The 56,919-nt window shown below is 55.4% G+C and carries 53 protein-coding genes and 4 pseudogenes (1 of these 57 cut by a window edge); 25 read left to right on the top strand and 32 right to left on the bottom strand.

All coding sequences use genetic code 11. The features are described 5' to 3' along the window. Positions 1-161: 161 nt before the first annotated feature. Together ACP7E0_RS09580 and ACP7E0_RS09575 are read right to left on the bottom strand one after the other, a co-directional pair. A complete protein-coding gene (locus ACP7E0_RS09580; protein ID WP_426124498.1) occupies positions 162-440 on the bottom strand; it encodes a hypothetical protein in 279 nt (92 codons plus the stop codon). A gap of 849 nt (positions 441-1,289) precedes the next feature. Beyond that, positions 1,290-1,664, bottom strand: a complete 375-nt coding sequence (locus ACP7E0_RS09575) for a transposase (protein WP_426124496.1) — start codon at positions 1,662-1,664, stop codon at positions 1,290-1,292. A 358-nt stretch (positions 1,665-2,022) separates the two neighbouring features. Between ACP7E0_RS09575 and ACP7E0_RS09570 the strand changes: the two genes are divergently transcribed. Beyond that, the gene (locus ACP7E0_RS09570; RefSeq protein WP_426124495.1) at positions 2,023-2,277 is read left to right on the top strand and encodes a hypothetical protein; all 255 of its coding nucleotides are present in this window, start codon (positions 2,023-2,025) and stop codon (positions 2,275-2,277) included. A gap of 73 nt (positions 2,278-2,350) precedes the next feature. On the opposite strand, the gene ACP7E0_RS09565 is transcribed toward ACP7E0_RS09570, so the two are convergent. The 13 genes from ACP7E0_RS09565 to ACP7E0_RS09505 are packed head-to-tail and all read right to left on the bottom strand — an operon-like array spanning position 2,351 to position 15,166. Next, positions 2,351-4,402, bottom strand: a complete 2,052-nt coding sequence (locus ACP7E0_RS09565; protein ID WP_426124494.1) for a type IV secretory system conjugative DNA transfer family protein — start codon at positions 4,400-4,402, stop codon at positions 2,351-2,353. Further along, positions 4,399-5,427 (bottom strand): P-type DNA transfer ATPase VirB11, encoded by a 1,029-nt coding sequence (gene virB11 / locus ACP7E0_RS09560; RefSeq protein WP_426124493.1) that lies wholly within the window; start codon positions 5,425-5,427, stop codon positions 4,399-4,401. The genes ACP7E0_RS09565 and virB11 overlap by 4 nt, the downstream gene beginning before the upstream one ends. Next, positions 5,393-6,643: a type IV secretion system protein VirB10 gene (gene virB10, locus ACP7E0_RS09555; RefSeq protein WP_426124492.1), complete on the bottom strand. Its 1,251-nt coding sequence runs from the start codon at positions 6,641-6,643 to the stop codon at positions 5,393-5,395. Before virB10 ends, virB11 begins: the two co-directional genes overlap by 35 nt. Further along, positions 6,643-7,455, bottom strand: coding sequence for a P-type conjugative transfer protein VirB9 (gene virB9 / locus ACP7E0_RS09550; protein WP_426124491.1), 813 nt, complete (start codon positions 7,453-7,455; stop codon positions 6,643-6,645). The genes virB10 and virB9 overlap by 1 nt, the downstream gene beginning before the upstream one ends. Continuing rightward, positions 7,455-8,147 (bottom strand): virB8 family protein, encoded by a 693-nt coding sequence (locus ACP7E0_RS09545; protein ID WP_426124490.1) that lies wholly within the window; start codon positions 8,145-8,147, stop codon positions 7,455-7,457. The genes virB9 and ACP7E0_RS09545 overlap by 1 nt, the downstream gene beginning before the upstream one ends. 33 nt (positions 8,148-8,180) lie before the next feature. Continuing rightward, the gene (locus tag ACP7E0_RS09540) at positions 8,181-9,206 is read right to left on the bottom strand and encodes a type IV secretion system protein (protein WP_426124489.1); all 1,026 of its coding nucleotides are present in this window, start codon (positions 9,204-9,206) and stop codon (positions 8,181-8,183) included. A 9-nt stretch (positions 9,207-9,215) separates the two neighbouring features. Next, positions 9,216-9,428: a hypothetical protein gene (locus ACP7E0_RS09535; RefSeq protein ID WP_426124552.1), complete on the bottom strand. Its 213-nt coding sequence runs from the start codon at positions 9,426-9,428 to the stop codon at positions 9,216-9,218. Continuing rightward, on the bottom strand, positions 9,418-10,119 hold the full coding sequence (locus ACP7E0_RS09530; protein WP_426124488.1) for a type IV secretion system protein: 702 nt from the start codon (positions 10,117-10,119) through the stop codon (positions 9,418-9,420). Before ACP7E0_RS09530 ends, ACP7E0_RS09535 begins: the two co-directional genes overlap by 11 nt. 9 nt (positions 10,120-10,128) lie before the next feature. After that, positions 10,129-11,211 (bottom strand): lytic transglycosylase domain-containing protein, encoded by a 1,083-nt coding sequence (locus tag ACP7E0_RS09525; protein WP_426124486.1) that lies wholly within the window; start codon positions 11,209-11,211, stop codon positions 10,129-10,131. Then, a complete protein-coding gene (locus ACP7E0_RS09520; RefSeq protein ID WP_426124485.1) occupies positions 11,208-13,622 on the bottom strand; it encodes a VirB4 family type IV secretion/conjugal transfer ATPase in 2,415 nt (804 codons plus the stop codon). Before ACP7E0_RS09520 ends, ACP7E0_RS09525 begins: the two co-directional genes overlap by 4 nt. A 5-nt stretch (positions 13,623-13,627) precedes the next feature. Then, a complete protein-coding gene (locus ACP7E0_RS09515) occupies positions 13,628-13,927 on the bottom strand; it encodes a type IV secretion system protein VirB3 (RefSeq protein ID WP_426124484.1) in 300 nt (99 codons plus the stop codon). A 3-nt stretch (positions 13,928-13,930) separates the two neighbouring features. Next, positions 13,931-14,269: a TrbC/VirB2 family protein gene (locus tag ACP7E0_RS09510; protein WP_426124483.1), complete on the bottom strand. Its 339-nt coding sequence runs from the start codon at positions 14,267-14,269 to the stop codon at positions 13,931-13,933. Positions 14,270-14,287: 18 nt separating this feature from the next. Then, complete coding sequence (locus ACP7E0_RS09505) at positions 14,288-15,166, bottom strand: lytic transglycosylase domain-containing protein (RefSeq protein WP_426124482.1); 879 nt, start codon at positions 15,164-15,166, stop codon at positions 14,288-14,290. Positions 15,167-15,373: 207 nt separating this feature from the next. Between ACP7E0_RS09505 and ACP7E0_RS09500 the strand changes: the two genes are divergently transcribed. The 5 genes from ACP7E0_RS09500 to ACP7E0_RS09480 all read left to right on the top strand — a co-directional run bounded on the left by ACP7E0_RS09500 (position 15,374) and on the right by ACP7E0_RS09480 (position 18,362). Beyond that, the gene (locus tag ACP7E0_RS09500; protein WP_426124480.1) at positions 15,374-15,964 is read left to right on the top strand and encodes a hypothetical protein; all 591 of its coding nucleotides are present in this window, start codon (positions 15,374-15,376) and stop codon (positions 15,962-15,964) included. Positions 15,965-15,966: 2 nt separating this feature from the next. Beyond that, entirely contained in the window at positions 15,967-16,491 is a 525-nt protein-coding gene (locus ACP7E0_RS09495; protein ID WP_426124551.1) for a thermonuclease family protein, read from the top strand. A 32-nt stretch (positions 16,492-16,523) separates the two neighbouring features. Continuing rightward, positions 16,524-17,165 carry a thermonuclease family protein gene (locus ACP7E0_RS09490; RefSeq protein WP_426124479.1) on the top strand — a complete coding sequence of 214 codons (642 nt, stop codon included), beginning with the start codon at positions 16,524-16,526 and terminating at the stop codon, positions 17,163-17,165. A 21-nt stretch (positions 17,166-17,186) separates the two neighbouring features. Next, entirely contained in the window at positions 17,187-17,738 is a 552-nt protein-coding gene (locus tag ACP7E0_RS09485; RefSeq protein ID WP_426124478.1) for a hypothetical protein, read from the top strand. Between the two features lie 108 nt (positions 17,739-17,846). Further along, on the top strand, positions 17,847-18,362 hold the full coding sequence (locus ACP7E0_RS09480; protein WP_426124477.1) for a helix-turn-helix domain-containing protein: 516 nt from the start codon (positions 17,847-17,849) through the stop codon (positions 18,360-18,362). A gap of 35 nt (positions 18,363-18,397) precedes the next feature. On the opposite strand, the gene ACP7E0_RS09475 is transcribed toward ACP7E0_RS09480, so the two are convergent. The 8 genes from ACP7E0_RS09475 to ACP7E0_RS09440 all read right to left on the bottom strand — a co-directional run bounded on the left by ACP7E0_RS09475 (position 18,398) and on the right by ACP7E0_RS09440 (position 27,176). After that, positions 18,398-18,733 (bottom strand): hypothetical protein, encoded by a 336-nt coding sequence (locus tag ACP7E0_RS09475; protein ID WP_426124476.1) that lies wholly within the window; start codon positions 18,731-18,733, stop codon positions 18,398-18,400. A gap of 86 nt (positions 18,734-18,819) precedes the next feature. After that, the gene (locus ACP7E0_RS09470) at positions 18,820-19,551 is read right to left on the bottom strand and encodes a helix-turn-helix transcriptional regulator (protein ID WP_426124475.1); all 732 of its coding nucleotides are present in this window, start codon (positions 19,549-19,551) and stop codon (positions 18,820-18,822) included. 85 nt (positions 19,552-19,636) lie between these two features. After that, complete coding sequence (locus ACP7E0_RS09465; protein ID WP_426124474.1) at positions 19,637-20,299, bottom strand: acyl-homoserine-lactone synthase; 663 nt, start codon at positions 20,297-20,299, stop codon at positions 19,637-19,639. Positions 20,300-20,700: 401 nt separating this feature from the next. Beyond that, entirely contained in the window at positions 20,701-21,936 is a 1,236-nt protein-coding gene (locus ACP7E0_RS09460; RefSeq protein ID WP_426124473.1) for a CapA family protein, read from the bottom strand. 103 nt (positions 21,937-22,039) lie between these two features. Next, entirely contained in the window at positions 22,040-23,719 is a 1,680-nt protein-coding gene (locus ACP7E0_RS09455) for a dipeptide ABC transporter ATP-binding protein (protein WP_426124472.1), read from the bottom strand. Continuing rightward, on the bottom strand, positions 23,709-24,590 hold the full coding sequence (locus ACP7E0_RS09450) for an ABC transporter permease (protein ID WP_426124470.1): 882 nt from the start codon (positions 24,588-24,590) through the stop codon (positions 23,709-23,711). Before ACP7E0_RS09450 ends, ACP7E0_RS09455 begins: the two co-directional genes overlap by 11 nt. 11 nt (positions 24,591-24,601) lie before the next feature. Continuing rightward, the gene (locus ACP7E0_RS09445) at positions 24,602-25,573 is read right to left on the bottom strand and encodes an ABC transporter permease (protein ID WP_426124469.1); all 972 of its coding nucleotides are present in this window, start codon (positions 25,571-25,573) and stop codon (positions 24,602-24,604) included. Positions 25,574-25,583: 10 nt separating this feature from the next. Next, positions 25,584-27,176, bottom strand: coding sequence for an ABC transporter substrate-binding protein (locus ACP7E0_RS09440; RefSeq protein WP_426124467.1), 1,593 nt, complete (start codon positions 27,174-27,176; stop codon positions 25,584-25,586). A 296-nt stretch (positions 27,177-27,472) separates the two neighbouring features. On the opposite strand from ACP7E0_RS09440, the gene ACP7E0_RS09435 reads away from it, so the two are divergent. After that, a complete protein-coding gene (locus tag ACP7E0_RS09435) occupies positions 27,473-27,742 on the top strand; it encodes a helix-turn-helix domain-containing protein (RefSeq protein WP_426124465.1) in 270 nt (89 codons plus the stop codon). A gap of 160 nt (positions 27,743-27,902) precedes the next feature. On the opposite strand, the pseudogene ACP7E0_RS09430 reads toward ACP7E0_RS09435, so the two are convergent. Both ACP7E0_RS09430 and ACP7E0_RS09425 read right to left on the bottom strand, forming a co-directional pair. Next, a pseudogene (locus tag ACP7E0_RS09430) lies at positions 27,903-29,137 on the bottom strand (hypothetical protein). Positions 29,138-29,315: 178 nt separating this feature from the next. Next, a complete protein-coding gene (locus ACP7E0_RS09425; RefSeq protein ID WP_426124464.1) occupies positions 29,316-30,386 on the bottom strand; it encodes a class I SAM-dependent methyltransferase in 1,071 nt (356 codons plus the stop codon). Positions 30,387-30,843: 457 nt separating this feature from the next. On the opposite strand from ACP7E0_RS09425, the gene ACP7E0_RS09420 reads away from it, so the two are divergent. The 3 genes from ACP7E0_RS09420 to ACP7E0_RS09410 all read left to right on the top strand — a co-directional run bounded on the left by ACP7E0_RS09420 (position 30,844) and on the right by ACP7E0_RS09410 (position 33,284). Continuing rightward, positions 30,844-32,058, top strand: a complete 1,215-nt coding sequence (locus ACP7E0_RS09420) for an MFS transporter (RefSeq protein WP_426124462.1) — start codon at positions 30,844-30,846, stop codon at positions 32,056-32,058. A gap of 135 nt (positions 32,059-32,193) precedes the next feature. Further along, the gene (locus tag ACP7E0_RS09415; RefSeq protein WP_426124461.1) at positions 32,194-32,640 is read left to right on the top strand and encodes a PRC-barrel domain-containing protein; all 447 of its coding nucleotides are present in this window, start codon (positions 32,194-32,196) and stop codon (positions 32,638-32,640) included. 221 nt (positions 32,641-32,861) lie between these two features. Then, positions 32,862-33,284, top strand: coding sequence for an MgtC/SapB family protein (locus tag ACP7E0_RS09410; protein WP_426124550.1), 423 nt, complete (start codon positions 32,862-32,864; stop codon positions 33,282-33,284). A gap of 48 nt (positions 33,285-33,332) precedes the next feature. Here the strand turns inward: ACP7E0_RS09410 and ACP7E0_RS09405 are convergent, their stop codons facing one another. The 3 genes from ACP7E0_RS09405 to ACP7E0_RS09395 all read right to left on the bottom strand — a co-directional run bounded on the left by ACP7E0_RS09405 (position 33,333) and on the right by ACP7E0_RS09395 (position 35,106). Continuing rightward, complete coding sequence (locus ACP7E0_RS09405) at positions 33,333-33,836, bottom strand: hypothetical protein (protein ID WP_426124460.1); 504 nt, start codon at positions 33,834-33,836, stop codon at positions 33,333-33,335. Between the two features lie 102 nt (positions 33,837-33,938). Next, positions 33,939-34,277, bottom strand: a complete 339-nt coding sequence (locus tag ACP7E0_RS09400) for a hypothetical protein (protein ID WP_426124459.1) — start codon at positions 34,275-34,277, stop codon at positions 33,939-33,941. 517 nt (positions 34,278-34,794) lie between these two features. Next, positions 34,795-35,106 carry a DUF982 domain-containing protein gene (locus ACP7E0_RS09395; RefSeq protein WP_426124457.1) on the bottom strand — a complete coding sequence of 104 codons (312 nt, stop codon included), beginning with the start codon at positions 35,104-35,106 and terminating at the stop codon, positions 34,795-34,797. 358 nt (positions 35,107-35,464) lie between these two features. Between ACP7E0_RS09395 and ACP7E0_RS09390 the strand changes: the two genes are divergently transcribed. Then, positions 35,465-35,665, top strand: coding sequence for a CsbD family protein (locus ACP7E0_RS09390; protein WP_113246398.1), 201 nt, complete (start codon positions 35,465-35,467; stop codon positions 35,663-35,665). An 898-nt stretch (positions 35,666-36,563) separates the two neighbouring features. Here ACP7E0_RS09390 and ACP7E0_RS09385 read toward each other — a convergent pair. Further along, the gene (locus ACP7E0_RS09385; protein WP_426124455.1) at positions 36,564-36,827 is read right to left on the bottom strand and encodes a hypothetical protein; all 264 of its coding nucleotides are present in this window, start codon (positions 36,825-36,827) and stop codon (positions 36,564-36,566) included. Between the two features lie 586 nt (positions 36,828-37,413). Between ACP7E0_RS09385 and ACP7E0_RS09380 the strand changes: the two genes are divergently transcribed. Next, positions 37,414-37,623: a hypothetical protein gene (locus ACP7E0_RS09380; RefSeq protein WP_426124454.1), complete on the top strand. Its 210-nt coding sequence runs from the start codon at positions 37,414-37,416 to the stop codon at positions 37,621-37,623. Between the two features lie 94 nt (positions 37,624-37,717). Here ACP7E0_RS09380 and ACP7E0_RS09375 read toward each other — a convergent pair whose 3' ends face one another. Further along, a complete protein-coding gene (locus tag ACP7E0_RS09375; RefSeq protein WP_426124548.1) occupies positions 37,718-38,113 on the bottom strand; it encodes a phage major capsid protein in 396 nt (131 codons plus the stop codon). A 524-nt stretch (positions 38,114-38,637) separates the two neighbouring features. On the opposite strand from ACP7E0_RS09375, the gene ACP7E0_RS09370 reads away from it, so the two are divergent. Further along, on the top strand, positions 38,638-39,087 hold the full coding sequence (locus tag ACP7E0_RS09370; protein WP_426124453.1) for a hypothetical protein: 450 nt from the start codon (positions 38,638-38,640) through the stop codon (positions 39,085-39,087). Between the two features lie 16 nt (positions 39,088-39,103). On the opposite strand, the gene ACP7E0_RS09365 is transcribed toward ACP7E0_RS09370, so the two are convergent. Continuing rightward, entirely contained in the window at positions 39,104-39,367 is a 264-nt protein-coding gene (locus ACP7E0_RS09365; RefSeq protein ID WP_426124451.1) for a DUF982 domain-containing protein, read from the bottom strand. Between the two features lie 222 nt (positions 39,368-39,589). Between ACP7E0_RS09365 and ACP7E0_RS09360 the strand changes: the two genes are divergently transcribed. The 4 genes and pseudogenes from ACP7E0_RS09360 to ACP7E0_RS09345 form a co-directional block, all read left to right on the top strand. Continuing rightward, on the top strand, positions 39,590-39,877 hold the full coding sequence (locus ACP7E0_RS09360) for a hypothetical protein (protein WP_426124450.1): 288 nt from the start codon (positions 39,590-39,592) through the stop codon (positions 39,875-39,877). A gap of 1,730 nt (positions 39,878-41,607) precedes the next feature. Further along, a pseudogene (locus ACP7E0_RS09355) lies at positions 41,608-42,221 on the top strand (transposase); the annotation flags it as partial. 130 nt (positions 42,222-42,351) lie between these two features. Next, positions 42,352-43,385 (top strand): annotated as a pseudogene (locus tag ACP7E0_RS09350) (IS110 family transposase). 331 nt (positions 43,386-43,716) lie between these two features. After that, positions 43,717-44,325, top strand: a pseudogene (locus ACP7E0_RS09345) (DDE-type integrase/transposase/recombinase); the annotation flags it as partial. 65 nt (positions 44,326-44,390) lie between these two features. Here the strand turns inward: ACP7E0_RS09345 and ACP7E0_RS09340 are convergent. Next, entirely contained in the window at positions 44,391-44,720 is a 330-nt protein-coding gene (locus ACP7E0_RS09340) for a hypothetical protein (protein WP_426124449.1), read from the bottom strand. Positions 44,721-46,708: 1,988 nt separating this feature from the next. Here ACP7E0_RS09340 and ACP7E0_RS09335 point away from each other — a divergent pair. From ACP7E0_RS09335 to ACP7E0_RS09300, 8 genes are all read left to right on the top strand, one after another. After that, the gene (locus ACP7E0_RS09335) at positions 46,709-49,018 is read left to right on the top strand and encodes a glycoside hydrolase family 99-like domain-containing protein (protein ID WP_426124448.1); all 2,310 of its coding nucleotides are present in this window, start codon (positions 46,709-46,711) and stop codon (positions 49,016-49,018) included. Between the two features lie 71 nt (positions 49,019-49,089). Next, positions 49,090-49,818 carry an ABC transporter permease gene (locus tag ACP7E0_RS09330; protein WP_426124547.1) on the top strand — a complete coding sequence of 243 codons (729 nt, stop codon included), beginning with the start codon at positions 49,090-49,092 and terminating at the stop codon, positions 49,816-49,818. Further along, on the top strand, positions 49,815-50,468 hold the full coding sequence (locus ACP7E0_RS09325; protein WP_426124446.1) for an ABC transporter ATP-binding protein: 654 nt from the start codon (positions 49,815-49,817) through the stop codon (positions 50,466-50,468). The genes ACP7E0_RS09330 and ACP7E0_RS09325 overlap by 4 nt, the downstream gene beginning before the upstream one ends. A 10-nt stretch (positions 50,469-50,478) precedes the next feature. After that, positions 50,479-51,747 (top strand): hypothetical protein, encoded by a 1,269-nt coding sequence (locus tag ACP7E0_RS09320; RefSeq protein WP_426124445.1) that lies wholly within the window; start codon positions 50,479-50,481, stop codon positions 51,745-51,747. 12 nt (positions 51,748-51,759) lie between these two features. Then, positions 51,760-52,854 carry a hypothetical protein gene (locus tag ACP7E0_RS09315; RefSeq protein WP_426124444.1) on the top strand — a complete coding sequence of 365 codons (1,095 nt, stop codon included), beginning with the start codon at positions 51,760-51,762 and terminating at the stop codon, positions 52,852-52,854. Continuing rightward, complete coding sequence (locus ACP7E0_RS09310; protein ID WP_426124443.1) at positions 52,855-54,219, top strand: hypothetical protein; 1,365 nt, start codon at positions 52,855-52,857, stop codon at positions 54,217-54,219. A gap of 236 nt (positions 54,220-54,455) precedes the next feature. Beyond that, positions 54,456-55,319, top strand: a complete 864-nt coding sequence (locus ACP7E0_RS09305; RefSeq protein ID WP_426124442.1) for a class I SAM-dependent methyltransferase — start codon at positions 54,456-54,458, stop codon at positions 55,317-55,319. A 455-nt stretch (positions 55,320-55,774) separates the two neighbouring features. Beyond that, positions 55,775-56,919 carry the start of a methyltransferase domain-containing protein gene (locus tag ACP7E0_RS09300; protein ID WP_426124440.1) on the top strand. 2,983 nt of this gene lie beyond the right edge of the window, so only the first 1,145 of its 4,128 coding nucleotides appear in the window; its start codon is at positions 55,775-55,777; its stop codon lies beyond the right edge, outside the window.

The raw sequence follows: 56,919 nt of genomic DNA, 5'->3' as shown, positions 1-56,919 counted from the left end.
CGTCATCACCCTCATGCTTCCCAGTATTCGTCGACCTTCTGCGTGCGTTGCAAGTGGGGCGCTGGCCGCATAGCCGGCGTTCTGTCTAGGGCGCACGTATGTATCGAGGAGCATCTCGACCGCCTCCGCCGACTTATGGTCACCTATCCTGGTTGAAGACCTCAGCCTTTCGCATCCAGCACAATCTTCAGTGTCCGGATCATGTCGGCCGCGTCGAGCAGAGCCGCCTTCACCTCGTCATCCGACCGGCGATCAATTGAGGCCGCGACTGTCTGTAAATCAATCACACCGTCGGCTGGCGGGATCCCTACCTCGTTGCGGCCATCGCGGATGATGACGATAGACCGCTGCAGCATCCGACCCTTCTCCAACGCCGACAGATTTCCGACCTCGTTTGCCGCACGGATCAGTTCTGCGATGAAATCGGTGTTGGGGCTCAATGGATCGTCCCCCCGGCTCGCTTGGCAAATTCAAGATTGAGTTGGGCCACCCATTTGCCGGCCTGTGCAGCGTCGAGCCTGTCCAAGACGATGTCGTTCACTGCCGTTGGCTGCCCAGTGAATACGTCATAGATGGTCCAAGAGCCATTGGAATTCTTTGCAGATCGAAGCGTTTCGGTGGGCCTAAATTCATGGGGTCAATGGTCATTGAGTAGGGGGCGGGAGTCAATCGCTGGAAAAGAAAAAGGCCGAGCTCTTGCCCGACCTTCTAACCGTCCCACAATACGTGCCAGTACATCCGTGGTCACATGCTGGGAAAGGCGTTCTTTGAGCGAGTTTCTTCAGGCGTTTCGTAGGCCCAAGAATCTCGCGCGAAATTTCTGGCAGCGTTCTCAGCACTGTCCTTGTCGTCAAATTGATCGGGCAATACGTGGCTATTGTCCCCGAGTTGCACAAGAACAGTCTTACTTATGCAGTCGTATTGAATCCGAAGATGTTCGCCCATCGTTTCCACCCTGTTGATCGGCAAAGAAACTTCAGAGCAATCGATTTGTTCCGTTCGAGGTTTACAAAAGGCGAGGTTAGGCGTTAGAGCCTGCCGGCACGGTCGAGACCTTGCCGTCGTCTCTGAGTGGAAGCCAGCCGCACAAGTAGCACGATCAGCATCCGCATCGCCTCCGCTTAGCGACAGATTAAAGTCGCATCGCCTTTGGGATGAACAACCTACAGGGCAATATTCTCCCTGGTTGTCACCAACAAAAGCCGCCATCCGTTCCAGATGGCGGCGCTAAAATGGCTCACAATAAAAACCTGCAATATGGAATGCCCGCCTCTTTCCCAAGAGTGACATCACACCACTGCTAATTGAGGGGTTTTGCAAGTTCCATTTCTGGGGGTATTGTTCGTTTTGTCTAGCAAGAGGTCAGGGCACTCACGCAAGCAGAAATGACATGCAAGCGGGAGCCGTCCACATATGGGTGCATGAGAACGTTTGCCGATCGTCTCCGCCTTCGTCGGTCGATCGCTGGCAGAAGACGAGTATATATCCGGAGCGATCTGAACCCGAACGAACGACGAGACCGCAGGCAAAGCACGCTCTTCTCTCGCCCTCTTCACCCACTTCCGAACGAGATTGGCATTGACGCCGTGTTCCAACGCCAGCCGCGAGACCGAAACGCCGGGCTCTAAACACGCTGCGAGGTCTCCCCGTCGCAACCTCCTCATGGCGACGGGGCTTTTATTACCCCGGCAGCGCGATCACCACCGACGCCAACACTAGTCGCGCGCAGCCAAATCAGGCCGCCACCTTAATCGGTGGCGGCTTTTTTGTTGGAGCGGTCACATTGACTTGTCCGCAAACGAGAACATAATAAGAACATACGAGTTCTTCAGAGGGTGCCAAAATGAGCGATGAAACCCAGACCGCCCGTTCCGCACCGGCTTCGATATCGGAGCGGACCTGCGTGCACCCTGGTTGCGTGGGATGGGGATGCTTTGGATTGGAGCGCGGCCGTGGGGGACCAAGCTACTGGTGTAAGGAACATCTTCCAGCCGACTACTGGACCCCCAGATTGGTCAACTGATGCCTCGCCATGAAGAAACGCGATCAGCGCTCCTCAAGATTTTGCGGACGTTTGGTGAAGCGCCGACGGGACTCTTTTTGATCGGCGTGCCGATGGTCGATCAAGGGTTTAGCCAAGACGAGATACTCAACGCTTTGATGTCGTTGGACCGCGAAAAGGCGATAGAGTTGGGCGGTCTACGTCGCGATCGGACCGGTTCGTGCGACCAGAAAGCCGAAGTATGCCTGACTACCGAACTGTCCTCTCCAGGATGAAAAGTAAGCGCCCATCTTCAAAGCTTGATAGCGTTGGAAGGCAGTAGGACGCGCATTACCCATATTTACATTCTCAGCGCGGAGCTAGACCAGCTCCCGACGGCTCTGATTTAAGCGCGACTTCGGCTGGGTCGGGGACTGTCTGTTTCAAGATCTCATGGATACTTATCCTGCTTCTTGCGGAGACAGCCTGCGCTAACTTTGCTTCAATCGTTTCGCGCAGGTGTTCTGCGGTTGGCTTTAAACGTGCCGCTATTTTTGCGATCGCAGGATCGGATATTTCATCGGGATCATTCGTGACCGCGGAGCTCAGCGTGTTGACGCGCGTCGTGGCACGCGCCAACCGCAACGTCTTGGCGACAACGCCAGGCTCCTTTGCATCGGTAGCCTCGTCTGTAGATCGATCTTCCTCCGCCCGCGCCGGCGCCGAGACGCCTCCATACGCCTCACCAACTGCCGGAACCCGCAACGATGTAACAAAATCCGCACCCGGAACGGCGGGCTGGTTTTCCACTGCGAACTGCGCCGCCGTGTTAAACAGGGCTTGCTCATGAAAACGAAGCTTCCGTCCAAATATGGGTCTTTGCCCTTCGACGAGCAGGATCATCCGATCCTCTGGCAACTGCCGCACCTCCTGCGGCATCATCAGGTCGCGTTCGCGGATCTGTTCGACCTTGGTCCGGCGGGGCAGGCCCATTGGTTCCAGTGTGCGAGACCCCGACTCGTAGCGGATGGTCTTCTTGCCAAGGGCGCGGGAGGCATACTCAGCCGTTGCCTGGTCGTTGGCGCCGAGAATGAGCTGCAGGCCACAATTGCCAAGGAGGGAATGGCGGGATGTTTCTCCGTAAATTTCATCCAGGCTTTTGAGATCCTGGATGATGAAAGCCATCTTAACGTTGTAGCCGGCCACGTAAGGCAGCTTGTTCATGATCTCGTCCATCCTCTTGAGCTGCCGAAACTCGTCAAGCAGGAAGTAAGCGGGCAGGGCGCCGGGATCAAAATCACGTGTGAGCAGGTCCATGCTTTGCTGGACGAACAAGGTGAGGAGCGGACGCAGAATGGTGACATCGCTGATGTTCGGCGCAAGATAGATAGAGACTGGCCGCCGGCGCATTGAAGCAAGGTCGATGTCGGTCACATTGGTCGCCGCGATGACCCGCTCGTTGCGAAAGGGTTGCATCGCCTTCTGGATGTCGAGCAACGCAGACCGGGCCGCCCGTTCATTGAGGGACATGTAGGCATTGAAGCTGTCGGTGGTAAACTTCGAGAGATCGGGTTCCTTCTCCTTGATCAGCTTCATCAAGACCTGCAGGTCAACACCTGAATTGAAGATGCTGTTCACCTCACCCAGGTTGCGGCGGTTCGTGTAGTGGCTGCTTTCCAGCACATAGCTGATCACGCCGGCAATGACTTGTTGGGCCGTTCCCTGCCAGACGGCATTATCCGAGCCTATCGTTTCCGGTATCAGAATGCTTGCCATGTTCTGGATGTCGATCGTGCGAGTGCCGCGATCGGACCGAACGAAATCCATTGGGTTCCATCGATGGGTCTTTGGAGAACCGGGAGAAAACAGAAAGACCTGGTGCCCGTTGACCTTACGATATCCCGCGGTCTGCTTGTAAATCTCGCCTTTCAGATCGGTAACGATCATCGATCCCGGAAACATCAAAGCGTTCGGGATGACATATCCCACCCCTTTTCCCGATCGAGTGGGGCCGATGATAAGATGATGTCGATCATCCAGCCGCCGCAGAATGTTGCGTCCCATCTTGCCAAAGATGTGGCCGTCCTTGCGAAACCACTTTCCGCGCCGGATGGAGGCAATGTCCTGGAACGCCGCGTCTCCGAGCGGGTTGGACGGGCGCCGCAATCCGAACATTCCGGCTCCCGTGGCAACGGCAAGTGCGGGAACGAGCGCGCCTGCGGCTGCTATCTGGAGCGCTCGATTGGTCGAATAGAGCCACAACTGCTGGATCGGCGCAAACGGGTTTTCTGTGACCGTCAACTGGAGAATGCGGCTGTCCTTGTAGACGAACTGCAAGATCAGGGCATAACCGATGATCCACACGGCAAGGGCGATCAACGCGCAAAACAGAAGATAGGCGGCAAGATAGGTCCTCGTCATGCGGCGTGCCTGGCGTAGTATATTTCCGAAACGCCCCGGCGGCCGCACTGGCGGCGCAGCTGGATCACGACCGGAATTACCATCTGGATATAGGACATAAGATCCTGCTTGGAGTAACCGGACGACATCCCGCCTTGCTGCACCATCATGGCGAGCTGTTCGTAGGCCCCGAGAGGTGTATCCGCATGCACCGTCGACATGCTGCCGGGATGACCAGTATTGATTGCCCGCAAAAACGCAAAAGCCTCGGATCCCCTGATCTCACCGACAAACAAACGATCGGGGCGCATCCGGAGCGACGCCTCCAAGAGCGACTGAATTGTCACCTGCGCCGTGCCCTGATCGCCGCGCGAGGCGAGGAGATGGACAGCGTTCTCTTGGGGCGGAAAGAGCTCTCGCGTATCCTCCAATGTCAGAATGCGTTCGAAGGGGTCGATCGTCTTGAGGCAAGCATTGAGAAAGGTCGTTTTGCCCGTCGACGTCCCGCCGCTGATCAGGATAGAGACCCGCTGCCGGATTGCGGTCTTGATGAACTCGTAAATCCGCTCGTTTCGCAGATGTTCGATGAGCGCTTGCTCGACATCGGTGAGGCCGCCGACGGCGACCGAGACCTTTTCCAGCGAACCCTTGTCTCTATATTCTTCGAGAGTGAAGTCACTGGTGACTTGCTTGCGGATGGAAATGGCGCCACCGTCGGCCGCGGCGGGCGGAAGCACAATCTGAATGCGCTCACCCGTTGGCAAGGCTGCGGAGAGGATCGGACTTGCGCGACTAATGAACTGATGCGTCGCGCCAGCGACTCGTTCGCCGATGTTTTCAATTTCGGACATGGTGAGCGCCGGAATTTCATGATGCTCCATGGCATCAGCGCCGAGGCGTTCAATATAGACGTGGCCGGGTCGATTGACCGAAATCTCCACGACGGTTGGATCGGACAAAAAAATGGAAAGAGGATCGAGCGACCGCCGCAGGAAGTAGTACGGACTATGATTAGCGGCCTCGAGTTTGGCGGATGCCTCGTTCATGCTTGATTTCCTTCAGCGCTTCCTCGACCGGATCCGGATACATCGCGGAAAAGTCGAGGTCCTGGCGGACATAGACGAAGATGCGCTCACCCTGGTGCACGCTGATCGTCGGCGGAATTTTGAGATTTTCTCCCAGTGCCTGATTGGCCATGTCGGAAAATGTCTGCGCGATCGTTTCGCGCGCGAGTTCGCCGGCGCGGTCAGCGTCTGAATCGCCGTTCCCGCTGCTCGAATAGGACCCACTGCCATAACCCGTCAAATACGAAGAGCCGGCGCCGACAATCGATAGCAGGATTGCCGATCCGAAACGTTCTCGCCATTTGTTATCGACAATACCCGTCAGGCCGGATCGCCCAAGGCGGTCGGTCCCGATGCTGTTGAGGCGGACAGTCACACCATCATCGCGTAGCAACCGGGTCCAAATAACAAATATGCGTTTCTGGCCCCGGGTCACTTCGGACTGGTACTCGCCGATCAGCCGTGTCCCGGTCGGGATCAGAATGCGGCGACCATCGAAGGAATAGACATCCTGTGAGGTGATAGCGCGGATCTGACCCGGCAGGTCGCTATTGATTGCTGTCTCGAGTATGCCGGCAATCAAAGTTCCCTCGGGGATCATAGCGTCGGTACGCTCGATCTGCCGGGCTTTGGCTGATCGGTCTCCAATTGCGGCGGCAGACGCCAGAAACTTGCTGTTCCGATCTTCCCCCGCGACTGTTGGTCCCCCTTCGGTGCTACCTGCACCCAGGCTGTCGGGGCCATTGTCGCCCTTGGTCGCGTCAATCACCACCTGCTTTGACAGGAACCGTTTTGGAAACTCCTCGACCAGTTCGGGCTGCAGAGGTGTTTCGTCATTCGTCGCGACGACCCCGGGGGGAGGGGGAACCTCGAACTTCGTCGTGTCGGACGCTTCCTCCCTTTTCTCCTCGGCCGGCGGATCGGGTAGTTGGATGATTGGATCAGGGTCTTTTTCCGGTTGCTTGTCTCCATCGCGCAGGAACGACGGCGGTCGGAAGGTCGTCGTTGTGAACTCTTCGTCGCCTCTGATACTCTCTGGCCTGTGCTGCTCAGGCGCAAACACGACGACATAGGCCACCGCCGCTCCGCCGAAAAGCAGGGCAGCGCCGCCCACAAGTTGTTTTCGTCGGGCGCGTGTGTCTCTGACGGCGGCCTCGTCGCCTGCTAGCATCGCCTCGAGTTCTGGAGACCGCTGCATCAGTTTCCACTCCTTCGGCGCGTTTTTGCCGTCTTGTCCAGGCTTGGTGCCATGATATCGGGGTCGGGAGCCCCAAAATCGGGTTTTCTCAGATTGAAAATGCAGGTCCACTGGTTGCCGTCGCGCAGCGTGTACTGGGTCGCGGTCCCATCGACGACGATGTATTCGCCCTCACGCCGGAAGTTCCGAAGGGTCTCCGAGAAGTCGGCATTGACTGCAAAGATCGCCGGCACGGTCGCGCCGAATTTGAAAAACGTTTTCTTGCCGTCGTCGAACACCATCGATGGCTTCAGCTTGCCATCTCCGGAAAACGAATAATCGATATTGACGTTGGCCTTATCGATATTGGCCATGTTCGGATTGGCGGCCCGTGCTTCGGCCTCCTTGCGCAGGGAGGCGTTCAGATCCTTTTCAGGATAGACGAACCGGATGCCAAAAACCTTTTTGCCGTCTTCCGGCGCGTAGTCGTTGAGCTCGAGATAATAGATCCGTTTCGTGGTCACCACATTCATGTTGGTGGTCACCTGTCTGGCTTTCGGTTTGACGAAGAGAATATTGCCCCTGTCCGTTGGCACCACATCCCAGCTCTCGGTATCGCCGAGGGCAACCGTCTCGAACGTTTCGTCCTCGTCGAAAATGATCATCGTCGAAATACCGTAGGTGGCGAAGACGCGCACGACGTTGTTTGGCTGGTACACGACGCTTGTGACGCGAGGGTCGAGCCGGCCAGACGTTGGCGTCTGCGCAGCAAAGGCGGGTGAGAATGAACCGAGTGCCGTCAGAGTGGCAATGAGACGGATGCGCGGGATCATCAGCGGCTTCCCTCGGTTACAGTCTCCTGGTCGCGGCGATAATCGTAAACCTGGAATCCGAGCGGGTTTTCAAAACGCCATTCATTGGTTGCGGGCGTGTCGGTATAGCGATAGCGCACGACAGCGATCCAGTGGCGCGGAATGGTCTCTGTTTCGGATTGCTCGACGGTCGTGAAGCGGACGATCCCGGTGCTGGCGTTGGGGAAGGTGACTGAGGCGATCTCCGTCGTCACGCGCGTGTTGCGCCCGTACACTTTTGCAGGGTTCTGCAGATTGGCGGCGCTATAGAGATCCTGTAGCTGACGCGCGGCATTGCCTGTCGAAAGAAGTGCCGCAACTGCGAAATTCTGCTCGATCGCAAATGGGTCGTAGCCTTCGCGTGAGCGGATGTATCGGACGATATTGGCCTGTGTGATGGCCTGCTGCTCGGTCAGGCTTGCCGGTCGTGTCAGGCCGGTCTTGACCTCGATATAACCCGTATTCCTGTCGACCTCGACGATATAGGGTTCAAAGCTCTTCAACGGCACCAGCATGGCAAGCGTCGCCAGGCTAACAAGCGTGATTGCACCGAAGATGGTGGTGACAAACCATGCAAGCGCTCGTGATCGGTTGGCTTTCCTGACGACTTCCTGTTCCCAGATGTCGCCGCTCTGGTAATACGTTCGCAAGCGCTCATCATTCGTCTCTGCCATTGCCCCTCGTGCCCTTTAACTATGTAAACCCGCTTAAGCAGGCGTACTGTTCTGAGTGATCTTCGTTTGCATCGCAGCCTTGGTCCCGGATTGATCATTGTCCGGGCCAGACCGGTGCCGATCGCGAAGTCCACGGCCGCCGCGGTAACCGCCGCGGCCCGCAGACCCAGCTGCGCGCGCGGCCGCCAAAGGGGTGGTTACACCCAGCTTTTTGGCTATCCCGGTGCCGAACGATCCAACCCCGGATGAAATACCGCCGGCGATGCCCTGGCCGATCGACTGCACATACAGCATGACAAAGGCACCGGCCGCGCACAAAAGCAGGAACCCGGCGGTATCAGCCAGGGTGAGCGTTCTGGAGCCACTGGCTGCGTCGATCTTGGTCAGTTCCGGATTCATCGCAGCAATCAGAAACGACGCGACGACATAAATGAACAGGGGGATCAGCGCATAGGTGAGGACCTGGTTGAACCAGCCGACGCCATAGCCACGGGTCTTCTCGAACAGCATGCAGGCGATGAAAATAGGTGCCGTGCCGATCAGGACCCACAACATGACCTTGGCCAGGATCAGGATCGCCAACGCAACGGCAATGAAGATCCCCGCGCCGACCATGACCAACACGCCGATCATGCTGGGCAGGATCGAAAAGTAGCCTGATTGTTCGGCGAACGCCGACCCGGCCTGATTGGCGGTTCGCCAGATCTGCGAAAGCCCGTTGGTGGGCTCAGTAATTCCCGTCCCGGAGGCGGCAAGGATTGCGCGTCCGACATCCTCTGGCGTGTCGTTGATCCACTGATAAAGCAGGGTGTTGAAGTTTGCCCATGAATTGACCAGGGCGAGAATGATCATCATGCGAACGATGCGGCCGACAATGTCCGACACGCCGATGCGCGCAGTCCCAAGGAAAAGCTGCAGGCCGTAATAGGCGACGTAAGCAACAAGCATGATCTGCAGGAGCGGCATGATCTCCTGGCCGACAACGGTGTAGGCCTGCTCGGAGAACGACGTTCCCGAATCCTCGATGCGCTGAAGCAGATCTCCCAGAAAGTCTTCCATGGCAGGCCCTTATTCCAATCCGATCGCAGCAAAAGCGACCGCCGCGTCATTCACCCCTTCCATCGGCCCGCAGCTTTGCCGCGGGTCGTGCGCATAGGGCGTGAGTTCCGCCGGTCGTTTGCACGGGGCGGTCTTTTCCTTGACGGTTCCACAGCCTGTCAGGAGAGCCACTGCAACCAAGAAGCCCAAGGGGAGAAACCTCGCAATGCCTCTAATCGCCATAGGCAAGCGCTTTCTTGCTGTTGGAAATGTCGGTCAACCGCCGTTGGTTATCGGCTTGCAGAGCTGACACCGCGCCGTTCATCACGCCGATCATTTCGTTGAGCGTCAGGCCAGATTGGACCTGCAACTGCGTATTTTGAACGATAGAACCTTTGATATCCTCGGCCGTGCCGATCTTTTGGCCTGCGGCCTCGAAGGCACTTCGCCGCGTTACCATCGCCTTTTGCGATCCGTTGATCAGGGCGGAAACGCCAAGAACGGTGCTGACGAGTTGCTCGTAGGATTTGTCGCCAGAAAAGGTGCTGTTTTCCTTGCCCGACAGAGATTTTACCAACTGAAGGCCATTGATGAAGGTGGTCGCGACTTTCGAGACGTCCCCACCCATATTCCCGAAGTCCGGAACGCCGCCCTTGATAAGGCTGTCCAGAGACGGCATCGACGCAACGCTAAAGCCCTGGCCGATCGCAAGGTTCTGCAGCGGTTGAGACGTACTGCCCCGATCGCCGGTGACGGCCTTCAGAGTATCCTCAACGGTCTTTAATATGTTCGAATTGGTGTCGAGGATCTTGGCGGTTGTCTCCGCCGTCTCTTTGGCGATCTCATAGTTCTTCTTGTCGATCACCGGCACATCGGCATGGGCGACGCCAAGTGGCAAAAAGGCGAGTGCAGCAGTCATTGTTATAAGCTTCATGATTGGCTCCTATTGCGGTTGCAGCATCAGTTGGACCTTTGCGCTGTCTTCCCGTTTTTCGACGCAGGCCCGTTGCGCGGGATCCCAGGTTAGGTTTTGCCCCGGGTCGCACAGACCCGTAGTGTCGCGAGGCGGATCCTTGCCGTTGTCGTTCGATGATGACCGCGACGAACTGGATATGTTGGAGGTCGTAACGGCGTTGCGCGAATTGATAAGGTCGGCCATGGCAGTGCCAAACTTGATGACATTGTTGATCATTTCGAGATTGGCGTTGCGCACTGTGGAATTGTGGTCCCAGCTATCCTGAATGGTACCGGTGTGCAGCCCGGCCAGCTGCTGATACCAGCTTCCCACATTTGACAGACTTTCTGAGGTCGCCATGGTCGTGCCCATGGAGCGCAGCGTGGAACCCCGCATGCTGGTATAGGCTGTCTCGCCACCGCCGAAGTTCAGCGGTATTCCTGACTTGTCTGACCCGCCAAAGGCCGGCAACCAGTCCTGCGTGATGCTGCGCACATACCCTTGGGTTTCCTTGAATGGAGGAATACCGCCATATTTGCTGACGTTGCCGGCGCCGGAATTGTAGGCGGCCAGCGCCAGGGCCACGTTCCCATTGTAATGCTGCAATTGCTGCCGGTAGTACCGGGCACCACCCCGCAGGTTCTCTTCGATATTGTGCTCGTTCACGCCCAGCTCGGCCGCGGTCCCCGGCATCAGCTGCGCCAGGCCTGTGGCACCGACGGGTGATTTGGCGCAAGGGTTGAACCGGCTCTCCTGGTAGACCAGCGCCAAAAACTCGTTTTCATCAACGCCCTGTTCACGGGCGACACGGCGTACGAGGCCGGAGATTTCAGCGTTTTGCTCGGCAGCGCCAACCGGATCGTTGCGGCGGGATGGCCGGTACATCGAGCATGTAACCGACGTGTTGATCGTATGACGATCCTTGTCGATCGTTTCGATTTTGCGCGTCGTCCCCCCGCGCGCGGCGTCTTCTTGCAAAACCGTCTTGTCGGTTACGGGAACATCCGCCCAGGCGATCCCGGGGATTTCGATCACCGCGCCAACCAACAAAGGGAGTGCGAAAGGCTTCATGGCCACGCCTCCCATCCGCAAAAGCGGGGTAGCCATGTGAGAGGGTCATCACCGAGCGCATCTCTCAGGCGCGCGCATTCCTCGATGGTTTCCTTGCGTCCAGACAGGACCTTGACCACATCGGGCATGGCATTGAGGTCAAGCCTGGCAATGACGCTGTCACTGCCGTGTTTGATCAGGAAAGTCCGCTTTTCAGGGGGCGTCGTCCGGATGAAGTTGAATTCCTTCACCGTCAAACCAAAGCGCCTGATGTAACTCTCTTCGTCCGCGCGGGGATTGGGAAAGTGGATGTTGGTGGACGATTGCTCGATCAATGTGTGCGATGCTGGCGCCCGCGCAATATCCGGCGCCGACTGGGTGCCGAACCCGACGATGCCGTTCAGCTTGCGGATCGTCTTCATCTTGTCGACGATATAGTCGCTGAACGTCGCATCCCGCAAAAGGCGCCAGCCTTCGTCCATGAAGATCATCACCGGCCGGCCGTCCAGCAGCTCGTCTAGGCGATGGAAAATATACATCAGCGCCGGCGTCCTGAGCTCCTCTTTGTCGAGGATGCTCGTCATGTCGAAGCCGAATATCCGTTGCTTGGAAAAGGTAAGAACGTCGTGCGGCGCATTGAAAAGCCATGCCTTCTCGCCGTCGATCCATGGCCTTAGTCGGGCGCTCAGGTCATTCGGGCCGGCGCGGGCGCGACCGATCAAAAGACCGGAGAGGTTTGCAAGGTTTCTCTGGGCTGCCGGCTCCTGCATCAGCCGCAGCAGGGCTCTTTCGAGAAGGTCTTCCTCTTCCTGGTCGAAGTCATGGCCATCGCTGCGAGCGAGCATCGACTTGAGCAAACGAAGGAGAAATTCGCGGTTGGGTCCCGTGTCTTCCAGCTGGAGCGGATTGAATCCTGTCGACGTGCCGGGGGTCAGCACCTCGTAGGCTCCGTTCATCGCCCGCACGAAGATCTCGCCGCCTCTATCCTTGTCGAAGAAAACGGCTTTAGGCGCCGGTTGGACGCGAAAAGCTTGGGCCAACAGGAAGGTCAAGACGACGGTCTTGCCTGAGCCCGTTGGTCCGGTCACCAGGAAATGGCCAATGTCCCTGCGGTGAAAATTGAACCAGTAGGGTGTCTGGCTGGTCGTCTCCAGGATGGTGATGGGTGTGCTCCAGTGGGTGCTCTCTTTCTGGCCGGTGGCAAAATTGTGCATCGATGACAGACCGGCATAATTGGCGCTGGAGAGAAGCGCCTTTCGGGCGATGTAACTGTGATTGCCGGGAAGCTGCGCCCAGAACCCTGCCTCCAGATTGAGGTCCTCTCGCAACCAGTTGACGTTCATATCCGTGAGGCAGGCGCCGAGGTCGGAGACAGACTTGTTGATGCCATCCAGATCGCGAGACAGGCATAACAGGGTCATGTGATGGAGGCCAAAGACCGCCTCCTGGTTCATCAGGCTGTTCAGTGCAAAGTCAATATCGTTTTCAACATCGCTACCGGCCTCATCTGAGGCCGCGATCTGCCGCTTCAGTCGCGAAATGCGCTCCTGTGCGATCGGCTTGTCGGCGATGGTGAAGGACTGCGTCAGGATGAATTCATGGTTGACCTGCAGCACACCATCCAGCATGCCGGGACCCGTGAAGGGAGGATATTCCTTGATCGACACCATCGCCCCGTAGCGGTCGTCGTCTTTCGTCGGTCCCTGGGCCTGCATCGTGCGTCTGGAAAAATGCAGCCGCGCGCTTCCGACGTAGTTCGAAATGCTCATGCGGGGCAGGCGCATCCGACGGGGAGTGCCGCAGCTCAGGATCGCCTGGAAGAACTCGCACGGCTCGGAATACGGTTCTTGCCCGCGATGAACAATGCCGAGCGGCCGGGCCCCGTATTTCTGAAGATCCTTGCAGATGTTGCCGACAAGTTCCTCAAGTTCGCTTACCGGCTCCCGCAGCTGGTCGTCGGCCGCATCGCGCGAGCCCGCCTGGTCGAAAAGGCGCCTAACCTTATCTCCGAGAGCAAGCGTACCGCGCATTCCAGACCGTATGACACTCAGGTAGAGTTCGTTGGTGAACATGCGCTTTTCGCTCAACTGCGCCATGTAACGACGATTGAGCATATCGCAGAACGGTTCGTCGAACCGGCCGTCCAGGTCGCTGTTGACCTGACGCCGGATCACGGTCGACCAAAGAGCAAAGCGGCTGGATCCGAGCGCCCTGATCATCGTGTTTTGCACGACGGACCGCATGTTGAGCTCGGCCTGATCCTCCGTCTGAAAAAACAGCCCGTCGAGGCGAATAACCGAGAGCAGTGCGCCACTCTCAAGCTTGACGACGGAGTCGGCGACATGCCGCAGATAGGGGATATGCTTGGCCATTGTCTTTTCGCGGCTGAGTCTGTCTCCAAACCCAAGTTCTTCTCGGATGAGCTTCAGCATGAGGGTCACGGTCCGTAAGAGTTGGTACCCCAAAAGGATTTGTTGGGCGTCCTGGGTGTTAGGCGTGTTGCGACCTGCAACACGTCGAGGATCCGGCTGTCCCACGTGCACAGCGTGAACAGGCTCAGGTAGGCGACAGGGGCAGTCAGCAACGCCCATACGGTGTTGGTCGCGAGCCAGGCTATGATTGTCAGGCCGATGACCATCACCACTGCCATATACGGAACGCCCCACAGTGTCGGTGACCGGGTCAAGCCGATGATCAAGGGGGTCAGAACCGGTCTGTCATCTTCGAACTCTGCCATCTGTCAGCTCCCGACCGTTGACATCAGCTCGTCGACAATGGCCGGCGCCCCGAAGACAAGTCCGATACCGAGAACGACTGCACCGGCGGTAAACCAGCTCAACCGACCGGCGAAAGCCAGGAAGCCCAAGCCGATGACGGCAATGATTGCGATCAAACGACCAAATGGACCGGTGATGAAGTCGACAACGGCCTGCACAACGGTGAGAAGGGGCGCAAATGCCTGATTGGTTGCCTGTGCCATGGCGACGTCGGCCATGACGAATTGCGACGCTATGAGCACAGACAGGATCGCGGCGACCTTCAATGCCTTCGTGTGTTCGGGAGAATGGCTGGCTTTCATTCTACGTCTCCTTTGCGTTCAAAACTGCATGACGCCCTTGACGAACCGGCTGCCCCGCGCCCCGATCACGTCACTGGTCACTTCGTCGGAAAGGGCGGATGCGCTGGGCGCGGCGACCCCGAGCGCCGAAGACGTCCGAGGCATCTGCAAGCCCATGTGATGATTGATGACCGCCGCCACATAGCGAACGGCCTCTGGGAACGGCGGGACACCACCATGGTCGTAGACGGCCCGCGCGCCAGCGTTGTACGCTGCGACGGCAAGGATCGGGTTCTGGAACTCGTCGAGCATCAGCTTGAGGTGACGGACGCCGCGGTCGATATTGGATGCCGGATCGCAGATATCGTGGACGCCAAGTCCAAGTGCGGCGCGGGGAATGATTTGCATCCCTCCAAGCGCGCCCTGGTCGCTGTTACGGGTTTGGTCGAACCGGCTTTCCGCCCAAACAATCGCCTTTGCCAGCCCCGGATCGACGCCGTAAGTCTGCGCAGTTTTCCCGACGAGGACCTCGATCTCTGTGGCGGTCATCGCAGATGACCCGCATTCGTCATTCGGTTGCGGAGCTGCTGATAGATCTGAATATTGTGTGTTCATATTGAGATCGGGGTTTGCGTCGGATCTGCTATCTGAATGGATAGCTTTCAACTTCGAAGCTTTCGCTAATTCCGCACTGATTATGTTCATTGTTGCTCCGTTCGGAATCTTATCAATCCGCCCCGACGGCGCGACCTCGAACTGGTCTTTCTGAAGCTGGTCCTCTGGATAAAATCCGAAAGCGACGGTTTCCAGTGATCCCAGGTTCTCGGTAGAAAACCGTTTGGTATCAAATGAATAAGATGGAAACGCCCAGGCGGCAAAGAGAGTAGCTACGAATGAGGCTGACAATAATTTCAACACGAAATGGCCCTCTCTAACGTGCGCTTCTGATTCAGGCGTGGAATGGAAAACTCGATATTCATTCAGACGGGAAGCGCTTTTTCATTTGATTTATGAACGTTTCGTGTTCATATCTACATCGAAATTTCCGAGTCGAAAAGCAAAAAATTTCTTTCTGAGGTTGCATTCATGTTAACAAGACGAGTAACAGTCCAACTGACAGTGCCAATGCTCGCGGTTTTGGTTTCCGTCGTCGCGGCGCCCTGCTTGGCAGCAGGGGCGATCGACCCGGCCTATGTGAAGTCGATGGCGGCCCCGGGTAAAACTGTTCTGATCGTTGAGTACTATGATCCGAACGGGAAGGTCGTCGACAGAATGGGCTTTGCCTCGGCACAGGGCTTTGGTGTCAAAACGCCGGTTGATATTGCCATCGACACAAAGACCGGTTTGCACCTCTATGGGCTGGAGCCCTGTACCGGCGACATGGTCAACCAGAGAGAGGGGTTCGCCGGGACTTGTGCCGACTACGCGCGGGAGCAGCTGGAGATCATGGTCAAGACAGCCAAGGTGCTTTTTTGCCGGGCGTTTCTGACCGAGCGCGATGCGCCACTGCAGGACGCCACATGCTTTGGATACTACTATTATCCAGGGTCTTTGGATTCCGTCGCCAATCTTGAAGAGCAGCTCGTCTCGCTGGGTGCACTTCGCCTGTCGAAGAAGGCCGATGGCACGCCGATGCGCCCGGATCTCGCCAAGGCTGAAAAGATCGGTAGGAGTGGCTTCGGTATGTGGGCCGATCCGAGAGTTCAAAAACAATGACGATGCGATTGCTTGGCGCCTTGACCCTGGCATTCTCGACCGCTCACGCCGTCGCCGCAGCGCCAGCCGGCTACTTCGACTTCGCCACCGGGACGGTGCTTGAGGCGGGCGACACCTGGGTCTCTGCCGGCAAGCGATACCGTCTCTACGGCCTGCAGTCTTGCGTTCGCGGTACGTCCTACACCGACATGCGGGGAAACAGGCGGGATTGCGGAGACGCTTCAATCGCCGTGCTTGTGAAGGATACCAGCCCGGTTTGCGCTCTGGTTGCCGGACACACAGATATGACCTTCGCGGTCTGCTACGCCTCGGTTGGCGGCCAGAGGCTCGATCTTGCCATGGTGATGATCGCGCAAGGCTATGGCTTTGCGAGCCTCGATAGAGAGGGGAGACCGATCTCTGTCGCTTACGCCGTAGCGGAGCAGAATGCCCGGGCGGCACGACGCGGCCTATGGCAGTTCGACGACGTACAGCATCCCGCCATCTTGTTGAGCCGTGTGGCCAGGAACCGGGGTGTGTCGCCATGACCCGCGGTACTGTCCTTGCCGTGGCGATTTCTATGACGCTCCATGACAGCTCCGGCGCTGCCGACTTCCTGGCTGGCGGTTCGCCTGTTTCTTCTCAGTCCTCCCTGCCGATGGTGGTGACCGGTCGGGTCGCTGTTGTCGATGGACGCACGCTCTGGTTCCCTGTTGACCGGATTATTGTTCGATTGGCTGGCATAGACAGTTGCGAACTGGTGCAATGGTCATTTGATCCCCGCGGCACTTCGGCAACGGCTGCCTCGCTTGCCCCGGTTCCATGCGGTGCATTGGCAAAGGCGTGGCTGAAAAGGGCGATTGGAAACCGCCCCGTCAGGTGTGACGTGCTTGCAAATGGCGACCCGCTTGAAGGTAACGGCGTGTGCAAAGCCGGCGGCCGGGATTTGGCGCTCGAAATGCTCCGGGTTGGATGGGCAAAAGTAAGCACGACTGGTCGGCGCGGTGAGCGTTACATTCGGGCGCAACATTCCGCGATGACAGCGCGATACGGGATGTGGAGCACCTATGTGCTCGATATGCAGGAGTGGCGCCAGAAAGCCATCGACAAGACGTTGGGGCGCAAACCGCAGGCCGACATAAACCTTCTCCGGGATCGCAACACCGAGATATCGCCACCCTTCGTGGATGCCCGACGCCAACCGAACGACCGGACTCGATAGTTTCTACAACGGAGGCTCCCCATGAAATACCGTCTTGCAACGCTCATTGCCCTCGCGTCTACTGGCTTTACTGCAGCGACTGCAGATGCCAGCGAATGGGGTTGCGAGGTCCTGCTGTGTGCGGCCTCCTCCAACCCGTCATGGCGTGGCGTAAAAAGCTGCCACCCGCCAATGGAAAGGCTTATCTCGGCGATGAAGAAGCCCGGGTTTTCTTGGCCAACATGCCCCGAGGGAGGTGCTGGCGCGCCGGGTTACGAGAAATACGCGGAGTGCCCGGCGGGATGGACGCCAACAGCCGGAGACGATGATCAACGACCACGTGCTGAACGCGGCCAGTCGCGGTGCATGCGAGCCGTAAACCAGTGCAACGGGCGAAAGCGCTTCGTCGGGTCGTCCAACGGCGGTGGAACCGAGATCACGGCAGATGGCGTAACGCGCGTTTTTTCGCGAACGAATACCTGCTCTTATATCGAGTACACGGCGCGGCCGCTGCGCTCCGATCCCTACTACTTCGACATAAAACATGAGGCGAGCGGCCAATCGAGCCGCTTCTGGTTTAACTTGGACCATTGATCAGTTTTGGAGAAATCATCGGCATGCGGCGAGAAGCGCGCGCCACAGGAACAATCATGATATGCGACGAAGTGCGTAGCTTTCGGCGTAAAACATGATGTATGCTTCTTGCGCGATGTCTGGATCAAATGGAATATGAGTAAGAATTTAGATAGCCATATTGAAGAACTCGGGCTGGTGAAAACCACTGACCCAGAGAATGAAAAGCCCGTCTTTCGGCGCCAAGGACCGAACGGGATGTCGACTTTTGAGGAGCTCGACGCCAAACTGGGAGAAGAGCTGCGCAAAAGCCGCCAGGAAAAAGGCCTGAGCAGAGCGGACCTTGCGACGCTTGTGGGGCTGAGCGAGCAAGTCTATGGCCGCTATGAACGGAGTTCCTCCAAAATGCAGGTGAGTAGGTTGATTCACCTGAGTGAGATCCTTGGGGTTTCACCACTGGGAATGCTCTTTGCTGCCGCTCCACACATATGGGGCAAGACGCAAGAGGAATCGGAAGCCAGGTTCCGCATGATGAAAATGTTAGACGAGATGCCCGCCCAGACGATGTCATCGATTGCCGCGTTACTTCAGGCGGTCGCTGGTCTCCAGGACAGCACCGGCGATACTAAAAATCCAGTTGAGTAAGCCATTCGCTCCGTGTCCTGAACACGAATCCGGTTTTATCGAAGGTGCACAATGGAATTCATCATGGTAGCCATCTCTTGTCGATCCAATGAGATCTGCGCACTGGCGATGAAATGCGCCATGTAGAGGAACTTGGTCTGCGCTTCGATTGCCGAGCCTGGTCTCCAGTGTATGATTGCCGAGCGCACAATGCCTTCTTCGGTCTGCGCGTCATCGAGTTCCGCGCCGACCCTTTGGTCGCCGCGGTCAGCCATCTGCCGTAGGGTCCTGACAGTCGAAATGGCCTTTGCGTGAGACTCAGCCAGATGCCAGAAGGCAGTGGAGGAGTATTTATCCATCGCCTGTTCTTCAATAGGTTCTGTGCTCGGCATATTTCGACCTGACCTCCAATCTTCGACAATATCAGCGTTTCCACGGAAACGAGCCGTCCAACGCGGCGCTGGTATGGACGTTTCAATCAAACCTGAATGAGTTCACCGGCTACCGCTCGTCCGATAGCTTGGGATGTCGTTGATACCCCGAGCTTGCGTTTAGCGGTCCGCAAATAGAGGCGAACCGCACTTTCGGAAAGTTGGAGTTCCGCGGCGATCTGTTTTGCCAGTCGTCCATTCGCGATCATATTGATGCACTGGAGCTCGCGTCTCGACAATCTCTTCCCGGCTCCATTATTACGCAGCCCCGAGGTCGTGAGAGCTTTCTCGTGCAAGTAGTGCGACAGGATTTGCAGATCGACCATGCAATCCGCGCGCAGGTGACGCCACTCGCTTTCACGCAGGTTGGACGTCGCTGAAAACAAGGAGCGCTCCCCTTGCGGACCACGGACGGGAATCGTCAGGCCAAATCGACCCACTCCGAACGAATGGGCTTGTCGGAAGAAACGGATGGTCTCGCGACTGGCGTGATCGAGAAGTGACCAGTCAACAGGCAAGAACCCAGTCCGGCTCAAATTCACAACGGGATCAAGATCAAAGAAGTTTTCCCTGGTATAGAAATCCACCCACTCCCGAGAGTATGTCAACAGCATCATTGGGTGCCTGGCATTGCCAGCCCCCAAGCTGACAACGTGAAAGACAAGATGCGCTAGGCCATAGCAATCCCGTATATGTGAAACAGTACCCTGCAAATCGTCCACGCTTGATGCCGCATCGAGGATACTGAGAGCGTGTTTCAGTAAAGAACGCTTGGCCATTCCACAATCTCCCCGTGCTCCACACGTCTCCATGAGATCTACCATGAGTGGAGTGGTGAGAGGTGTACAAAAGTTTGTGATGACGTCATCCAGCACGACCAACCCTTGCATTTGTTCGAACGGATTTGTCGTTGTGCAGAGAACACTGAAACGCGAGAGTTTCGAGGCCGCACATCCTCACCCGATTGCACAAGTGATCGCGGATGGTTGGATTGACGTCCCACATGCCACAGCAGATGTTTCCAAATCGCGGCCAAGAAGTGGAAAGCACTCGGGGCGACCAGCCGAGCCGCTTATAGACACGCTGCATCGGAAGCTCATAGACGCCAACGATGCCTTGAATGTTAAACTCGTGCGCTAAGTCACACAAACCGCACAGAAGTTGTAGGGCGATGTTCCTTGATTTCGGCATCCTGTCACCGGCGCCGGCATGAACACAAAACCGCGTGCATTCCCACACTGTGGGGCTCTCAATGTTTACCGGTTCCCGAAACATCAACGCAAACTCCCTCTTGAGCATTGTCGGTCCCGTGGTCGGCAACACCCTCAAAGATCCAAGGACGTTTCCAGTGTTGTCGAGTGATATCAGATAGAGGGGATCCCCGCTTCGATCGTACAGATCGAATTCCTTGCCGTCGATGACGTCAACATTCCAGTTCATCCGGTCGCGGAAAACCCTCGCTCTCCCGCGCAGCATCTCGTTGTACGCTCGATCATGCTGATCACGCTTAGTCAGTAATTTTAACATCGTGCCCTCACCGTCAGCGCAGAGCAATAAGGGTGCCGATGTCTGTCACATTCGACAATCTGACAACTTTGATAGATTGACTGCACTAGCCTTCGTGATTCACGAAACGCTGAAAACGTCAGTCCTATCCATGCTCGATTACAAAGGTGGTCTGGAACGCCGTCGAGTTAGGGCAGCTAGCGGCGATCTCGTCGCTAGCTGCCGGATCGTGGCGTTTGCAAAAGACTCCAACATCCAACATCGCGCATAAGCGGCCTGAACGCTGAGTGTAGGCGCGCCTGTTGATCTGGCTGACAATCTGGCCGACGTCCGAGGCGAGAAGGCCGCCACCTACGTCAGGCCAATCACACAGGCATGCCCTCAAGTTCCGAGGACCTCTGCCTTCCGCGCTGGAGCCCTGCCTAAATCTTCCACACGGCGGTGTTCCCGGATATCTCGATCTTAGTGCCGACCTTCGCTGAATGCTCTTGAAAGCGCTGCAATATCCTCTCGGCGTCATCGCCGCGGGCGAGTTCCGGCACAAGGCGTTGTTCCAAAACGTCAGTCCGTGACGGTTCGGCGCCGCCAATAACGATCGGATGGAAGGACATTCCGACGAGCTTGCCATCCTCGCCAAACGAGCATAGCCCGATCACGCTCTCCCAGACTTCCCGAGCCATCCAAGGCGATTTCTCGGATCTTACGTGGAAGATGAAATTGCCCAGGCTATAGAAGATTGGCCGTTGACGGTATATTTCGACCGGCTGGAGAACGGGAGCACCATGGCTGACGAACATGGCGGCGCCTGCATCGATGCATTTTTTCGCAAACGCGCCTACCCATTCGGGAACCTGATACCAGTCCGAGGCCCAGTGGTGGTGATGCAGGTAGGCAATGACGAGGTAGCTTTCCTTCGCTGCGGACGTGATTGCTGCGAGGTTTCGCGCTGCGTCGACCTCATCGACCGTGACGTTTCGGCCGACTCTATCGGAGCGCCTGAAAATAGCGCGAGCGATACTGATTTCGGCTTCGAGCTCGACGTAAGGAGCATCGTCTGGCTGGCTGTCGTTGCCGAGATCCATCCTGGTGTAGCCGACCTTGTCACGGACCTTTCGCAACTCTTCAAAAGCGTGGTCGTCCACGTCGATAACCTTGGACACCCTCAGCCGGTTCACACCCGGACGTTCGGGACGACCAGGAGCGGCGTCTCCAGCATACATAAAATCCGGTCCCGGTCCTGCATCCATGGCCACGAGGGCCACCTTCCTGCCGCCAAACGACCCTTTGCCAGCGCGCGCCGCCGCAGTGTGGTTGCGCCCGATGCCGGCGTGAAGGAAACCGCGCCTTTCGACTTCTTCCGAGGTTGAAAGGATCCCCGAAGGTCCCAGGTCGAAAGCATGATTGTTGGACAGTGAAAGGGCCTGAAATCCCAAGGCTTGAAGGGAGTCAAGAACGACCGGTTGGCTGCATCCGAAGAACGATCCTTTCATCGGCCATCCGCCATGGCTTCCAAGGATCGTGCTTTCGAAGTTGGTGAAAGAGAGGTCCGCTTGACCAAGGACCTCACGCGCGTCTCGAAATCCCGGCGTCTCTACACCGCGAATGTCGTGTTTGATAAGTGATTGCCCGGTTACGGCGATTTTGAATGTGTTCGTCATGACAGACCTCTTTTTCACAGCGGGCAGCCGCCGCGCGAATATGGATGAATTGAGTGAATTCCCGACGGGCGTAACCTTCGGCAATTTGCAACGCTGGCCGCCGTCAGTGCGTAAATCGCCTGGGGCGGGCATCGATCAGGCTTCGTGTGTATGGGTTTTGCGAATGTGTGAAGATGAACTCCGACGAGCCCGCGTCTTCGACCCTGCCGTCCTTGAAAATGTAGATCGAACTGCAGAGCTCCTGCACGAGGGCCAGATCGTGAGAGATGAAGAGCATTGAAATGCCCTGTTCCGCCACGTTTTCCCTCAAAAGTTGGACAATCTCTGCCTGTACGGACACGTCAAGGGCTGAGGTGGGTTCGTCGGCAACGATGATGTTCGGGCCTGCGAGAAGTGCGCGCGCGATGCATATTCGCTGCTTCTGTCCGCCGGAGAGTTGATGGGGATAACGGGGGAGGAGGCTTCGCGCCAACCCGAGCCGATCCATCATTATCGCCACAACCGACAATTCGTCCTGCGTGATGGTTGCGCTGAACCGGACACTTTCTCGCAAGGTCTCACTGATCGACATTCGCGGGTTCAATGACATCGCCGGGTCCTGGAAAATCATCTGGACCTTTCCGAGCAGGCCGCTGCGCGACCCGGACCGCGAAGGATCGAAACGGGTGTCATTGATCTCGATCGTTCCCTCGCCAGCGGTTTCCAAACCCGCGATGATTCTCCCGATCGTGCTCTTGCCGCTGCCACTTTCGCCAACAATCCCGGTGATCATTCCACGACCCAATTGAACGCAAACATCTTGCAATGCGGGTGTCGGGGTCTTCTTGCGCAGCAGCGCGAACCCGCGACCGGAAAAGCACTTCGTTATTCCCCGTGCGACGAGGATTGGCCTCCTGCCGGATTTCGCAGAACCAATGTGAGGGGGCGGATCGTTCAGGTTTTCGGTGAGTTCGCTCCTCTCCTCGGTGCCGGACACCCGCAGTCTGGGAACCGCGGCGAGGAGGCTTCGGGTATATTTCCGTTGAGGTGCGTCCAGGAGCGATGATGTAGACCCCTGCTCGACGATCTCCCCATGTCTCATGACGATCACCCTGTCCGTGATTTCCGAGACGACGCCCATGTCGTGGGTCACGAGGATGATCGATACATTGGTTTCCTCCACGAGTTCGCGGAGGAGGTCGAGGATTTGCTTTTGAACGGTTGCGTCGAGCGCGGAGGTCGGCTCATCGGCGATGATAATATCGGGTCTGCCGGCAAGCGCGATGGCAATGACGGCACGCTGGCGCTGCCCTCCGGAAAATTGATGAGGGTAATGGTGATATCGTTGGTGAACGCTCGGAATGCCGACGCGGGTGAGTAATTGGACGGCGTGGTCGCGTGCTTGGCGACGTGAAATGGTGTCGTTGGTGGCCAGGATCGTTTCCTCAAGTTGCGGACCGATGGCCATCAGCGGATCGAGCGATGCGGTATGATCCCGGAAAATCGCTGATATCCTGCGCCCTCGGATCGTGTCCCATTCGCGCTCGTTGTCACCGTCGAGCGGTTTGCCATCGAAGAGGATGGTGCCGGTCGTCCGTTCGAAATCGGGTGAGAGCAGGCCGAGGATGGCATTGGCGAGGGAAGACTTTCCCGCTCCGGATTCGCCGATGAGTCCAAGGATTTCACCGCGCTGAAGGCTGAGGCTGACATCGCGTAGGATCGGGGTGCAGCCGGTCGTTGCGCGATGCATCAAAGTTAGATTTCTCACCACCAGCAAGGGGGCTTGTGGGCTATCATGCTTCATGGGGTCGGCTCCTTGGATCCAGGCTGCGTCGGACGCCCTCGCCGACGAAATTGATGCTTGCGATGAGGCCGAACAGGGCGAGGCCGGGGAACAGGCTGATCCAGTATTGACCAGTCATCAGGTACTGGAAGCCGTTTGCTACAGTGGAGCCAAGCGAAGGCTTGTCGATTGGTACGCCCAGCCCTAGAAACGACAGGGTTGCCTCGAGCGCCACGGCATGGCCCAATTCTATCGGGATCAAGGTAATGGCCGGCGCGATGCTGTTGGGAAGCAGGTGCCGAAAGATGACCCTTTTCGTGGGTAGCCGCAGGAGGCGAGCTGCATCCAGATAGGGCTTGCCGATTTCGCTAAGCGCGACGCCTCGAATGACCCTGGCGTAGGTTGCCCACTGCACGATGATGATCGCCAGTATGATGCGATCGATCCCCGGTCCGAGTGTGACAATGGCAATCAGGGCCACCAGTATGGTTGGCAGGCTGAGCTGGAGGTCGACGATCCGCATGATGACGACATCGACCCACCTGCCGAAATACGCTGCACTGACCCCTGCGGTAAGTCCGATCAGCGCAGCGATGACGGTGCTGGTAATGGAGACGACGAGGCTGATGCGCAGGCCGTAGAGTATGGTGCTCAGTATATCGCGCCCGAGACCGTCAGTCCCGAGCAGATAAAAGTACCCGGCACCTCCCATTGTCCCGGGAGGCGACGATGCTTCCCATCCATAGATCTGTAATGGATCGTAAGGATTTTGGGGTGCGATGAATGGAGCTGCCAACGCCAGCAGAACGTAGGCGGCAAGCAGTAGTCCGGGTAGGCTAATGCTCACTCCCCTGTGGCGCTTCCAAAGCGAACGGATAGTTTTGGCGTTCATAGAATTTCCTTTCATGTGGAAAGGCGCACGCGCGGATCGAGCATGGCGTAGAGCAGGTCGACGAGCGCATTGAGCCCGACGAAGGCGAGGGAAACGAAGGTCAAGGTTGCCATCACGACTGGGCGGTCGAGCAGTTGGATGGAGTCGATCAGCAGCTTGCCTATTCCCGGCCACGCGAAGATGGATTCCACCACGACAGCGAAGGCAAGCATTCCACCGAACTGCATCCCGACGATCGTGACGATGGGAATACTGATATTCGGCAGGGTATGCCGAAACAGGATGCGCCTCGGTGAGAGGCCTTTTGCCCGGCAGAACCGAACGAAATCCTGGCTTTCCACCTCGATCGTTCCCGCCCGTGCAAGCCGCGCGATAAGCGCTATATTCGGAATGGCAAGCGCCAGTGCGGGCAGTGTCAGCCGCCGCAGGCCCTCCGGCGTCAGGAAACTCCATTCCTGTCCGCCGAGCGAGAAAGTTGGCCCGCGACCGCCTGACGGAAACCAGCCTAAAGTGATTGCGCCGACCAGGATGAGCACCATGCTCAGCCAGAATGACGGGATGCTGAGTGCAAAGACGCTCGCCTTGAGAAGGGCGCGGTCAATTGTTCCGCCCTGTCTTCGGCCTGCCAGCAACCCAAGCAAGGTTCCGCACGGAGCTGCGATCAACATGGCCATCGAGGCCAGCTCCAGCGTCGCAGGCAGCTTGCTCATCACCAGACCGAAGGCTGGCAGGTGGTAGATGTACGACGTTCCGAAATTTCCGGTGACGACATTACCCATGAAGAGAAAATACTGTCGCCAGAGCGGTTGATCCAAGCCCAGCGCGATCGTTGCGTTGCGAATATCTTCGGCGGTGGCTGTTTCAATATTGACGATATTGTAGACAGGGTTGCCGACGCTGTGGATGCCGACAAACCCGATCACCGACATGACGAGGAGGAGGAGGGCGGCTTGTGAAAGCCTTCCAACGATGGTGGTCATCATGGACGTGCCCTCACTCTTCCGAGGGAACGGCCTGCATGGCCGTCGTCCATCCGCGCGGATGCACCGCGTAGGAACCCACCTTTTGCCCATGCCCGACGATCAGGTGGAAATGATAGAGAGGAAGCATCGGATAGTCGGCCATGGCCAGTTCCGTTGCGCGGGCGATTGCCGCGCTCCGATCCGGACCGTCCCCCATGGACATGGCCTTCTCCAACATCGCGTCAAAAGTCTGGTTCTGGTATTTTCCATAGTTGAGTGACCCGGCCCCGGATTTAGCATCCGGAGAGCCTAGAACCGCTCCGAGGCAGAAGGTCACGGCCTCGCCGGAGCAGCCGCCGTACCACACAGGGTAGGCGCCATCTGATCTTTGCGTGGCGAAGACCGAAAACGGCGCAACGACCGGTTGCGCGCTAACACCTATTCTCGCCCAGTTCTGCGCGATGGACTGCAAGGATTCGCTGTCGCCGGGATATCGGCCGGCGGGCCCGGCGAGCACGACCTTGAAACCGTCTGGGAAACCTGCTTCTGCGAGGAGGGCTTTTGCCCCCTCATAGTCCGGGGGTGCCACCTTGAGATTTGCCGACGTTCCTGACAAACCGGTCGGGAAGAGCTGCGCTGCAGGCGTTCCGTAGCCGAGGAGGATCTTGTCGGCGAGGAAGGGACGGTCCGTCGCCATCGTCAGGGCGTGACGCACCCGCTTGTCCCGGAAGGGGTTGTGAATTGCCTTCCCCGATTTGTCGGTTAACCCGGGCGGCTCGTCCCGGCCTATATCGAACTGCAGGAAATTGGACCGGGCAGCGCTGGTGCTTTCGACCGCCAACCCGCGGTGCTCAAGCCCTTCGACGTCGCGCGCAGGAATATAATCCGCGAGATCGACATCACCCGTCGTCAGCGCGGCGACACGCGCTGCGGGGCTTTCGATGACTTGGAAAGCGACCTCCGACCAGGCAGGTGCGCCGCCCCAATAGGCTTCGTTCCGCGTCAGACTGAGAAGTTCACCCGATTGCCAGTTCTGAAATTTGTAGGGTCCGGTCCCAACGGACTGCTTTCCAGAGTTGACATCCTGCGTGGTCGCAAAAGCCTCCGGCTTGTGCGCCATGATGAAGATGGAGGTCATTGAAAGCGGGAGCGTCGGGACATCGCTGCTCGTCTCGATGACCACAGTCATTGGATCAGGCGCCGTGACGGATTTGATCGCCTGCGTATATGTCTGGAACCCCCCGCTCGGCGGCTTCAGGAAGTCCCGGACGCGCTCGATCGAGTAGATGACGTCCTTTGCGGTGAAGGGCGAGCCGTCATGGAAGCGGACGCCGTCGCGCAGCTTGAATTCCCATTGCGTCGTTGACAGGCGTCTCCAGGAAGTTGCAAGGCCTGGCTGAGGGCTCAACTGCCGGTCCTGAACCACGAGACGTTCGTAGATATGGGATAGCAGCGAGTTGTTCTCATTGAGATCCGCGTAGTGTGGATCGAGCGTCATCAGCTTTAGCTGTGTCCCGATGCGCAGATCCTCCGCCATGGCCGAGGTCCCGGGAAACCCCGCCGTCACCGTGGTGGCAACAGCCGCGGCGAGCAGCGTTGAGCGGATTTGATACAGTAGTGTCATTACGATGTTCCCTCCTGGATTTTTTTTGGTGACCACGCCGCGACGACTATTCGCCGCGCAAGCCTTAGCCGGCGCGAAGCGATAGATTCGTCCCACGAAAGGGCAGGTCCGCCGCGCTCGCAAGTCGGGAGAAGTTTGTATGGATGATGCAGACAAAGATCTGCTATTCTCAGAATCAGCCATGATCCGAGCTCCTGACAGCTTGATTGTGGTCAGGCCTCATCCAGTGCTCGAACACTGGGTGCGGCCGCCTAAACACGAATTCAGGCAAATCACGTCTATCAAATAATCTTCAGATGATCAAATTGAAATCACATGATAACAAAGAAATCACCGGCGCCCAGATACGAGCCGCACGTGCTTTGCTTCGATGGAGTGCGAAGGACCTCGCGCGAGAAGCAGGGGTCGGAGTCGCCACCATAAGTCGGGCAGAGGTAGAAGAAGGTCACACCACTTTAACGACTGCGAATTTAAAGGCGATCCAAATGGCCTTGGAAAACGCCGGGATAGAGTTCATTCCTGGGAATGGTGGTGGGGTGGGTGTTCGGTTCAGGGACTCGAAATAGCGGACCGATGACTTCCGTTCTCGGGCAATGCCGCGAGCCAGCCTTAAGCTATCGTTCCACCGCTAGCTCTTCGAGAAATCAAGCGGCTATGAGCTTCTTTGCCGAGTCTTACCCGGACCGATGACAGCGAGGAGCAGAGCAACGACTCGTCCCTCCGAGTTCAGGCGCCCGACCACCGCCACTCATCGGACGCGCGAGTGATCGCACTGGCGGCGATGTACCCTGACAGCTCCGCCCAGATCGGATCCGCCGTAAAGTTGGCAAGATCGCCACTGGCTTGTACCAACGGCATCTCCGCGTAACTTGCTAACAGGGGCAACACGCCCCGAGCACGCTCGAGCTCCTGAAATGGATAGCCGCCGGATGGTCTCAGGACGCGATGCCCCCATAGTCCGGGTCGATCGTCTTCCCTGAGTGCTTTCAGGAGACTGAGATCGCCTGATCGTTCAATGCCTATCGACGCCAGATACCGCATCAGCGGAAAATAGACCGTCTGGCGGCATCCCCCGAGCACCCGCACGCCCGGTAGGATCGAGGTTACCAGAAACGCCATGAACAAGTTGGGCAGGATCGCGCGCTGGCGAAGAGCCGCCGCAAGACTGCCGGGGCTGAATCCAACTTCGAAGCTTGTTGAGGACCGATCAGTTCGCAGCAAGCCAGCTTGCAGGCGCAACGGGACAACTCTGTTTTTTCGAGGCGCCAGAAGAAGTCGGTCGTTCGGCGGACCCAGCCTCCCCAGGGGCCAGCGTTCAGGCGGTCGATCTCACTCAATATAGATTCGGCGATGGCGCCGTCGCCAATCATATGCGCCGATATCCATGATCCCTCATCGCTCAGATGGTCCGCAATCAGGTCAGCAACGTCGAAATCATCGAGTTGAAGCAGCTTTACCGACGTGGGGAACTCGCGGCGCCAGAGAGCATAATTGGCCATCCTAATCGCTTCGGCTGCGGTCGGAAACGCAACGGACGGCAGTTCTTCAAAGAGACGGGCAGCAGAGGCATTCGGTGCGGCCTCGCCTCTCGAATTCGAAAGTGCGAAACGGTAGGGCCCGTTGGAGCACCCAATACTGCCGTCCATTCGGCTTCGCGGAAGGCCGAAGAGGTTGAGCGGCTCACCTTCAAGCTGAAGCCAGCCTGGCCCCTTTTTTGCCTTTTCCTTGAACGCCGACGTCGAGACAAAGTAGGTGAAGTGCCATTGCCGGCCATGGGCCATCAAACCGAGCAGGCTGAACAAATGTGTGTAAAAGGCGTCGGGTTCGACCACCAGCAGACAGTGCGGGCCGGTCTGCAGCACAGGCGATGCAAATATCTCAAGCCCAGCGCTTCGAGCCTCCTCATCGTCATAGCCCGACCCGCGCGCTGCTCTTTCGATGCAATTGCGCAGGAGATCGATTGCATGGTCCCGCGTAGCGCTACCGGACTGATGATGTTTGACATCATATACGGTCGACGCATATGCGCGTAGCGGTCGCGCCCAGTAGGGGGCAAGATGCGGCATCAGGTAGGACAAAGAACGTCGCACATCGGCCGCGCTAGAGTGCTCGTACTCAGGCGACGGACCCGTGTTCATTTCATGACGCCGCAGGTCGTTTTGGAGCCAGCGCGGTCATCGTCTTAGCCTTGCGCCACGAGAGAGCAGCGGCGACGGGGTCCGATTCCGTATCGATAAGCGCAGTCGGGAGCTTCTCGTAGCAATAGGCGGGAGGGATCGCCGGCTTGACCATCAACGATACGAACTCAAGGATTGACGCCCGGGAATTCGATGAGACGATCGTGTAGAAATTGCCGCTGTTCCAGGTCAGCGCGCAGTAGCGGAAAAACAACCCGAGGGCCGACACCGTGGTTTTCAGATCGACTTGGCAATTTGTCATCGTGCTGAGGATCTCATCGTTCTTCTCGGAGATCTGACCCGTGGTGAAGTACCGGCTCTTGAACAATTCATCCTTCTGGCGCTCGCGCTCCTCATAGGCGTCCTGGTCTTCATTCGCGAGTTTTTGGACCTGCACGAGGATACCGCCGTGCCGAATGCGGGGTGCGATGAACGCCAGTTGCTGCGCTCTATCCCGATCGTACATCTGAAACGTCGTGTCCTCGACCAGGACGTCGAATCCATCGCAGAATGGCAAAAGATCCGCATCCGCTGCGTAGCGATTGCTGTCCAGGTCGAAGAACGGCCCAAGAAAGAAATGGGCGTGTTCGCTTCCCCGTTTGGCGAGAAATGCCTCCCGATTGGCGGGCGTCGGACTGCAGGCAAGCGTCTTGATCCGTCCGTCGCCAAGCGCCGCGACAGAGCGTGCGAGGCAGCCCGTCCCAGCGCCCAAGGTATAAACGGTTGCCGGCAAGCCGGTCCGGGCCCAGGCTTGTAGCGAGAAAGTAAAAATGGCGGCGCCGAGACGGCAAGTCTCTTCAAGCCTATAAGGAATGCTAGCACGATAGTGGCTATCGAAGTTCCCGAAAAGGCGTGTGTGCGTGTCACCATAGGCAGCACAGTCGAGATCGAAATCGAGTAGACTAAGATCCGGTTCAGGTCGCGCAAGATCCGGGGCCCCTCCCTGTCCGCTCGCAGTTCTTTCGAAGAAGGTGGAGAAAGTTGTCAGCCGCGGGGCGTTACGCCAGCGTTCGATTATTTGCGGGTCAACCATAATAGCGTCCTCCATAAGCGGCGGTTGGCTCGGTTCATCCGACGTTTATCTGGATGCTTTGTAGATGCCGCCGGCACCTGCCGTTCGCAAGATGGGCGCAGCCGAGTGTTCCGACAATCTGGTGATTTTGGCAGCTTGACCCGCCCGAGGAGCGACGTACGAGATAGGGTAAAGGGCGGCCAAGAGTGCGACCGCCACTCAAGATACTGAACGGACTCGCGGTTTGACTTAACAACTGTGTGGTGACCGGTAGAGGCGCCGAGGCCTCGCCTTGCCAGCGGCAGACATAGCCGCGGGCAGGAGTTTTCTGTTCCGCAGGATCGACGATGCCGCAAGACGGATACCTGCGTCACTGTTCAAGTGCAAACCAAAAGGTATGTGAATCCTCTCAGTTGGGGCGCCCTGGCTGCTACGGGCAGTGCTCCCGCAACGCACTGCAAGGAAGGTGAGGGGCGAGATGGGCAAAGAGCAAACCAACCCGCATGCTGCCTTGTTTCTTGTTATCGGGGCGGGCCTCGTAACTATCGCCCGAGCGATGACCTTGTCGTTTCTCGCAATAAAACTACAGCAGACCTTCGGCCTCGGCCCGGCCACGATCGGCTTTTTGTTGGGCCTCGGTCTTTTGATTGGAGCCGTGGCAGCGCCTTTCGCAGGATCGGTCTCGGACAGAGTTGGACGCAGGATTGTACTCACGCTAACCTTGGTTTCGATGGCGTTCGCCATGATCGGCATGGGGCTAGCCGAAACGGTGTTTGCGTTTTGCCTCGCGCAAAGCGCGGCCTCTGTCGCGATCTCGGTTTACGGACCGATTTCGCGCGCGCTCATGAGCGACATTTGCGCCGAACCCGATCGACTTAAGTACTTCTCTTGGCGATATACCGCATCGAATGTCGGATGGGCCGTCGGTCCGTTGATCGGTGTTTTGGCTGGCATTGCCTCGACCGGCCTCTTCATAGCCGCCGGTGCGCTGTACGCGACGCTCGCAATCGGCTTGCAGCTTTTGAGGCTCCCGCGACGTGAACACGCCGACTGTCAAGCCTCGAAGCAAGCCTCTTTGATCGAAAGCGTTATCGTCGCGATGCATGACCGCCAATTGGCCTTCTTCATTAGCGGCAGCACGTTGCTGATTGCCGTGTATGGTCAATGGACCGCCACGCTGGCTCCCTACGTCACGCAAAATATAGCGAGCGGCGTAGAAATCTTCGCCTATCTCGTCTCGATAAACGGTGTCGTTGTCTTGACCGGGAACCCGCTCGCGCGGCGGTTCATTGAACGCGCTGGCCCCTTGCGCGCGCTTTTGGTCGGCTGCGTTCTCCTTGGCTTTGGCCAGGTTGGTTTCCTGGTGTCCACAGGATTGCCGGGGTTCGCGGTTTCGATGGTCATCTTCACGGCGGGCGAGATCCTCGTCGTTCCTTCAGAATACACAATGGTTGATCGTATCTCGCCTGCGCAAAACCGGGGAAGCTATTTCGGTGCCCATTCGCTCTCGACCGTCGGCGGATTCCTTGGCCCGACCATAGGCGGCGTGACACTCGGCGTTTTTGGCGGCCCCGCAATGTTCATCCTGTTCGCAGGGGCTGCAGCCCTCGGCGCATTGTGCTTTACGTTGGGCGCGCAGATTCAGCCGCAAGGTTGTAAGAGCCGCAACGTATTCACATCGCGGGAAAGATAAGGTGACGGCAGAGACGACGGAAGGCTGACTGGTTTTGTAGCGACGTCCGGGAACCAATTGTCTTGCTGTGTGTTTAACGCCGCCGGACGGTTGGTAGCTCTCCTGCCGGCCTCATTCACTTTCAGGAGCTATTATATGAACCATCGCCCGATCGTTGCCACTCTCATTTTTTCTCTCCTATCAGGCGCCGCCTTTGCGCAAACTGCTGCGGCGACTGGAGCTGATGCCGCACTTACCGGGCCTGGCATCACGATGGGCACTACCGCCAACATCCCGCTTAAGTATGTGAACATCCAAGACACAGACCTGATGACCTCCAGGCTGATCGGTATCGATATCTACAACAAGCAGAATGAGGCAATCGGTGAAATTTCCGATGTCGTGATCGAGGACGGAAAGTCCGTCATCGGAATTGTCGCAAGTGTTGGTGGCTTTCTCAACATCGGTGAAAGCTATGTCGTTCTCGATCCGGCGTCAGTTGCCCTTGCCGAAGTCGACGGCACATGGAAGGCATATGTGGACACGACGAAGGATGATCTGTCGAACGCACCCAAGCTCGACTATTCGAAGATGAAGAAGTAGCTGGAAGGGGTGGGCTTTCGGGCTCACCCCCTCCATTGGAGCATACTTAAGCATCAGGGATGAGGCCTTGCACGTTGCGTAACGAGCAGACTCAGCGCAGGGATTCCAAACTTCTATTCGTAAGAAGAATCCATGATCGACCGGATTTTCGCAATCGGCCAGGCCTTTAACGTGCGTCGCATCTCTGCGCCCTCGTCGTTGCCTACCTCCTCGCGCTTCCCATCGGCTGGGATCGAGAAAAGAGCGAAAGGAGCGCCGGGCTGCGGACTTGCCAACTCGTCGCGATTGCAAGCTGCGGGTTTATCCAGGCGGCAGAAAACTTGACGGCAGGAAGTCCGGAAGCCACTGCGCGTATCGTCGAAGGGTTAATCACGGGAACGGGCTTCATCGGCGGTGGCGCGATACTGGTGGTGAGCAAGAGTGTCAGAGGAACTGCAACAGCCGCCAGTCTTTGGGCCACGGGAGCGGTTGGGACCGCTGTCGGGCTGCAACCCTACGATATCACACTTGTCTTATCGATCATGACGTTCCTCACCCTGCGTCTGATGAATTTCCAACTGTCCGATGATCCGGCTGAAATAGTTCCCGGCAGTCGTGAGCCTGGCGATGTCCTTAAAACTAAAGGAACATCCGATCGCCTCTGATTGCTGACAGCATTCAGAGCGCCAAATGGATTTTTTTCCAATTTCCCGCTACCGCGTCAACCGAATATCACTGGTTACGATGAGGCGGCCACTTTTCAGGTCTTTGTCGACCGTTTTCAATCTCAGTCCTTTGGCCCCGATCCTTTCGAGCGTCATTTGAGCCGTTCGGTCGCCATTGATCTCCCGGCTCCAATGGACGATGAAGTTGATCGAATTGGCGGTGCGCGAGCCTGAGAGACGGGAAGGGCGGCCGGACGGCCCAATGTAGGTCCCGCTATATTTTGTGCCGTTGGCCCTGATGTCGGCCGAGACAGCCCGCCTAACCACCACCAGTCCGCGGCACTGACCCTCCATCACAAGCGATGGGCCACGGGCCTTGCTATCGAACCTGCATGTAACGTTGAGCGGTCGCGACCCGATTTTTGTTGTCACGGAACCATTGCCTGACCATTTTCCCCCAATCGACTTCAGAAACCCTGCTTCGTCCGCTGAGGCGGGCTTTAAAAAGAGCATGAGCGTTAGCCCGACGGCGCCTATAAGGGAAATTTTCATGTGGTCTACTCCGGTATTATGGGTCTGGTCCCCGACAATGTTGCATGAGCTAAACGGTTCCTGAGGCATTCCCCTCAGCGATACCTTAACGCCACGATGGTGCTATTTGGCCGTGAAGAACGTCAGCAGGACTTTGCCTTTCTCTCCAATAAGGCAAACAAAGCGGTCAGCCTTTCCAGCGACACCCTTTCGTTCGATATAAGCTTCACCCAGAATGACTGTCTTGACGGCGACATCCTCTACCTTGGTATCAGCCGCACTGACCGCGAGGCTTTCAGCGTCGAAAACAAGCCCGGTGATTTCTGATGACTGTCCCTGAAGGGCGACAAGCGCCGTCGACTTGCAAGCAGTGACTGCTGGATCTTCCGAAGTCTGAGCCGAGACTGGACCCGCGAACAAAAGAGACGACATCGCCAACATTAGATATCGATTGAATGTCATGATAATTACCCTAACTGCCCTGAGGATATTGGCGGGACAGGTCCGCGAGAGTGAACGCTCACGGACGCATCCGGTTCCATGCTGCCTCACCGGCAAGGCATTCGGTTGGAGTGCCGAAGGCAGCACAGGAACGGGAACACTGGTATCGAAACTTTCAGTATCCTGCGGCGTTGCCGCAATCTGCAACCCTGCCGCTATAGGCGGACAGCGCAAGGTCCGGTTTGAGCGCAATCCACTGCCTGCAATATTGGAAGTCTGGCGGCTCGCAGCATCGTCAGTTCCTGATTGCTGGACTTGAACGCGGATTCGTCGCGCTGTGACGACAGGTGATAAGCCTCGCCGTCCGCAAGTCATGTAGGTTTCCCCCGTCGCTCGATCCTCATGGCGATGGGGCTTCTACGAGGCGGCTAAAGGGAGCCGTCATCCTCACGGGTGGCGGCCATTTACCGGGGATGTATCATCACCTCAAAAAACGCCGCGGCGTTTAGGAGACTACTACCGCGGGTGGGCTCTGGCTCTATCCGGGTTCAATATTGCCAAAAGTTGGGGCCGGTTTGCGGGTTTCGTGGGCCAGGACGTCGGCTTCTTCTGCTGCCGCGACGAATGCGACTCTAACCGTGTCACACTGCACTCTGCCTCCCAGTGCCGCCATGCAAAGATGGCGCGCCCTCTCATACTGCTCGCCACCAACTTTAGGCCATCGCTGCGCGAGGCAATTGAGCGCTTGCAATGGAGTTTCAATCTTCTCTGGAAAGCCGAAACGGAGTTGGACAAGGACCGGCTCGTTCCAGCTTACGTCACTGCAGTTTTCGGGTTTGATTACGAGCATTTGTTTTCTCCTCCTAAGGACTAATCCAAAGTGAGAAAAAAACGCGAAAGGAGCATTTTAGTTCCTGTGAATATGCAGGATTTTCGCCTGCAATCGCCAGCTGTCGGGGCGATCACTGGCCTGCTATCCAGCCAGTTAACTAGCAACGGACGCTACCGGCGCTGAAGGGGCTTTCGCAGCCGGTCCGGTTCAGCGCGATGGGGGAACTATTGAGTTCCGTCCGGAGATGTTAGGCATCATGAAATCTCGACGTGCCCTCGAACGGTCAGTGCGCAGCCGTCGTTTCCTAAGATTATATCGAACAAATTCCTCGATCGCGCGTTCCCTTTCCAGTGCCCACCCAACAAGGAGATCCCTAATGGATTGGAATCGCGTCGAAGGTAACTGGAAACAGTTCAAAGGAAACGTCAAAGAGCAGTGGGGTAAACTCACAGACGACGACCTCGATCAGATCGCAGGCAAGCGCGACCAGCTTGAAGGCAAGATCCAGGAACGGTACGGGATCGAAAAGGATCGAGTGAAGCGTGACGTTGACGACTGGTACAGCCAGCAGCCGTAAGCTGTAAATTTTCGAGTGTATAAAGCCTCACTGGAGCCGGCGCCTATCAGATAGGCGCCGCTCCGTTCACTGCCACCAATTTTTTGGGCGCAGTAAGTTTTCGGTCTAGCGCACTATCACAACGCAAACCGATATCAAGCGTCCATCCTTGATGGGGTGGCGCGTTTTTCCGTTTGCTATGAAATCCCCAGAACTTCGCCAATCTTCATTTTGATATAGTCCCGCAGACAGTTACGGCGCCAATTTTCGGGACGTGTCTTTCACGTAGCGCCACGCCCTATCTCAAATCGACCCAATGTGTCCGTGACCACGCGAGTAAGGCTGTGCACTGAGCAGGTTTCTGTGAATGGCACTTCGTCGTCTGGCTTTCGGTGACTCGCTAGAGCGGCGCCATCCTCCGTTGCCAGCTGACGTGCTAGGTTGACTTCCACGGGGCGTGAACATAAGAAGAACATATGAATCCACAAAGGCTGCCCTAGTGATAAAACGTTGAATGTCCGCTCCGATCCGGTTTCGGTACCGGAGCGAACCTGCGTTAAGCCAGGGTGTAGCCAATGGGGATGCTTCGGATTGCGACGTGGCCGCGGTACCTCAAGCTTCTGGTGTAACGAACACTTGCCGGTGGACTACTGGACTCCGAGCCCGGTTAACTGAATGCCCGTCACAACCAAACGAGATCAGCGTCGAGAATTTTTCGGACGCTGATGGATCAACGGCTCTCTGTCGGTTGGCATACCAATGGTCACCCAGGGCTCTCTCAGGACGCCTTCAAGGCAATGAGCCGAGAAAAGGTAATCGAACTGCTTCCCAACGACGTGCTGGTCCTCGCCTGTCTTACAGCAGCCCTCGCGAGCGGCGCTCTCGGTTCCGGCGGCCAAGGAGGAACAGAGCCACTAATTTATCTGAACAATCCGCGGAGCCAGCGAATGACCGGCCCGATAGGAGAGTAACCCAGCGGCTCGATGCCAATAGCGGAATATCCGGATTTCGTCAGATAGAAGTGTCGTGCTCCAGCGCGCTCGCTATAGCGGACATAGCCCATCTCGAGCGCGCGTAAAAGCATCGGCATCTGGTCACGGCGCCACTCGATTTCCGACGCCGGCACGTCCTCCGCGCCGGCATCATAAAGGGCCGTTAATAGGTTCTTGAGGTCGTCAGCCATGATGGGATTGTTAGCCGTTTCAAGCAATAAGTCTATACCGGCCGATCTTGGTGCCACCTGCTAAGTCAACCGGAACTTGATAACGGATCCATTAAGGTATGCTCGCTCCCTGGCACCGCAGCGGTGGCATCGTTTGCGGCATTAACAAGCCCAACGAGTGCGACCTTACTTGCAAAGATTTTCCCCAGTAGGCCCATCAATGGATACCGTGGTGGTGCGCGCTGCCCGCCGCCTTCATGTCAAGGGTTACTGCAGCGTAGCCGAGCGTGGGTAAGCCTGTGCGACAAAGCCCCTTTAAGTGCCCGTCACTCGATCCTACCAGGCGCACTCTCACAATCCGGTTTGTAGAAAGCAGCGGGCCTTGAGCTTTCTATGGCGCCTCAATCCCTATTCGTGGACTGATAAGGGGCCGGTCGGTTGGAAGATATTACAACGACCATATCCGCGATAGATACACCTCAAATCGTCGATGCTCTTCCACGTTGCATTCGGCGAGGCGCGATTTCAATAGTTCTTCAATTTGTGACTTTCGATTTCGACCCCGTGGCGGTATTCTCCAAGCGTAACTTCAACGGAGATCTTGTCGATGAAGAAGGTTCTCATTATTGCCGCCACAATCGGCCTTGCAGCCACTGCCGCTTTCGCCGAGTGCGACTATCACAAGGTCAACGCTCAAGCAGACGCGGACCGGTCGATGACGACCGCAAGCGTCACGGCTGACGAGCAGAAGATCGAAGATGTCGTGCTATTGAAGAAGACGGACAGCACGCCTGCGGATGCCGCGGTTACCGAGTAGGGTCGATATTTAATTTGGATGTGAGTGCGACCGACCGTCGATCTACATCCCTTCCAAACTTCTAGCGGGCCGGCGGGTATGCCGCGCGGACGGACTAACTGCGCGGCGTGCCCGCCGGCGTATGGCTGGCCATCATCCCACCAAACGGATACTGTTCGAACTCGCCGGTTGCGATGCTCTCAGCCCGATACACGGCCGAAGCCAAGCGCTCCTCCACGCGCGCAGTCGCCACGTTCTCGACCCCATCGGAATTCTCCATTGATATTTCGAACGTGACCTGCTGGCGGTCGAGCACTTCGGCAGCTGTAGCGAGCACCCGACGGGGAACTAGCCGGCATAGCGGTTTGTGGACGATTGGCAAGCGCCACCCACGGCTCTGACCACCCTCGATTGGCTGAACGATGAGGTAGTTTGCGACCGCGTCCTTAGTCAGTTCGAGGTCAGCCAGGTCGTCAGGATTCATGGTGATGCCTGTTTCGCGATATCCGATACGACGTACCTGCTGAATTGCATCGTATCGAGCATCACTTCATCGCGGGCGAGGCGCTGGTAATCTGGTGTCGCCATCACGAGAGGGTTTAGGCTATCGAGACTGTCCGCACGAACACAGGAAAGGGGCCCTATGTCTTTCCGAATTCCTGCCGGGCGCACAAGCCGATGTCTGAAAACGCAATGGACTATTTGCTCAACTCAACCGGCCGTTTACCATTCAAAGCATGTGCCGCATGGTTTTTGATCGACCTCCCCGACGATCATGAACGAGGCTTTCCCAGGTGACTTCTAGATTATCGATTTCATGCTGGCCCAACGGCACTACCCGCTGCTGTGGGGGCGGCCAGGGATGGCGCCCGTATCCCCGCTGGCCCAACGGCACTATCGGGGCTAGATGGAAGGGAATTCCATCAGGACTTCTCAGTTTTTTGACGTTGTTTTTACTGTGGTTTCGGCCGCCCGAGCGCCTCAAGCCAAACAAAAAGGTCCTGTGGGGCACGCCGGAGAAGACATCGAGAAGGCATGGAAAAGCAGCAGGCTGGGACGATGACCGCCAAGCAGGAGCACCGGATGAAGGTCAACGCCGCGAAGGCGCCCGGATGGGTTCGCAGTGTCGCCGCGGCGAAGTGCGATCCGGCCGGCGAGCATGCGTTGCGGCGCGATCACAAGCTGAGAACATTCGGGCCGGCGTCGGAATGTAAGCGTATCGACCCGACCGTGTACCTGCCCGCGAAAGCGGCGCAGGTGAGCTTTAACAAGATGGAAGAGCTCTCGCGTGAGCGATTTAGCTTAAATCCCTCAAAACGTCGCCGATGCTGGGCTCATCCGGATTTGGCTCCGGTTTGTCATTTGGCAGTCGGCCGGGGTCAGGCTCGTCATGCGGAACTGGGGGCAAGTCCGGCACATCGATCGGCTGAACCGGCGGTGTGGGGCCGGGCAGGTCGGGACCGGGATTTACGGGAAGCGTCATAGTCAGTCCTCCATGGTCTCAGTTTGCGCGGAGTTCTTGCTCTATCGTTGCGGCAACAAACGCCTGACGGGCCTGTTCTGGCGACATCTTTCCCTCCATGGCCAGACGACAGCAGCGAGCGGCATTTGCAGTAATCTTGTTGTTCGGGCCAACGATGTGCCGGCTCAGAATCTCGAAGCCCTGGAGCGGGCCGCAGACCTTCCTCTCGACGCCGCCACGAAGTCGGACGGTCACTGGCTGCCACTGAATCTCGGTTGGGTTGCAGATTTCATTCGGGTGCATTGTGCTCCTCCCAGAGTCTTGCTGGGCGCCAAACTCGCATCTCTGAATTTTGTTCCAACGGGGGCGGAATGACAGGCACCGCATCGACCATCTACAAGGTTAACCGGAATGCAACGTGCGCCTCATCGACGCAACCTACATAGCTCGGCCAGCCGCCGGCCGTTCGAGTGTTACTGCAAACCGACGGTGCGCGAGATCGGCGCCAGACATGGGGAGGGGCAATTGCGCCTCGTCCTGCAGCTCATGACTGGCACGAAGCAAAACGCTCGCGGACTGTATGCCGATATGCTCAAGGCGGTCTCGCGGTGTTTGCTCAAAACCCCGGAACTAATCAACCGGCGAACGCTCGTCGCCGACGTCGATTTCATCAACCTCGGCAGCCTTCGCCGGAAAGCCAAGGGGATGCGCTGCGGCATCCCGGCAAGCGATGTGCTGCTCATTTTGATTTCAGTAAAATTCTTCCAGCCCGTTCAGGGCGACCTGCTTGAGATGATTGGAGACGCCGCATGAAGTTTGAGGATTGGCCACCAAGGCCGTCGAGGACCGGATTTTGGAGATGGCTGAAGCGCTTCGGCTATCCGGCCAACATGAGCTGCTGCAGCCTAATCGTAGCCCGCTTGCCGATCGCATGTTCCGCGGGGCATTCCACCCGGCTGGTTTCCGGCGTATCGATATCCAATAGCAGCCTTCATTTCCCCCTGAACAAAGGTCAATTGATTTCGGCGGCTGTAGGCGATCCCAAAAGAACGAGCATTACTAGGAGAAGGTGAGGGGAACGCTTCGGTTTCTCAATGGAATCAAGGGGAGTTCAGGGGGGAGGTGAGGGTTTTCGAAATGAGGAAATGTTTCGGACGCCTGCGGCACAAGCTTCTCACGCAAATTTCATGAAAAAGTTTGGTGCTCCTGACAAGCGGCTTAATGCGATGGATGAGGTCAAAGTGGCTCCGACGATCCTCGGCATGTTGGTCAGATCAAGACTTACGTACTTCTGCGCATCCGGGCTGACGAGATCCACTCAAGATAAACCACGGTAACAACAAGCGGAAGTGGTCTTGGTTTTGAAGCGGGACCTGGATGCCTGTGGAAAAATTACGGTCCTTACAATCGTTTCGGAGTCGAGAGGTGTGGGCGGTGATGGACAAAGCCGCCTACACAGGCGCCTATTCCCCCGAATCAACAACGAAACGTCGGTAATGCGCTGAGGCGTCACCCCGTCGGGTGAGGTTATCCACAGGTAGTGACTCCTTCGAAAGAGGTAGGCACCCGCGTTTGTTGACCAACTGTCCTTAATCCGTTCGGCAACCGTTCTCGGGTGTTTTACACGAACCAAATTTTACAGATGTCAAGAGAACAAAGAAGACGGTTTGCCTAGCGACACCACGAACGTGTAGGTTTCGTTATGGCGTTCGTTTTTGAACAACGAGCGAGGGCGACGGGTTTGGGGCGTATCATGTTCGATCAGTCAAAAGACTGAGAGCACTGGCAATCAGCGCCACAACGAATATCCAACCATACGACATTTGTGAATCCTCCAAACTCGGTTGGAGCGCCACAATCGCAGGTTAACGTTGATTACGCGACGTAGTAAACGACGATAACATGTTGCTTCTCAGGACGATGGATCGAGCTATTGAAGCTAATTGCTTACGCATGGCAAGCTAATCCCGCCGGCGCGGGGAAACTTCCCGCTCAGTCAGTCCACCGTCGCAGCGGCTTCTGCCGGAGTGGTCATCTGCACACCCCGAGTCAGCTCGTTGCTGAAATATTGCATCGCCGTAATACTGAGGACTAAGCCAACAAGCAGGAAAACAATCCCTTTGCCAACGTATGCATTGAATACTGATCTCATGTTGTTTAATTAATCCGTGTTCCTCAAATGCTAATAACTCTGTTCTAGCACAGAGGTTCCTAAATAAGCCGATCTATCGTATATAATATACCGATGTATCCATTTTAACACACTGAGATTGCGTGCGCGATAGAAAATAGAACCCGCCACGCCTCCCTGCGATGTGCATAAGGCCGCCCGGTCCTTAATGGCTCGTTTCCCCTACACCCGGTGCCATTCTTCCGCATTGCCCAGTCCTCTGCCTTTTCCAAGCTTGGTCGGCTTCACAACCAAATCGCATCGGCGATTGGCAAGGGCGCCATACCAGTGCACATATCACAAAATGTAATGGCCCCATAAATATCCGGACACGATCTCCCACTTAACAAGTGTGCGAGGTAATGTGCCCATTATGACTAGTCACAATCCGAAGATGGAAGTCTTGTCCGGTCCTGAGCGCCGCCGTCGCTGGTCGACGGCAGAGAAGCTTGCCATCATTCAGGAGACATATGAGCCGGATGCTACGGTGAGCATTGTTGCTCGCCGCTATGGCATTCAGCCGAACCAGTTGTTCACCTGGCGTAAGCTCTCGATTCAAGGCGCTCTGACGGCCACGGCTGCGGAGGAGGATGTTGTCCCGGCGTCCGAATATCGCGCCCTTCAAAACCAGGTGAAAGAGTTGCAGCGTCTGCTTGGCAAGAAGACGATGGAAGGCGAGATTCTCAAAGAGGCGCTTGAGATCGCCACAGGCCCAAAAAAGCACCTGTTGCGCTCGCTGTCGTTGCCGAAGGGAAGTTCCCGATGACGGCTGTGTGCGAGACTTTTAGTGTTGCCCGGTCAAACATGGCTGAGCGAGTGAAACAGCGTCCTTCCAAAGCCCGTGGTCGGCCGCCGCTCGCGGATGATGATCTCGTTGATGAAATCAAAGCGATCATCTCCGAGATGCCGACCTACGGATATCGCCGGGTTCACGCGATCTTACACCGTAAAGCCGGCAGCGAAAGCCGCCCATGGCCGAACGCTAAACATGGGGTAATCGCGGCGCGGTGGTCCCAAGTCAAATTCTAGATGATGGCTGGTAAGGGTGGTTGCCCCCGATAAGATGGAAATACGGGCTCACGATTAGCACCGGGCCCAAACATCAATGGAGGCAACCATGGTTGAATATATAGGGCTTGATGTTTCATTGAAAGAGACTGCGATCTCGATCCGAAGGGACGGGAAGCGGATATGGCGCGGCAAGTGCCCCTCTGACCCAAAACTTTTGGCGGAAATGATCCGCAAACACGCCCCGCACGCCAAGCGCGTCGTATTCGAAACAGGACCGTTGTCGACATGGTTCTATCATGCGTTAACAGCCGAAGGGGTTCCAGCAATCTGCATCGAAGCGCGGCACGCACAAAAGGTCTTGGACGAGACGCTCAACAAGACGGATGCTAATGACGCGGATGGCTTGGCCCATTTGGCCGAAGCCGGCTTCTTCAAAGCAGTCCGAGTAAAGGCTTTCGATAGCATGCTGACACGAACGCTGGTGGCGGCTCGCAATCATCTCCTCAGCATCTCGACCCAGCTCAGCAATCAAGTCCGCGGCCTGATGAAAACATTTGGTCTCATCGTCCCCAAAGGGACGGGTCGGGTATTCGATGGCAATGTGAGAAAGCTGGTGGATGGGAATGACGGCCTGGCAAAGATCATATTGCCTCTGCCGGAGGCCTGGCGCGACATACGCAGGCGCGCGGCTGATCTTGATCGCCAGTTGCTCACAGCGGCGCGGGAGAGCCAGGAGACGAAGCTCTTGATGGCGATACCCGGGGTTGGCGCCGTCACCGCCGTCTCGTATGTCGCCGCGATCGAAAATCCAAAAAACTTCAAAACGTCGCGCTGTGTTGGCGCCTGGCTCGGGCTAACAACGCGTCGATACCAGTCCGGCGAAGTCGATTATGACGGCCACATATCTCGCGACGAGGCGACAATCATCTCCGAGGGCTGCTTTATGAAGCGGCGACGGTGCTTCTCACAAGAACCAGTGCCAGGACCGAGTGCAGTCTCAAAACATGGGGACATAAACTGCGCGAGCGACTGGGCTTCAAGCGTGCCGCAGTGGCAGTCGCCCGAAAACTCGCTGTCATCATGCACAGCATGCTCAAGACGGGGGGAGTGTTCAACGCATTGGCTGGCGCTACCGCATAAGCGAAACCAGCCTTCTCACCTCAGCGCGTCAAATCTGGTTTGAGGCACTGAGCGTCCGTGCCGCGGACGTGGGTTGGATCATTCCGTTATTCGCGTCGCCGCTCGCTTGAGACTGCGTGCTAAACATAGGAAGGTCCACCTGCGAAGACCCATTATGCGGCGACCATGTGTCGACCGCGGAGACAACGCTGCTCCCGGCACCGGATAGCACTGCAGAAAGTCACGCTGCTGAGGTTCGATCTAATCAAATAACGTGCACCGCTTTGCAGGCCCGCAATACGGTCGCGATACTGTGTTGCCAAACCACCTTGACTCCAGGATCGCTATTAGACAACGCGTCTATCGGGTGATGAAGGTGCACGGCCTGCTTCTCCAACGCCACACAGGTGCCATTGATAGCCGTCGCCATGACGGCCGTGTTGCCGTGGAGCACTCGAACCTGCGTTGGTGTTCTGACGGCTTCGAAATTGGCTGCGACAACAGAGAGAAGGTCCGCGTTGCCTTTGCTCTCGACTGCTGTGATCGTGAAGCCATCGCCCATGTCGCCACCACCCAAGGCATCAAGAGCGAAGACGTTCAGGACCTTGTCATCACCGCCGTCGAGAACCGCTTCGGTCGCATCAATACCCTTCCCAAGCCGATTGAATGGCTGACCGACAACAGCTCGTGCTTCATTGCAAAGGACACGAAATCGCTGCTGATGGACATCGGAATGGAGCCTTGCACGACGCCGGTTCGCAGCCCTCAGTCCAACGGAATGGCCGAAGCCTTTGTCAAAACATTCAAGCGCGACTACGTCTCGGTCAACCCCATTCCCGACGCAGAAACCGTCATCGCCCAACTGCCATTGTGGTTCGAGCACTACAACACGCTTCACCCGCACAAGGCTTTGGGATATCGATCCCCGCGTGAGTTCTTAAACCGTCAAACAGAAATCTGATCCTGTCCGGTTTTTATGGGGCAACTCCACAAAAGTTCCTCCGCCTATCAAGGGCCCTGGTTGCGCTAAGCATGTTGCTCACCTCCTAAACAGAGGTAAATACCAATAGCCCGTTGGGTTCCTTGAGCGGCGGCTTCCCCATCAGCCATTCGTTTGCCGCGATACAGATTTTGGGAAGCGGAGCGTTTACCAATCTCAATAGACTCGGCCACGAGTGCCGGTAGTTGTTTTGGAAGCTTGCCTCCGCTCGACTGCTCAAGGGTCGCCAGGGCGTTTTGCCAATCCGCACCGCTGGGTGTTTTCTTCTGCGCGAGAAACCCATTTGATGTGCGGCCTCGAATGATCTGGCGAAAGGCTGCTTCAACCGACGGCTTATTCTTAATTGGAGCAACCACTCGTATCCGCGCGGGCTTCTTGTCTGACGTGCACCCGTACACGGATATCCCGTGAGGCCGTCGCAGGTGGTACCAGCAGGAGGGTAAATAGGGTTGCACTCAAAAGGGCTTTCACGTCGTACATCTTTGGTGTTCTCACTCAGCCCTGCCTTGCTCGGGTGAACTGGTCGCTTATAGTTCGAATGCGCTTCGGAGTGTCTTCATTTCGTCGTCTGGGGTGGGCGTATCCATTTCACCTCCAAGTTGAATCACTTCATGGAAATCAAACATGGTGTGAAGCAGCAAACAAGATACGCGCTTAGGTCGATTTACCGAAAGCTGACATCAACAGATTGACGCGGCCCCATTCCGGGGGCTTTTCGCGTTAGGAAATAAATCGGCAGCGCCGATTGGTCCCAATTCTGGAAAGCCAGAAGCACACAAGGAAAGGCACCGACAGCGATTAGACCTACCGTCTTCCCGCAAGTGGCTGCAGTCGGTAAAGATCACCATGCCATTGCGCATTAAAGCGTCGACGCAGTCTTGCGTCTGGCAAGGAAAAAGAAGAACCAACCTTGATTGTCGGGTGATAGGACGCGTGGTGTTTGTAACTCTCGGCGGGGCGATCCTTCAATGCGCATTGCTCAAATCGGCAGCCAGACTTCGTCAACGCATCGGCGTTATAGCCCGCGCTCCCGAGGCTTGGAGGTGCAATGTCTCACGGACGTCATCCATTTCTACAGGTGCGCGGTGGTTTCCCTGTGTGGACACCTCGATGCGCCGCAAGCCGAGCTGGTGTCGATCAGGGTGAGAATCTTCTGACCCCGGAACGCTACCGGAGAACCAAGCGATTTTCTCAGGGTACACCGACAGTATGTGCTTCACAGAGATATACGTGGTTCATTTTATTTTACGATTCTGATCACACGGCCATTTCCATCTGATGTCACCACGGATTACTCGAAAAGAGGCTTTGGATGTTTTGGGCATGCGGCGTCTTTGGAAAATATTGAGGCCTGAGTATGGATGTGGGCGCGTCCATTAGATCTCAGGGGAATGAGGAAGGGGAACACCAGTACGCGAGCGCATATCGCTGATACAGTCGGAGTGGTGGCCGATGGGACCTCTATGCGCGATTTGCCGGGCACTGCGAGAATTCGCTTCGGCTCTCCTGGGGAAAATTCTCGCGGCGTTGACAGGCTGCCGCGACCATTTTTTTGTCTCGAGCAGTTTCGCAGGATTGCCACCAGATCCGATAACCAACGCCTCCTCTCAAGCCTTATTCGCGTAGGCTGCCGCAAAGGTTTGGTTATCCTACATTGTCAACAGAACCTTAAACTCTTGACTGTCATCGCCAAAAGTGCGAATCTTTTTTCAGAAGAGGAGGGCTTCCAAGGCGGAAACGTTTTGGGAGCTTTTTTGTTTGCAGTAAAAATCTGCGTGAGGTTGTCTTGGAAAATGATCAGGAACACTCTGTTCACCTTATGGGAGCAGCGGCGCCAAGGTAGCTTTAGGGGTTGAATTGGGAACTCGGTTTAATGCCCACGGTGATGTCGACACTGGAGTTGAATGCCATCTTGAGCACGGTTTATATTTCAACTTTTCCAGCAAGAAACATCTCGCTTCGGCGTGTGAAAGACCTACTAGCATTGCAGGCGCGAAGCTTGCGTTGGAAAGCACTGGCCAAACATTCTCGTTGTGGCAGCTCACAGCTCGGAGTGCTCTCTATGCGATTCGAGCGTTGATACAAGTTGCCGCCATCGTTGCGGAGAAGGATCTCAATTCAAACGTACCATGGCGGCACGACGGCGCCAGAGATCAAACTACCAACAGCACAAGAGAGATAAAAGTTGTCCAAACGCAAGAATTCCACAATTAAAGTGAACCTCTTGTCGAGAATCATTTCCAGAATTCTCCACGGAAAGCCGAACTCGATATTCGATGCGACTTGGTATCTCTCGACATACGAGGATGTCCGAGAAAAAAAGGTGGAACCCTGGAGACATTTTATGCGCTACGGTCTAAAAGAAGGCCGGCTGCCGCATCCGCTTTTTGATGAAAACTGGTACCTTGAAACTTATCCCGACGTGGGCAGCAGCAAATTTCTCCCTTTTGAGCACTATCATCGATTCGGCCAGAAAGAAAACCGCGCGCCTTACGTAGATGAGGAATGGTACGCCCGCGCGTATCCTGACGTGAAGGATAGTGGCCTTAGCCCCGCAATGCACTACCAGATCTACGGCCGCCATGAACGGCGGAAGCCATTTGAAAGCTTTGGTTCGGAAGCCGGAAAAAATAAGCCATTTTTGCTATTAAATTCTGACGCCGCAGTTGGTAGTAATTACGAAGTCGAATATAACGTCAGAAGTTATACAGCACATGATGGCAGGTTCTATCACGAATACGCCGGGATGGCGGTAGACCCCATAGGCAATGTAAACTTCAATGTAAAAACGATTGCGTTCTATCTCCCTCAAATGCACCCCATCTCGGAAAATGATCTTTGGTGGGGGAAGGGTTTTACGGAATGGGTGAATGTATCGAAAGCAATCCCCCGTTTCAACGGGCACTATCAGCCCAGACTACCAGGGGAGCTCGGTTTTTACGATCTTCGTTGCTTCGAAACGATGCAACGACAGGTGGAGTTAGCGCAACTATACGGCCTGCACGCCTTCTGCTTCTACTACTATTGGTTTGATGGAAAGAGACTTCTCGAGCGGCCGTTGAACATGTTCTTGGAGAACAAATCTCTCAACATTAACTACTGCATTTGCTGGGCGAACGAAAATTGGACACGTCGTTGGGACGGCCTCGAGTCAGACGTTCTGATCGCCCAAAACCACTCTGAGGATGATTGCGAGGCCGTCTTTAACGATTGGTTGCCCTATATATCTGACGAGCGCTACATCAGGGTCGATGGGAAGCCACTATTGCTAATCTATCGGCCCGATCTAATCCCAGACTTCGCGCGAATGAGCAATTTATGGAGGCAGCGGGCGCGGGAAGCAGGCCTGAATGGATTGCATATCCTCGGTGTTTCAGCATTTGGAACCACAGCATCCAACGTCGAGGGTGTAGATGGAACTTATGACTTCCCTCCGCATGGTGTGAAAGCGCCACAAGTCGTCACCGGCCCAAGACTAGATAAAAAGGCCAAGACGACGGCATTTTCATATCAAGGCGCGGTCGAGTACGTTGAGAACCAGTATTTGGCGCCTGGTAACGAAAATACTCGAGCTCACCCTGGAGCGCTTGTCGGATGGGACACTGAACCGAGAAAACCTGGACGCGGGGATGTGTTTCTTGGAGCGTCGCCAACCTTATTTCGGCGTTGGCTAAAGGCCGCCTTTCTTCAGGCTGCCCGTGGCAAAAATCCTAATTCGCGATTTGTTTTTATCAATGCTTGGAATGAATGGGCAGAGGGCGCCTATCTCGAACCGGATAGGCGTCACGGTTACGGCTATTTGACCGCCTTACGAAGCGTGGTGCGCGAATTCGGGATCGACAGCTCAGGGATACAGGCGCTTTGCGACGCACACAATTTGGGTGCACAAAAGGCCCGCGACAATGTCATCATACTACATCTTTTTTATTATGATCTTGTGGACGAATTCAATCTTTTCCTGGCCGACGTCCGGCAGTCGGAAAAAATTGATTTGGTCGTGAGCTTCCCTGAGCTTTGGTCGCCTGAGCAAGTTAGCGCAGCCTTGATCAAATTAAACCCACGCAAGGCATTCATTGCGGAGAATTGTGGGCGCGATGTATATCCGTTCGTGAAAGTCGGGCAGCTAATAATAGAAGATGGTTACAAATACGCGTGCAAAATCCACTCTAAAAAATCGACTCACCGCGTGGATGGAGATATTTGGAGAAATAATTTGCTCGATGGGCTTCTGTCCAAACAAGCTATAACTCAACTAAAGCGTAGCTTCTTTGGAAAAGAAAACATGGGAATAGCGGCGCCTGAAAGCTCCTTTCTGTCATTGAATGTTGAAAAATACGTGGATGGGAATGTAGCTCCTTTAAACTTTCTGGCAAACCGATTTGACATTACCGCCGGATATCGAAAAGGAGAATTCGTAGCTGGGACAATGTTTTGGTTTGATTTCGACACTTTGAAGCCAATTTTTAGGGCTAATTTGGGAGTCGCTGATTTCGGTATGGACATGGGACAAGTAGATGGTTCTCTCGCGCATGCTTTTGAGCGGTTTTTCACGGTATACGTCGAGGGAAAAGGTAAAAAGATGTTGAAGTTGAAATCCAGCAAGATTTCTTTCGACGTTGATGTGATCGTAAATTCGGACAGCAGAAAAATATAGATTGAACGAGCTTAAAATGGAGAGGCGCTAAATCAGTGTTGCGTAACAAAGCCAATATCATCGGTGCTCTCATGTTGAGAGACATGAGGACTCGCTTTGGTCGTTCCCATTTTGGATATATCATGGCGATCTTATGGCCTTTCAGCCATCTGGTTATTATGGCCTCTTCGATGGCTTATGCGCGTCGCTTTGTTCCGACGGGCGGAGACCCAATTGTAAACGCAGTGACAGGGATCTTGCCATATATTTTATGCCTCTACCCAGCTAGAATGATGGGGCAGGCAATAGAACTGAACCGAGCTCTTCTCTTTTTTCCAGTGGTTCGCGCCATAGATATTATGATTTCGCGAGCGTTAATTGAGATGTTCACTGCGTCAATTGTAGTGATACTTCTATTTTTTCTCGCGTTTCTTTTGGACGTAGACTTAATCCCGGTTAATATATACGCATTTGTCTCTGGTATTATAGCTACGATATTTCTGGCAATTTCTATAGGATTTTTTAGTAATATCGCCAAATCCGTATTTAAGATGTGGCAAATTGTTTTTATTTTATCGGTTATAGTGATGTATCTCACCTCGGGCGTCGTATGGAACATTTCGCTTATGCCTCGAGAGATGCAAGTAATTGTGTCGTATAACCCTCTTTTCCAAAGCGTTGAGTGGTTGCGATCGGCTTATTACGAAGATAGTTACTCGGAGTTTCTATCGGAAACATATCTTATAATGGTCTCAGCAGTTATTTTCCTTCTCGGTTTACTGGGGGAACGTTTCCTGCGTGGAAAACTGCTGTCGTCATGATAAGGCTCTCTCAAGTTTTTAAATACTTCCGCACAAAAGGCGGGACAAAAATCATTCTCGACCATGTATCGATGAACTTCCGGGCTGGCACATCCTATGGGATATTGGGTATCAATGGCGCCGGGAAATCAACAACTATGAGGATGCTTGCTGGTACGGAGTTGCCAAACTCGGGCCATATTAAACGCTCAGGGCGTGTGTCTTGGCCCTTGGGATTTGCTGGTGGATTGCATCCGTTAATGACGGGTCGGGAGAATGTCCAATTTGTTGCACGCATTTATGGGCAGAATCCGAGGAAAACTGTAGCCTTTGTCGAGGATTTTGCAGAGATCGGCGCGTATATGGACGAACCATATCAGAACTACTCCTCTGGGATGGCTCAGAGACTTGCGTTTGGTCTATCTATGGCGATTGATTTCGAGTGCTATCTGATTGATGAGGTGACAGCCGTCGGCGATGCCCGCTTTCAGGCGCGATGCAACGAGGAGTTCGCGAGCAGGCGCGCCCGATCGGACATCATCATGATTTCGCATTCGATGGAAACAATTCGCAATTATTGCAGCAGGGTTGTCGTACTCGCCCACGGTATCATGTATGAGTTTTCAAATGTCGACGACGCTATTGAACTGTATAACAAATTGAACGAATAGGCTCCTAGATATGGACAGCATTGCCACGTCTACAGGCGGAGCACTCATAGAAACGGATGCCTCTTCTCGATCTAAGGCAATTTCCATTGAGCTGCGACGTGTTGCTCGGACTGCTCGCATACCGCGCCCTGTCAGCAGCGGCGGCGGGGGGTTTCGTGCGCGGCGCACTGACCGCTTTTATCGAAGATTTTTCATTGGTAGTTTTGTGTTTCTTTTTGTGATGCCGGTTATCGTCGGCGCTCTCTACTTGTGGCTCATCGCGACGAACCAATATGTATCTGAGGCTCGCTTTTCCGTTAGTTCCGGCCAGCAGAATGGCCTAGAGGCGCTTTCAAGTCTGGCATCAGTTCTCAACTCAGGACAGTCCAGCGACGGACAAATCATTGCCCAATATGTGAAAAGCCGAAGTATTATAGTCGAGTTAGAGAAGACCTTCAATCTAAGGCAGATGTTCCACCCCGGTACTTGGGATTTCCTCGCCGAAGCGCCTAAGGAGATGTCGATCGAGAAATTCAATGATTATTGGAATGGTCGAGTCAAGCTGAATGTAGACCAAAGCAGTGGACTGGTTACCTTGCAGGTGCGCACTTTCTCTCCCGCGGATAGTTTAGCTCTGGCGCAAGAAATAACGCGGATTTCGGAGAGAATGGTAAACCAGCTCACGCGCCACAACGAAGAAAATACTTTGTTAGAGACCTCGCGAGAGTTGAAGCTCTCCAAGGACCGGCTTGAAGCCGCGGTTGGAGCCATGCGAGATGCGCGCATTGCAGCCGGCGTGTTGGACGTTGACCTGACAGCTAACAGCTTTTCTGAACTGCTGACCCAGCTTTATGTTGAGTTGTCCAAAATTGAAACGCAGGTGGATACGCTTAAAAATAATGACGCGCTTGAAACGCCGATGCTTGCTTCGTTGCAAGCGCGTTCTAACGCTTTACGCAAGCAGATTTCCACCTATGAAAGCCGCATCGCAGGGCGGCCTAGCAATGGTGAAGAAGGTGAGACCCTCGCCGCCCATGCGAGCGTGTTGGCGGACAAGCAAGTCGACCTGACCATCGCACAGAACGAATACGCGCTTTCTGTTTCTTCTTATGAAAGTGCCCGCTTACTATCGGAACGACAACGTGCCTATCTCATGATTTACGTGCAGCCGAGTTTGCCAGAAGATTCGGTGTATCCTCGGCGCGGATTAGTATGGACTGCCGTTATCGTCCTATCTTTTTTGGGGTGGGCGTTGGTCGCAGGCATTGCCATCCTTGTGCGCGACAACACTGCAGCGTAGAGGGACGTCGGTATGCATTTTTTTGTAGATCATGACAGTGGCTCCTCGATCTCTGGGTGGGTTGTTCCGGATAATCCCGGTGATGTGCCAACCTTTGTCGTCAGGGTGCCGGGACGGCCAGATGTTACGATGTCTGCGAATGTTCTTAGAGCGGATCTTCGTGACTTAGGCCTTCATTCAACTGGGCTTGCTGGTTTTAATATTGATGAGCAGTATGTTGCGGATCTCGCGGAAATCGTAGATGTAACCATCATTGATGCACGGTCCGGTATACCCATCTATCGGCGGCCGGATCCGGCTCAACATCTTGAGAGAAAACTGCTTTTTATCGACGTCTCAATCTTTCCACAAATTCGAATAATTAGACGCGTTATGGCACATTTCGCATTATCTTATCCGGTGGTTGATAGGCTCCCTATTGAAACGATCAGCGCGGTCATGGCAAATAAAGCTGCCTCCTCGATTTTCGTTACAGGTCAACCCAACTGGAGCAGGCATGGAAGTCTCGCGCGTGAAAAAGAATATGTAACGGCAGCACTCCTTCGGGATCCGTTTGAAGATTTGGCAGAACGATTGCTCTTTATCGCGCATTTAGCAAAGCGTTCGAACCGAAATGCTCTAAGCCCTTCGTTAGAAAAGTACGAGGAGGTACTGCAGCTTATTGCGGAAATGGAGTTTTCCGATCGAAAATCTGTACTCACTGGCTTTCGAAAGATGGCACCAGAGTCCCGGCGGCTTTTTCGCTCTCCTATGACAACAGTATTTGGCGGTGGACCCGAGTCGGAATTACAACGACGCAACGTGAGCGTAGCATTAGATAGCCTAGCGCAGTTCGATGTCGTTGGTGTACGGCCCTTGTATGATGATTTTGCGTCCATGCTTGATGCATCGTTGGCGGCGCCGATCGTGCAGGGAAGCCAACTTGAGATATTACCCGGCACCTTGGAGTTGGCGGCGAATTTGGGGGAACTTGGCCTCGTTGCGGATTTGCTTGATGAGGATATTGCACTTTACTCCTTCGCTTGTGAGGCGGTGGAAGCTGGTCTAAAAATAGCGCTTGAACACGGTAGAGCGAATCTGCCAGCGCAATCTCCGGAAAACATCTAGATGCAAACCCCACAGAAAGACCGCGGCATTGAACACGCGGCGACATCTACCGAATTTGAGGTGGGGAGCGTGCGTGCAGATGAGGAAGCTTTAGCGCTGAAAGATAAAAAAATAGAAGCCACCGAAGGTAAATCAAACTTAACAACGGCGGCACGGCGTCTAGCGGGATTTCGATTTATGAAGTCCACGGGTGAATATATTTTGGCCCGTGGTGTCAGAGAAAGGCACGAGACAGCAAAGGGCGGCGGCGTTGGACGAATTCTTACTGGCAGTTTTTTGCTTCTTGTTGTTTTCCCGCCTCTGATCGCGTTTTTTTACTATTTTCTTATCGCATCGGATGTCTATGTCGCTGAAACAAAGCTGACAATTCGAGCTGCATCGGACAGCACCGCGAAGTCCTCGACAATGTCAGGAGGAGCGAGTTCGATAATCGGCAAACTTGGCTTAGGACAGAGCGGTTCGCCTGCACAGGATTCGCGAATTATTCTCGACTACCTCAGAAGCCGCGCTGCTATTGAGGATGTGGGGGGGCGTACAACATTGGCCGCATTATACGATAAACCCACAATTGACTGGCTATCTCGCCTAAACTCCAAAGATTACGCTGAGGAGTTGACTGCCTATTGGCAACGCAAGGTCACAGCGTCGGTGGATACGGTCTCAAACATCCTTACTGTACGGGTGAGGGGTTATACAGCCGATGATGCACAGTCATTGGCACAGAGGCTTGTCTCATCGAGCGAAGCCTTGATCAATCGCATCTCCCGGCGCAGCCGCGAAGATGCTTTGCGTCGCGCGCAAGAAGAAGTTACACGGAGCATGACGGAGTTGGCGGATGCTCGCCTACAGTTACTCACGTTGCAGCAGAATACCGGGTCTATCGATCCCGCTCAGAGTGCCAAACAAATAGCCGCCTTGATCTCAACGCTTACACTAAAAAAAATACAACTGGAAAGTCAGCTTGCAGTATCGGATTCGACAGGTGTAAAGGGGCGGCCTGGTGACAGATACGTGCAATCTAGTCTGGATGTTATCAAAACTAAAATACGAGATTTGGAAGCGATGCTGACAGGAGACAAGGCGTCGTCCGTGTCCATGCAACTTAAGGACTTCGAGCTGTTAAAATTGCGGCAGGAGTTTGCCGAACAAATCTATACCCTTTCGCGCGCAAGCTACGAAGAGGCGAGACGCAACGTGGAGAAACAGCAAATTTATCTGGTTGTGGTGGTTCCCCCTTTCAAGCCAGAGCATGCGCTTTTCCCTCGTGTATTTCTCGACACACTCCTAGTTTTGTTAGGGTGCCTTGTCCTTTGGTCAATTGGTGCGCTATTGGTCGCCAGTGTCAAGGATAGTACGGAGCTATAGCGTCAGTTTCGTAATTCTAAAATGAACCGATGGACCGTGCTGTGGAGTGATGTTGTATTTGAGATGGAACCAGAGATCTCCCTAACGAAGTTTTAGGAATCTTGGCGCTTCGACGGAGGCGCGCATAGGGGTTGAGTAGATACTTGGGCGGGCAGATCTGCCAAGGAGTAGCGAATTTTCTACGGAGCGAGCCGGTCTGGTGTCAAAGAGCCGGGCTAGCGTGATGGAGAGCGTTTATGAACAATTTTGAGTATATTGCTGAGCAACTTCAGAAGGTTGAGGACGCGGCGGATGTCGACGACAGAATAGCGGTTTATCGAGAGCTTCGGAAGTTGGGGATCAATGATTTCTTGGGGACGCTGTGGCGCATGCCGGCAATGGAGTACCCTAGAATTTCAGGTATTCTCCCAAGTATGGCTTCAATCGACGTGCAATCGAGTTGGACCGGATCGAGTGGTCCGATCTTAATGAATCAATCCGTCTCCTTCGCCAGAGCTGCGACCTTCAATTATGCCGAGATAACCGGCTCGTCCCTTAAGGGGAAAAAGATCCTAGATTTCGGATGCGGCTATGGCCGATTGCTTCGCGCTTTCGCGTATTTCAGCGACGATGTTCATGGCGTTGACCCCTGGACTGAATCCATTAGGATCTGCCACGAAGCTGGCTTAAAAGACAATGTATCGATTTCAGACTACCTTCCGACTTCGCTCCCCGTACCGGTCAATTTTGATTTTGTTTTCGCGTTCTCGGTATTCACCCATCTAAGCGAGCGAGCCACGAAGCAGTCTCTCTCAACCATTCGCCAACATATGAGATCTGGCGCGGTCTTGTGTATTACGGTTAGGCCGATCGAATATTGGAGGGCAGTCTACCGCGATAAAACCGAAGCTTTCTTTGAGGCTGTAGAGCATGCGCATCGATCCGTAGGATTTGCCTTCGTGCCCCATCATCGCGATGCAATTGACGGCGACATTACCTATGGTGACACGTCAATGACGATTGATTATCTGCTTTCAATTGCGACCGACTTCAAACTTGCATCCGTCGACAGATCGGGCGATGACGAGATGCAAAGATACGTATATCTGAAGGCCATATGAAACCAGTGCGCTCCTATTTGATGGCTGCAATGATCTCATGGGTATTGGCTTTCAGAAAATTGACATTGTTCCTGTTGGTCTATGCGAGGGTCGTTGACGGCGGTCTTCAGTCAATAACGGAACTAAGGAAGCCGGTAACGAAGTACACTTACCGGCACCAACCGCTCACATGCGCACCAGGTTCCCAGCAGATTCGGTGTATCGTTTGCTGCGAATATGAACGATTTGAGCAATTTGATATGTTTCGACGATTTATCGGATTTAGATTTGGAATGGCTGATGATATGTCGGGGCACAATCAACTTACGGGGAAAAATCCAGAGGCAATGACAAGAACGCTGTAAGATTGAGGATTGCAAGAATCCAAAGGAATGTTCAGCTGGAATGAACAAAGACACCGACGGGGGCACCGCGATTGGTTCGGGTAATTGCGATTTGTGTGGGGGAGTATAGGGTTGAACGCTTCTAATTTTATCAACCTGTTTGGATTGTCCAGAGTGCTGCATATCGGATGCGGAAACGGGGAGCTCGTACAGCAGTTTCTATCTGCAGGTCAGGAAGCATTCGGAATTGATCCGGATCCAATGATTGTAGAGCATGCCATAAGTAAGTGCGGTGATCGTGTAACAGTTGGTTCTGGTCTCGATGCAGACCTAGGGATTTACCAAGCGGATCTGGTATTAGTTACAGAGCCGATTGGTAGCTGGGATGATGAGCTGATTTCAGCGTTCTTGTCACGATTGCTGGCTGCCACTCAGGGGGCTCTATACTTCCAAATTACGCTGGGTGCTGATAGCATCGGTAGTCCAGGGCGCAATCGAGCTTGGTGGGAACATACCATAATCTCAGCGGGGTTTCGCAAGCATCCTCGCCTATTCAAAGCTATAAATTATAGTGACATAGAGATGGAACAGGTATCGACGCTTATATTTGAAAGCGTTGATGCTAAAGTTCAACAAAATTATCCCCTAATCAGCCTCGCGGCCGAACGCAGCCTTCATATGGATATGTCGCGGGAAGGCGGCGTAAGATCCGATGCTCACATAATACGTTACTTCGCTGCGGCTGCGTTTATTCGTGCGGGGGACAGAGTTTTGGATGCAGCGTGCGGTCTCGGGTACGGCGCGCAGATTCTTTTTGAAAATTCCTTGGCCGGCGAGGTAGTAGGCGTCGACAACAGCCAATATGCCGTGGACTACGCGACACAGTCTTTCGCCTCGATTCGGACGGGGTTGAATTTTGTGAAAGCTGATTTGCCTGATTATATCGAGGAATTAGAGGAGGGGGCTTTCGATTTTATTGCAAGCTTCGAGACGTTGGAGCATCTTCGCGAGCCAGCTAGATTCCTAGACGCATGCTTCCGTGCTTTGACCCCCGGTGGGCGGTTGGTAGTTAGCGTGCCAAATAACTGGACGGAAGAGGACGGCAAGGATCCGAATCCCCATCGTTTTCAGGCATATACGTGGGAACGTTTGCTTGACGAGCTTTCCAATCGTTTTCTCGTTGAAAAGACCTTTGCTCAAAGTGCTAGTCGTCATAAGCGCAATGGCGCATGGGTAACCGCTGGCCGCGAATGGAGTGAGGTTCCAGCGGCAAATCC

The sequence above is a fragment of the Pararhizobium sp. PWRC1-1 genome (genome assembly GCF_049897905.1).
GTDB lineage: Bacteria > Pseudomonadota > Alphaproteobacteria > Rhizobiales > Rhizobiaceae > Pararhizobium.
This window is presented reverse-complemented; position numbering and strand designations above follow the sequence as displayed.

What these genes read in the sequence shown, in the direction of transcription:
- ACP7E0_RS09575 (WP_426124496.1), bottom strand. Translation starts at nt 1,664, where the DNA reads ATGAGGAGGTTGCGACGGGGAGACCTCGCAGCGTGTTTAGAGCCCGGC.
- ACP7E0_RS09570 (WP_426124495.1), top strand. Translation starts at nt 2,023, where the DNA reads ATGCCTCGCCATGAAGAAACGCGATCAGCGCTCCTCAAGATTTTGCGG.
- ACP7E0_RS09565 (WP_426124494.1), bottom strand. Translation starts at nt 4,402, where the DNA reads ATGACGAGGACCTATCTTGCCGCCTATCTTCTGTTTTGCGCGTTGATC.
- virB11 (WP_426124493.1), bottom strand. Translation starts at nt 5,427, where the DNA reads ATGAACGAGGCATCCGCCAAACTCGAGGCCGCTAATCATAGTCCGTAC.
- virB10 (WP_426124492.1), bottom strand. Translation starts at nt 6,643, where the DNA reads ATGCAGCGGTCTCCAGAACTCGAGGCGATGCTAGCAGGCGACGAGGCC.
- virB9 (WP_426124491.1), bottom strand. Translation starts at nt 7,455, where the DNA reads ATGATCCCGCGCATCCGTCTCATTGCCACTCTGACGGCACTCGGTTCA.
- ACP7E0_RS09545 (WP_426124490.1), bottom strand. Translation starts at nt 8,147, where the DNA reads ATGGCAGAGACGAATGATGAGCGCTTGCGAACGTATTACCAGAGCGGC.
- ACP7E0_RS09540 (WP_426124489.1), bottom strand. Translation starts at nt 9,206, where the DNA reads ATGGAAGACTTTCTGGGAGATCTGCTTCAGCGCATCGAGGATTCGGGA.
- ACP7E0_RS09535 (WP_426124552.1), bottom strand. Translation starts at nt 9,428, where the DNA reads ATGGCGATTAGAGGCATTGCGAGGTTTCTCCCCTTGGGCTTCTTGGTT.
- ACP7E0_RS09530 (WP_426124488.1), bottom strand. Translation starts at nt 10,119, where the DNA reads ATGAAGCTTATAACAATGACTGCTGCACTCGCCTTTTTGCCACTTGGC.
- ACP7E0_RS09525 (WP_426124486.1), bottom strand. Translation starts at nt 11,211, where the DNA reads ATGAAGCCTTTCGCACTCCCTTTGTTGGTTGGCGCGGTGATCGAAATC.
- ACP7E0_RS09520 (WP_426124485.1), bottom strand. Translation starts at nt 13,622, where the DNA reads ATGCTGAAGCTCATCCGAGAAGAACTTGGGTTTGGAGACAGACTCAGC.
- ACP7E0_RS09515 (WP_426124484.1), bottom strand. Translation starts at nt 13,927, where the DNA reads ATGGCAGAGTTCGAAGATGACAGACCGGTTCTGACCCCCTTGATCATC.
- ACP7E0_RS09510 (WP_426124483.1), bottom strand. Translation starts at nt 14,269, where the DNA reads ATGAAAGCCAGCCATTCTCCCGAACACACGAAGGCATTGAAGGTCGCC.
- ACP7E0_RS09500 (WP_426124480.1), top strand. Translation starts at nt 15,374, where the DNA reads ATGCTCGCGGTTTTGGTTTCCGTCGTCGCGGCGCCCTGCTTGGCAGCA.
- ACP7E0_RS09495 (WP_426124551.1), top strand. Translation starts at nt 15,967, where the DNA reads ATGCGATTGCTTGGCGCCTTGACCCTGGCATTCTCGACCGCTCACGCC.
- ACP7E0_RS09490 (WP_426124479.1), top strand. Translation starts at nt 16,524, where the DNA reads ATGACGCTCCATGACAGCTCCGGCGCTGCCGACTTCCTGGCTGGCGGT.
- ACP7E0_RS09485 (WP_426124478.1), top strand. Translation starts at nt 17,187, where the DNA reads ATGAAATACCGTCTTGCAACGCTCATTGCCCTCGCGTCTACTGGCTTT.
- ACP7E0_RS09475 (WP_426124476.1), bottom strand. Translation starts at nt 18,733, where the DNA reads ATGCCGAGCACAGAACCTATTGAAGAACAGGCGATGGATAAATACTCC.
- ACP7E0_RS09470 (WP_426124475.1), bottom strand. Translation starts at nt 19,551, where the DNA reads ATGGCCAAGCGTTCTTTACTGAAACACGCTCTCAGTATCCTCGATGCG.
- ACP7E0_RS09465 (WP_426124474.1), bottom strand. Translation starts at nt 20,299, where the DNA reads ATGTTAAAATTACTGACTAAGCGTGATCAGCATGATCGAGCGTACAAC.
- ACP7E0_RS09460 (WP_426124473.1), bottom strand. Translation starts at nt 21,936, where the DNA reads ATGACGAACACATTCAAAATCGCCGTAACCGGGCAATCACTTATCAAA.
- ACP7E0_RS09455 (WP_426124472.1), bottom strand. Translation starts at nt 23,719, where the DNA reads ATGAAGCATGATAGCCCACAAGCCCCCTTGCTGGTGGTGAGAAATCTA.
- ACP7E0_RS09450 (WP_426124470.1), bottom strand. Translation starts at nt 24,590, where the DNA reads ATGAACGCCAAAACTATCCGTTCGCTTTGGAAGCGCCACAGGGGAGTG.
- ACP7E0_RS09445 (WP_426124469.1), bottom strand. Translation starts at nt 25,573, where the DNA reads ATGATGACCACCATCGTTGGAAGGCTTTCACAAGCCGCCCTCCTCCTC.
- ACP7E0_RS09440 (WP_426124467.1), bottom strand. Translation starts at nt 27,176, where the DNA reads ATGACACTACTGTATCAAATCCGCTCAACGCTGCTCGCCGCGGCTGTT.
- ACP7E0_RS09435 (WP_426124465.1), top strand. Translation starts at nt 27,473, where the DNA reads ATGATCAAATTGAAATCACATGATAACAAAGAAATCACCGGCGCCCAG.
- ACP7E0_RS09425 (WP_426124464.1), bottom strand. Translation starts at nt 30,386, where the DNA reads ATGGTTGACCCGCAAATAATCGAACGCTGGCGTAACGCCCCGCGGCTG.
- ACP7E0_RS09420 (WP_426124462.1), top strand. Translation starts at nt 30,844, where the DNA reads ATGGGCAAAGAGCAAACCAACCCGCATGCTGCCTTGTTTCTTGTTATC.
- ACP7E0_RS09415 (WP_426124461.1), top strand. Translation starts at nt 32,194, where the DNA reads ATGAACCATCGCCCGATCGTTGCCACTCTCATTTTTTCTCTCCTATCA.
- ACP7E0_RS09405 (WP_426124460.1), bottom strand. Translation starts at nt 33,836, where the DNA reads ATGAAAATTTCCCTTATAGGCGCCGTCGGGCTAACGCTCATGCTCTTT.
- ACP7E0_RS09400 (WP_426124459.1), bottom strand. Translation starts at nt 34,277, where the DNA reads ATGACATTCAATCGATATCTAATGTTGGCGATGTCGTCTCTTTTGTTC.
- ACP7E0_RS09395 (WP_426124457.1), bottom strand. Translation starts at nt 35,106, where the DNA reads ATGCTCGTAATCAAACCCGAAAACTGCAGTGACGTAAGCTGGAACGAG.
- ACP7E0_RS09390 (WP_113246398.1), top strand. Translation starts at nt 35,465, where the DNA reads ATGGATTGGAATCGCGTCGAAGGTAACTGGAAACAGTTCAAAGGAAAC.
- ACP7E0_RS09385 (WP_426124455.1), bottom strand. Translation starts at nt 36,827, where the DNA reads ATGGCTGACGACCTCAAGAACCTATTAACGGCCCTTTATGATGCCGGC.
- ACP7E0_RS09380 (WP_426124454.1), top strand. Translation starts at nt 37,414, where the DNA reads ATGAAGAAGGTTCTCATTATTGCCGCCACAATCGGCCTTGCAGCCACT.
- ACP7E0_RS09370 (WP_426124453.1), top strand. Translation starts at nt 38,638, where the DNA reads ATGGAAAAGCAGCAGGCTGGGACGATGACCGCCAAGCAGGAGCACCGG.
- ACP7E0_RS09365 (WP_426124451.1), bottom strand. Translation starts at nt 39,367, where the DNA reads ATGCACCCGAATGAAATCTGCAACCCAACCGAGATTCAGTGGCAGCCA.
- ACP7E0_RS09335 (WP_426124448.1), top strand. Translation starts at nt 46,709, where the DNA reads ATGCGCTACGGTCTAAAAGAAGGCCGGCTGCCGCATCCGCTTTTTGAT.
- ACP7E0_RS09330 (WP_426124547.1), top strand. Translation starts at nt 49,090, where the DNA reads ATGTTGAGAGACATGAGGACTCGCTTTGGTCGTTCCCATTTTGGATAT.
- ACP7E0_RS09325 (WP_426124446.1), top strand. Translation starts at nt 49,815, where the DNA reads ATGATAAGGCTCTCTCAAGTTTTTAAATACTTCCGCACAAAAGGCGGG.
- ACP7E0_RS09320 (WP_426124445.1), top strand. Translation starts at nt 50,479, where the DNA reads ATGGACAGCATTGCCACGTCTACAGGCGGAGCACTCATAGAAACGGAT.
- ACP7E0_RS09315 (WP_426124444.1), top strand. Translation starts at nt 51,760, where the DNA reads ATGCATTTTTTTGTAGATCATGACAGTGGCTCCTCGATCTCTGGGTGG.
- ACP7E0_RS09310 (WP_426124443.1), top strand. Translation starts at nt 52,855, where the DNA reads ATGCAAACCCCACAGAAAGACCGCGGCATTGAACACGCGGCGACATCT.
- ACP7E0_RS09305 (WP_426124442.1), top strand. Translation starts at nt 54,456, where the DNA reads ATGAACAATTTTGAGTATATTGCTGAGCAACTTCAGAAGGTTGAGGAC.